The organism is Flavivirga aquatica (genome assembly GCF_001747085.1).
Lineage (GTDB): Bacteria > Bacteroidota > Bacteroidia > Flavobacteriales > Flavobacteriaceae > Algibacter_C > Algibacter_C aquatica.
Genome location: NZ_MDJD01000043.1, coordinates 1 through 57,671, shown reverse-complemented (window position 1 = coordinate 57,671; position 57,671 = coordinate 1). Strand labels below are relative to the sequence as shown.

The 57,671-nt window shown below is 30.3% G+C and carries 46 protein-coding genes, 1 tRNA gene, 1 rRNA gene and 2 pseudogenes (1 of these 50 running past the window's edge); 25 read left to right on the top strand and 25 right to left on the bottom strand.

Annotation, left to right across the window (positions count from 1 at the left end; genetic code table 11):
* Both A8C32_RS09745 and iolE read left to right on the top strand, forming a co-directional pair.
* Positions 1 to 1,100: the end of an MGH1-like glycoside hydrolase domain-containing protein gene (locus A8C32_RS09745; protein ID WP_069830247.1), read on the top strand. The gene continues 1,612 nt to the left of window position 1, outside the view; the window shows 1,100 of its 2,712 coding nt (coding positions 1,613-2,712); its start codon lies beyond the left edge, outside the window; its stop codon occupies positions 1,098 to 1,100.
* Between the two features lie 13 nt (positions 1,101 to 1,113).
* Entirely contained in the window at positions 1,114 to 2,028 is a 915-nt protein-coding gene (gene iolE, locus A8C32_RS09740) for a myo-inosose-2 dehydratase (protein ID WP_069830524.1), read from the top strand.
* A gap of 190 nt (positions 2,029 to 2,218) precedes the next feature.
* Here the strand turns inward: iolE and A8C32_RS09735 are convergent, their stop codons facing one another.
* From A8C32_RS09735 to A8C32_RS09720, 5 genes are all read right to left on the bottom strand, one after another.
* Complete coding sequence (locus tag A8C32_RS09735) at positions 2,219 to 4,231, bottom strand: OmpA family protein (RefSeq protein WP_069830246.1); 2,013 nt, start codon at positions 4,229 to 4,231, stop codon at positions 2,219 to 2,221.
* A gap of 11 nt (positions 4,232 to 4,242) precedes the next feature.
* Positions 4,243 to 5,160, bottom strand: coding sequence for a PorP/SprF family type IX secretion system membrane protein (locus A8C32_RS09730; RefSeq protein ID WP_069830245.1), 918 nt, complete (start codon positions 5,158 to 5,160; stop codon positions 4,243 to 4,245).
* A 67-nt stretch (positions 5,161 to 5,227) separates the two neighbouring features.
* Positions 5,228 to 16,372: a PKD domain-containing protein gene (locus tag A8C32_RS09725; RefSeq protein ID WP_069830244.1), complete on the bottom strand. Its 11,145-nt coding sequence runs from the start codon at positions 16,370 to 16,372 to the stop codon at positions 5,228 to 5,230.
* Between the two features lie 843 nt (positions 16,373 to 17,215).
* Positions 17,216 to 17,392, bottom strand: a complete 177-nt coding sequence (locus A8C32_RS20650; protein WP_165605825.1) for a hypothetical protein — start codon at positions 17,390 to 17,392, stop codon at positions 17,216 to 17,218.
* Positions 17,393 to 17,700: 308 nt separating this feature from the next.
* A tRNA-Leu gene (locus tag A8C32_RS09720) sits at positions 17,701 to 17,782 on the bottom strand.
* Between the two features lie 102 nt (positions 17,783 to 17,884).
* On the opposite strand from A8C32_RS09720, the gene A8C32_RS09715 reads away from it, so the two are divergent.
* The 3 genes and pseudogenes from A8C32_RS09715 (at position 17,885) to A8C32_RS09705 (ending at position 21,511) form a co-directional block, all read left to right on the top strand.
* A complete protein-coding gene (locus tag A8C32_RS09715) occupies positions 17,885 to 19,273 on the top strand; it encodes a dipeptidase (RefSeq protein ID WP_069830243.1) in 1,389 nt (462 codons plus the stop codon).
* 130 nt (positions 19,274 to 19,403) lie between these two features.
* Positions 19,404 to 20,264, top strand: a complete 861-nt coding sequence (locus A8C32_RS09710) for a DMT family transporter (protein ID WP_069830242.1) — start codon at positions 19,404 to 19,406, stop codon at positions 20,262 to 20,264.
* Positions 20,265 to 20,411: 147 nt separating this feature from the next.
* Positions 20,412 to 21,511, top strand: a pseudogene (locus tag A8C32_RS09705) (DUF4407 domain-containing protein).
* Here A8C32_RS09705 and A8C32_RS09700 read toward each other — a convergent pair.
* The gene (locus A8C32_RS09700) at positions 21,512 to 21,790 is read right to left on the bottom strand and encodes an STAS domain-containing protein (RefSeq protein ID WP_069830523.1); all 279 of its coding nucleotides are present in this window, start codon (positions 21,788 to 21,790) and stop codon (positions 21,512 to 21,514) included.
* A 224-nt stretch (positions 21,791 to 22,014) separates the two neighbouring features.
* Here A8C32_RS09700 and A8C32_RS09695 point away from each other — a divergent pair, with 224 nt between their 5' ends.
* Complete coding sequence (locus A8C32_RS09695) at positions 22,015 to 22,446, top strand: YybH family protein (protein WP_069830241.1); 432 nt, start codon at positions 22,015 to 22,017, stop codon at positions 22,444 to 22,446.
* Positions 22,416 to 22,922, top strand: coding sequence for a GNAT family N-acetyltransferase (locus A8C32_RS09690; protein WP_240491724.1), 507 nt, complete (start codon positions 22,416 to 22,418; stop codon positions 22,920 to 22,922). The genes A8C32_RS09695 and A8C32_RS09690 overlap by 31 nt, the downstream gene beginning before the upstream one ends.
* A gap of 437 nt (positions 22,923 to 23,359) precedes the next feature.
* Here the strand turns inward: A8C32_RS09690 and A8C32_RS21355 are convergent, their stop codons facing one another.
* From A8C32_RS21355 to A8C32_RS09640, 10 genes are all read right to left on the bottom strand, one after another.
* Positions 23,360 to 23,479 (bottom strand): hypothetical protein, encoded by a 120-nt coding sequence (locus tag A8C32_RS21355; RefSeq protein ID WP_349267241.1) that lies wholly within the window; start codon positions 23,477 to 23,479, stop codon positions 23,360 to 23,362.
* A 197-nt stretch (positions 23,480 to 23,676) separates the two neighbouring features.
* Positions 23,677 to 24,255: a PhnA domain-containing protein gene (locus A8C32_RS09680; protein ID WP_069830238.1), complete on the bottom strand. Its 579-nt coding sequence runs from the start codon at positions 24,253 to 24,255 to the stop codon at positions 23,677 to 23,679.
* 114 nt (positions 24,256 to 24,369) lie between these two features.
* A complete protein-coding gene (locus A8C32_RS09675) occupies positions 24,370 to 25,206 on the bottom strand; it encodes a hypothetical protein (RefSeq protein WP_069830237.1) in 837 nt (278 codons plus the stop codon).
* A gap of 186 nt (positions 25,207 to 25,392) precedes the next feature.
* A complete protein-coding gene (locus A8C32_RS09670; protein WP_069830236.1) occupies positions 25,393 to 25,755 on the bottom strand; it encodes an MmcQ/YjbR family DNA-binding protein in 363 nt (120 codons plus the stop codon).
* Between the two features lie 30 nt (positions 25,756 to 25,785).
* Positions 25,786 to 26,190 carry a GNAT family N-acetyltransferase gene (locus A8C32_RS09665; RefSeq protein ID WP_349267240.1) on the bottom strand — a complete coding sequence of 135 codons (405 nt, stop codon included), beginning with the start codon at positions 26,188 to 26,190 and terminating at the stop codon, positions 25,786 to 25,788.
* Positions 26,187 to 26,795, bottom strand: coding sequence for a DUF4230 domain-containing protein (locus A8C32_RS09660; RefSeq protein ID WP_069830234.1), 609 nt, complete (start codon positions 26,793 to 26,795; stop codon positions 26,187 to 26,189). Before A8C32_RS09660 ends, A8C32_RS09665 begins: the two co-directional genes overlap by 4 nt.
* Positions 26,796 to 27,545 carry a cyclase family protein gene (locus A8C32_RS09655; protein ID WP_069830233.1) on the bottom strand — a complete coding sequence of 250 codons (750 nt, stop codon included), beginning with the start codon at positions 27,543 to 27,545 and terminating at the stop codon, positions 26,796 to 26,798.
* Between the two features lie 12 nt (positions 27,546 to 27,557).
* Entirely contained in the window at positions 27,558 to 28,793 is a 1,236-nt protein-coding gene (gene hemW, locus A8C32_RS09650; protein WP_069830232.1) for a radical SAM family heme chaperone HemW, read from the bottom strand.
* A gap of 137 nt (positions 28,794 to 28,930) precedes the next feature.
* The gene (gene ruvC, locus A8C32_RS09645; RefSeq protein WP_069830231.1) at positions 28,931 to 29,482 is read right to left on the bottom strand and encodes a crossover junction endodeoxyribonuclease RuvC; all 552 of its coding nucleotides are present in this window, start codon (positions 29,480 to 29,482) and stop codon (positions 28,931 to 28,933) included.
* Entirely contained in the window at positions 29,479 to 30,120 is a 642-nt protein-coding gene (locus tag A8C32_RS09640) for a cell envelope biogenesis protein OmpA (protein ID WP_069830230.1), read from the bottom strand. Before A8C32_RS09640 ends, ruvC begins: the two co-directional genes overlap by 4 nt.
* Positions 30,121 to 30,154: 34 nt before the next feature.
* On the opposite strand from A8C32_RS09640, the gene A8C32_RS09635 reads away from it, so the two are divergent.
* Together A8C32_RS09635 and A8C32_RS09630 are read left to right on the top strand one after the other, a co-directional pair.
* Positions 30,155 to 31,114, top strand: a complete 960-nt coding sequence (locus A8C32_RS09635) for a lysylphosphatidylglycerol synthase domain-containing protein (RefSeq protein WP_069830229.1) — start codon at positions 30,155 to 30,157, stop codon at positions 31,112 to 31,114.
* A gap of 11 nt (positions 31,115 to 31,125) precedes the next feature.
* On the top strand, positions 31,126 to 32,265 hold the full coding sequence (locus A8C32_RS09630) for a glycosyltransferase (RefSeq protein WP_069830228.1): 1,140 nt from the start codon (positions 31,126 to 31,128) through the stop codon (positions 32,263 to 32,265).
* 20 nt (positions 32,266 to 32,285) lie between these two features.
* Here A8C32_RS09630 and A8C32_RS09625 read toward each other — a convergent pair whose 3' ends face one another.
* The gene (locus tag A8C32_RS09625; protein WP_069830227.1) at positions 32,286 to 32,765 is read right to left on the bottom strand and encodes a hypothetical protein; all 480 of its coding nucleotides are present in this window, start codon (positions 32,763 to 32,765) and stop codon (positions 32,286 to 32,288) included.
* Positions 32,766 to 33,067: 302 nt separating this feature from the next.
* Here A8C32_RS09625 and A8C32_RS09620 point away from each other — a divergent pair.
* A pseudogene (locus A8C32_RS09620) lies at positions 33,068 to 33,385 on the top strand (DUF456 domain-containing protein); the annotation flags it as partial.
* A gap of 285 nt (positions 33,386 to 33,670) precedes the next feature.
* On the opposite strand, the gene A8C32_RS09615 reads toward A8C32_RS09620, so the two are convergent.
* The 6 genes from A8C32_RS09615 to A8C32_RS20630 form a co-directional block, all read right to left on the bottom strand.
* Positions 33,671 to 34,345, bottom strand: a complete 675-nt coding sequence (locus A8C32_RS09615; protein WP_069830226.1) for a response regulator — start codon at positions 34,343 to 34,345, stop codon at positions 33,671 to 33,673.
* 3 nt (positions 34,346 to 34,348) lie between these two features.
* Positions 34,349 to 36,292, bottom strand: coding sequence for an ATP-binding protein (locus tag A8C32_RS09610; RefSeq protein ID WP_123803380.1), 1,944 nt, complete (start codon positions 36,290 to 36,292; stop codon positions 34,349 to 34,351).
* Between the two features lie 157 nt (positions 36,293 to 36,449).
* Entirely contained in the window at positions 36,450 to 36,599 is a 150-nt protein-coding gene (locus A8C32_RS20645; protein WP_165605824.1) for a hypothetical protein, read from the bottom strand.
* Between the two features lie 56 nt (positions 36,600 to 36,655).
* Positions 36,656 to 36,808, bottom strand: coding sequence for a hypothetical protein (locus tag A8C32_RS20640; RefSeq protein WP_165605823.1), 153 nt, complete (start codon positions 36,806 to 36,808; stop codon positions 36,656 to 36,658).
* Between the two features lie 60 nt (positions 36,809 to 36,868).
* Entirely contained in the window at positions 36,869 to 37,018 is a 150-nt protein-coding gene (locus A8C32_RS20635) for a hypothetical protein (RefSeq protein WP_165605822.1), read from the bottom strand.
* Positions 37,019 to 37,078: 60 nt separating this feature from the next.
* On the bottom strand, positions 37,079 to 37,231 hold the full coding sequence (locus A8C32_RS20630) for a hypothetical protein (RefSeq protein WP_165605821.1): 153 nt from the start codon (positions 37,229 to 37,231) through the stop codon (positions 37,079 to 37,081).
* Between the two features lie 148 nt (positions 37,232 to 37,379).
* On the opposite strand from A8C32_RS20630, the gene A8C32_RS21475 reads away from it, so the two are divergent.
* Entirely contained in the window at positions 37,380 to 37,496 is a 117-nt protein-coding gene (locus A8C32_RS21475) for a hypothetical protein (protein ID WP_432416494.1), read from the top strand.
* A 312-nt stretch (positions 37,497 to 37,808) separates the two neighbouring features.
* Here A8C32_RS21475 and A8C32_RS09605 read toward each other — a convergent pair whose 3' ends face one another.
* The gene (locus A8C32_RS09605) at positions 37,809 to 38,813 is read right to left on the bottom strand and encodes a LacI family DNA-binding transcriptional regulator (RefSeq protein WP_069830224.1); all 1,005 of its coding nucleotides are present in this window, start codon (positions 38,811 to 38,813) and stop codon (positions 37,809 to 37,811) included.
* 751 nt (positions 38,814 to 39,564) lie between these two features.
* On the opposite strand from A8C32_RS09605, the gene A8C32_RS09600 reads away from it, so the two are divergent.
* The 14 genes from A8C32_RS09600 (at position 39,565) to A8C32_RS09530 (ending at position 57,403) form a co-directional block, all read left to right on the top strand.
* Positions 39,565 to 39,798, top strand: a complete 234-nt coding sequence (locus A8C32_RS09600; protein WP_276205025.1) for a helix-turn-helix domain-containing protein — start codon at positions 39,565 to 39,567, stop codon at positions 39,796 to 39,798.
* 135 nt (positions 39,799 to 39,933) lie between these two features.
* Positions 39,934 to 42,489, top strand: a complete 2,556-nt coding sequence (locus A8C32_RS09595; RefSeq protein ID WP_069830222.1) for a TonB-dependent receptor — start codon at positions 39,934 to 39,936, stop codon at positions 42,487 to 42,489.
* Positions 42,490 to 42,911: 422 nt separating this feature from the next.
* Complete coding sequence (locus A8C32_RS09590; protein WP_165605820.1) at positions 42,912 to 43,562, top strand: hypothetical protein; 651 nt, start codon at positions 42,912 to 42,914, stop codon at positions 43,560 to 43,562.
* Positions 43,563 to 43,575: 13 nt separating this feature from the next.
* Entirely contained in the window at positions 43,576 to 44,856 is a 1,281-nt protein-coding gene (locus A8C32_RS20305; RefSeq protein ID WP_123803378.1) for an MATE family efflux transporter, read from the top strand.
* Positions 44,853 to 46,112, top strand: coding sequence for a hypothetical protein (locus tag A8C32_RS09575; RefSeq protein WP_069830218.1), 1,260 nt, complete (start codon positions 44,853 to 44,855; stop codon positions 46,110 to 46,112). The genes A8C32_RS20305 and A8C32_RS09575 overlap by 4 nt, the downstream gene beginning before the upstream one ends.
* Positions 46,112 to 47,242: a glycosyltransferase family 4 protein gene (locus A8C32_RS09570; RefSeq protein ID WP_069830217.1), complete on the top strand. Its 1,131-nt coding sequence runs from the start codon at positions 46,112 to 46,114 to the stop codon at positions 47,240 to 47,242. Before A8C32_RS09575 ends, A8C32_RS09570 begins: the two co-directional genes overlap by 1 nt.
* A 3-nt stretch (positions 47,243 to 47,245) precedes the next feature.
* Positions 47,246 to 48,499, top strand: coding sequence for a nucleoside/nucleotide kinase family protein (locus A8C32_RS09565; RefSeq protein WP_069830216.1), 1,254 nt, complete (start codon positions 47,246 to 47,248; stop codon positions 48,497 to 48,499).
* A complete protein-coding gene (locus A8C32_RS09560) occupies positions 48,486 to 49,490 on the top strand; it encodes a hypothetical protein (RefSeq protein ID WP_069830215.1) in 1,005 nt (334 codons plus the stop codon). Before A8C32_RS09565 ends, A8C32_RS09560 begins: the two co-directional genes overlap by 14 nt.
* Entirely contained in the window at positions 49,483 to 50,733 is a 1,251-nt protein-coding gene (locus A8C32_RS09555; protein WP_069830214.1) for a glycosyltransferase, read from the top strand. The genes A8C32_RS09560 and A8C32_RS09555 overlap by 8 nt, the downstream gene beginning before the upstream one ends.
* Positions 50,711 to 51,874 (top strand): glycosyltransferase family 4 protein, encoded by a 1,164-nt coding sequence (locus A8C32_RS09550; protein WP_069830213.1) that lies wholly within the window; start codon positions 50,711 to 50,713, stop codon positions 51,872 to 51,874. The genes A8C32_RS09555 and A8C32_RS09550 overlap by 23 nt, the downstream gene beginning before the upstream one ends.
* A gap of 18 nt (positions 51,875 to 51,892) precedes the next feature.
* On the top strand, positions 51,893 to 52,615 hold the full coding sequence (locus tag A8C32_RS09545; RefSeq protein WP_069830212.1) for a WecB/TagA/CpsF family glycosyltransferase: 723 nt from the start codon (positions 51,893 to 51,895) through the stop codon (positions 52,613 to 52,615).
* 330 nt (positions 52,616 to 52,945) lie between these two features.
* Positions 52,946 to 54,181 (top strand): MraY family glycosyltransferase, encoded by a 1,236-nt coding sequence (locus tag A8C32_RS09540; RefSeq protein WP_069830211.1) that lies wholly within the window; start codon positions 52,946 to 52,948, stop codon positions 54,179 to 54,181.
* 53 nt (positions 54,182 to 54,234) lie between these two features.
* Positions 54,235 to 55,017 carry a polysaccharide biosynthesis/export family protein gene (locus A8C32_RS09535; RefSeq protein WP_069830210.1) on the top strand — a complete coding sequence of 261 codons (783 nt, stop codon included), beginning with the start codon at positions 54,235 to 54,237 and terminating at the stop codon, positions 55,015 to 55,017.
* 7 nt (positions 55,018 to 55,024) lie between these two features.
* On the top strand, positions 55,025 to 57,403 hold the full coding sequence (locus A8C32_RS09530; protein ID WP_069830209.1) for a polysaccharide biosynthesis tyrosine autokinase: 2,379 nt from the start codon (positions 55,025 to 55,027) through the stop codon (positions 57,401 to 57,403).
* A 194-nt stretch (positions 57,404 to 57,597) separates the two neighbouring features.
* On the opposite strand, the gene rrf is transcribed toward A8C32_RS09530, so the two are convergent.
* A 5S ribosomal RNA gene (rrf, locus tag A8C32_RS21470) occupies positions 57,598 to 57,671 on the bottom strand; the annotation flags it as partial.

The following is a 57,671-nucleotide window of genomic DNA, read 5'->3' as shown; positions in this document are numbered from 1 at the left end:
TATTTGAAGGTGGTTTTCTTGGTCTGGATAATATATCGGTAATTAACCGAAGTAATTTAAGCGAATTTGAAAATCAAATAGGTCATTCAATAACCCTAAAACAGTCTGACGGGACTAGTTGGATGGGCATGTATTGTCTTAACATGATGCAATTAGCATTGATACTGGCTCAAGATAATCAAAAACAATACTCACATTTTGTGAGCAAATTTTTCCAACATTTTGTGTTTATTGCTGATTCTATGAATAGCATCAATCATGCTTCAAACGGAGAGGTAAAACTCTGGGATGAAACGGATGGATTCTATTATGACTTCTTAAAAATATACTCTAATCCTACTCAAAATGTTTCTATAAAACTAAGATCTTTAGTGGGAATTATTCCTTTATTCCCTGTAGCTCGAATTGATTTAAATCTAATGGAACCTATGGTTGCCGAAGAATTAAAAGAGCGCATGGATTGGTTCTTAAATCGTCACCCAGAGTTATTAGGGCAGGTACAGACTCTTAAATCTTCTGGGGCAGAAGACGAGATTATGCTTTCTTTTGTAAAACCCGAACGACTTACAAGAATACTTGAACGGGTATTGGATGAGGCTGAATTTTTAGGACCTCATGGTATTAGAGGAATCTCTAAACAATATCAAGATACTCCATATGCCTTAAGTATTGATGGTGCCTATCTTGAAGAGAGGTATGAACCTGCAGAGTCTGCCGATGGGTCTTTTGGTGGTAACTCTAACTGGAGAGGTCCTGTATGGTTTCCCATCAATTTTTTACTTATAAGTACTCTTAAAAAATATGATGAATTTCTTGAGGAAGATTTTAAAGTCGAGTATCCTAGTTATTCAGGAAATTACATGTCTTTAAAAGAAGTTTCGGATCAATTATCAAAACGATTAGTTCAAATTTTTGAAAAAGACTCTAATGGTAATAGACCTGTATATGGAGGCAATCAAACAATGCAAAACAATCCTACTTGGCAGGATTTAATTCTCTTTTTCGAGTATTTTCATGGGGATAATGGTGCAGGTTTAGGTGCATCTCATCAAACAGGGTGGACGGGACTTGTTGCCGAACTCTTATTTCAAATTAAATAATAAACAATCTTATATGAGCACTAAACAATTTAACAAAGACAACGTATTTTTTGGTATTACTCCTACTTCATGGTGGAATGATGATTTTCTAGATATTGATATAGGTATTCCTTTTGAACAATGTGTTAGTGAAATGGCTTTAGCTGGATTTGAGGGCTGTAGCGTGGGACATAAATTCCCTACAGACACAGATGTCCTTAGAGAAGCTCTTGAATTAAGAGGGTTAAGGGTTTCTGAGCCTTGGACAAGTACTTATTTTACCATAAAAGACATGTTTGACAAAACAGTTGCCGATTTTAGAAAATCATTGGATTTTATAAAAACTATGGGTGGTACAGACATTGTGGTGGCAGAATTGGGGGGATCTTCTCACCAACAGCCTATTGCCCTTAAAGCCAATCGTCCTATTTTTACGGAGCAACAATGGGAGGATGTTATAAGTGGTCTTAATCATATAGGTCAGATTGCTAAAGATGAGGGGATGCGCCTATGTTACCACCATCATATGGGTACTGGAATCGAAACTCGAGCGGATGTAGATAGGCTTATGGAATCTACAGATCCAGATCTGGTTCATTTATTGTTTGATACTGGACATATAGCATTTGCAGGGGATGATCCTTTACAACTTGCTATAGATTATGCTGACAGAATTAAACATGTACACCTTAAAAATATCAGAAGACCAGTTATGGAGGCTTCTGATGCTGGGCAATTTTCATTCAAACAATCTATAGAAGCTGGGATATTTACTGTACCTGGGGATCCTGAAGGTTTTATTGATTTTGATTCTATTTTACAAACTCTGGCTGATAATGATTTTGAAGGTTGGTTAATTGTAGAGGCTGAACAAAATCCTGCTAATGCTACGCCTTTGGTATATGCTAAAATGGCTAGGGAATATTTAAGAAAAGTTACTGGTTTCTAGACAAAAAAAAGGTAGTTATCAAGGAAGCGATTTACGCGTTAGGGATAGCAGTGTAAATCCCACAGCCTGACGTAAGGAAGTGCGAGGAATTGTAACGAATAACCCGCTCGAACGCCAAAAAAATAATCTAAAAAAAGAAGCGAGTGTAAATACTCGCTTCTTTAATTATAATCCTGTTTTATTTTAAATACTACATTTTAATAATTATAAACTCGGATCTTCTATTTAGCTGATGTTCTGTTTCGGAACATTTAACATTATCCTTACAATTATTAATTAGTTGAGATTCTCCAAAACCTATAGCACTTTCTATTCTGCTTGATTCGATGCCTTGACTAATAATATAATCTCGTGTTGACTTAGCTCTTCTATCTGATAATTTCAAGTTATAATCGTCGCTATTTCTAGAATCTGTATGCGATTCTATTTTAATAACCATATTTGGATACTGTGCCATTAGCATAACAATTTTATTCAATTCTATAGATGCATCATTTCTAACAAATGATTTATCTAAATCAAAATAAATAATGCCTATTTTAATTTTTAATACACCGTCTTCTTCGACAATCAATCCATTAAGTGTTTCTATACCTAGAGGTACAATTGTTTCTCCGTTTTCTTTTAACGTAACAACTGGTTTCTCTCTATTTTCGTATCCTGTTTTAGAGGTAGCGATATTAAACTTAGTATCACAATTTAAAGTGGTTTTAAATTTATATTCACCATTCAAATTTGTTGTTGTAGTCTCTAATTCCTTACCGTCTTCTGAAAACAATGTCATTTTCACATCTGCAATGCGCTCTCCTGTAATTGAATTAGCCACATTACCGCGTATTATTTGTTCACATAAAGCTTCTTCTGCTAAACGAATGAATGAATAAATATCATCATCGCCTTTTCCTGTTAATCTATTAGAGCATACAAATCCTTTGTTTTTTTCTTCATTTATTATAAATCCGAAATCATCCAATTCACTATTTAGAGGTCCTCCTAAATTTATTGGTTTTTGAAAATCTGAATCTACGATACTACTCTCATAAACATCTAGCCCTCCAAGACCTAAATGTCCATCTGAAGCAAAGTAAAGTGCCTTATTTGTAATGAAAGGAAACATTTCTCTACCTGCTGTATTTACTTTATCTCCTAAGTTTCGTGGTTTCGAATAACCTGTGTATTCTATACTTCCTTCGGCTTCATTGTGTGTTTCTGTTTCTAAAATATCTACAACAAAAATATCGGTTCCACCTATTGAACCAGGCATATCTGACACAAAATATAATAACTTACCATCGCTACTAACTGTTGGATGACCAACTGAATAATCTTCGCTATTAAATGGAAGTTCTTTTACATTTTGCCATGTTAACACATCATCTTCATCTCTTAATAATTCTGCACTATATAGTTTTAAATGATTTGTACCTTTCTTATCTCTATGTAAATCTCCATCGTAATTATTTCTTGTAAAATACACTTTAGTTTCATCTGGAGAGAAAGCTAAAGTCGCTTCATGATAACGTGTGTTTAAGTTTTTTGAAAATTCGTTAATAGGTTTTATATCGGATTGAATTTCATTCAACTGCCCTAAATACATATTTAGAAAAGGTTGCTCATTCCAATGGTATATTCTTGTGTGAAAATTTGAAGTGTCAATAGCTGAAGAATATACTAGTTGATCTTTATAATACATGGGGCCAAAATCTGAATACTTTGTATTAATAGAAACATTCTTTAAGATAAACCTTGGCTCAAGATCTAAAACATCTTCTACTGTTATCATTTTTTGATCTAACTTAGGTGATCTGTTATCTTTATTTTCTGTTCTCTTAGAAAACTCTTTCATCCAACGCTTTGCTTCTCTATATTTCCCAATACCTTCTAGAGAATGGGCGTACCTAAATATATATTCTGAGTCTACATTAGAGTAAAAATTAGAAATTAATTTATCATACCATTTATAAGCATTCTCCATATCTGTATTAAAAAAATAGGAGTCTCCTGCTCTTTTTAAAAGTTTAACATATGTAGAATCATTAGACTTTGAGCTTCTTCTTTCTATCTTATTAAGCTCTAACTCATATAAGGCAGCTGCATCTTTATACCACATGATATCAAATAACTTATCTGCTCTTTTTGTTGAATTCTGCGCAAAAGATATACTAATTGTAAATAATAGTAATAGTGTAATTGTGTTTTTCATATAGCTTATATTTAGAAGAAACGTGGCGATTTTAGTTGTTTTTCTTTCGATCTTAATTCGAAACGTAAAAATATTTCATGTGTTCCCGAATTATACTTTCTAAGTTCTGTTGTGGTAAAATCGTACGAATAGCCTACAAGTAGTTTTGGCGTTATTTGTAAACCTGCAAGTCCACTTACAGAATCGTCCCAACGATAGGCTGCCCCCAGCCTAAAATTATCATTAAACATAAAATTTGCAGATAGATCAAATATTAAAGGCGCTCCTACAACATGCTTTACTAAAAAAGCTGGTTTAAATTTTATTCTCTGGTTTAAGTCAAATACAGTACCTCCTATAAGGAAAAAGTGTAAACGCTCTGCCGCAACAGATTCTTGAACATCATCATAATGCTCATCTGTGAAAAAATTTGGAACCGATAAACCTAAATAGCTTTTACCTGTATGATAATAAACACCAACACCTATTGTTGGTAAAAATCTATTATTTATAGACTGTTGAAAAGTAGCATCTTGTCTCCTAAATAATCCTTTTGTCCAATCTACACTAAACAACCTTCCTCCTCCTTTTACACCAAACGAAAGTTTTTTGGTATCTGAAATATTTAATGTATAAGAGAAATTAGCGTCTATATAAAACTCATCTGAAGGTCCTAATCTATCGTTTACAACAGAAAAACCTAAGCCCACATTTTTGCCAACTGGTGAATCTATACTAAACGATTGTGTCGTTGGAGCTCCATCTATACCTACCCATTGTGTTCTATGAAGACCAAAAACAGTTAAATGCCCTCTTGAACCTGTATATGCCGAGTTAACACTCATTGGATTATACATATAGTTTGTAAATTGAGGGTCTTGTTGTGCATAACCTAGATAAGCTGTCATTGTCAAGAATAACCCTATTATACTTTTTGTTTTTAAATTCATTTTGAAATGTGATTTAATTTAAAGGCAAATATTTTTAAGCATTTGCCTTTTTAAATTGTATTTTTATTTATCTGTTTATGTATAACCAACCTGATTTTTTCTTAGAACCATCTCCTAGATCTAACACATAATAGTAAGTTCCTACAGGTAATTTATCTTCTTTATAAAGTACTGCTCTACCATTAGATGTTCCATCGAAAGTATTATCATATCCTTTTTTAGTATATACTACATTACCCCATCTATTATAAATCTCTAATGAATTATCTGGGTAGTTGTTTATACAATCAATGTAAAACACTTCGTTTACACCATCGTTATTTGGAGAAAACTCGTTATAAATGGTAAGACATACTGGAATAACTCCTGTTGTGTCAGAATCGTTACTATCATTAGAATCTATTTGATCAAGGTATTCAAGCGACGCTGTATTTACATAATCACTATTATCTAATACTTTTACAGTAATTTCTAATGTCTCTGTTACACCCACAGCTACTAATGGTATTTCCCATAAACCTGTACTTTCATCATAACTTCCAGATGTAGCTATAAACGATGTAAACTCATATCCACTTGGTAACACATCTAATATCTCTACAGACGTAGCATCTAAATTCCCTAGATTATTAGCTGTAATTGTAAATACTGTAGACTCATCTATTAATGGGTTATCATTATTTACTGTTTTAGTAACTGCTATATCCGTTGTTGGCGTATTAATAAATGTTACATCTTCATCGTCTTCACTTTGATCACCATCATCATTATTAGGACTACTGTTTGGGTCAAATTGATCACTTGCTATTACTTGAGCAATATTTAAATATTCATCTACTTGTAATGTTGGTGGATTTACAGTTGCTTGATAAGTAATTGTTAATCCTCCTAATGGCACATTTAAATTATCCCAATTAATAGTATTCCCAGTTAATATTCCTCCATTAGTAATATTTGTAATACTACTGTAACCTATTGGTAAAATATCTTCTATAGCAACACCTGTTGCTGTATTTTCACCTCCATTATCTATTTGAAGTGTAAATGTTATAATCTCTCCAACATTAGCATCAATATTATTTACAGATTTATTTAAACTCAAGTTTGCTGTTTCTGTCATAACAAATACACCATCTTCATCATCTTCACTTTGATCGCCATCATCGTTATTTGGTGTACTATCTGGATCGACAACATCAGTTGCTGTTATCTGCGCTACATTATAGTATTCTCCAGCAGCTCCTGTTGGTGCATTAACTAAAACATCAACAAACAAGGTTTGAGAGCTTCCACTTTGAATAGTTCCAACAGTCCATAATCCTGATGCTTCATCATAAAGTCCCGATGTAGAACTATAAAGAATAAAATCGAATCCTTGAGGTAGTAAATCGACAACTTCTACAGCTGTTGCTGCATCTGGTCCATCATTACTTACCGTTATTTGGAATGTAATCTCATCACCTACATTTGGAGTAATATCATTATCGACAACTGTTTTAACTACAGATAAATCTGCCATTGCTGCTATTGGAGTTATTAGGACATTCGCTTCATCGTCCTCACTTTGATCTCCATCATCATTATTTGGAACAGAATCGTTATCTAATATATCTGATGCTGTAACTTCTGCAATATTTAAATAATCTCCTGCTCCATTAACTAATACATCTATTAATAATGTTTCTGTTGCACCATTATCAATATTTCCAATTGTCCAAATACCTGTTGTCTCATCATATACTCCAGATGTAGAACTATACAACACAAAATCATACCCAGACGGCAATAAATCTGTTACTTCTACTCCCGTAGCATCTTGCGGGCCATCATTAGTTACTGTTAGTATAAATGTAATTTCAGATCCTATTAAAGGACTTGTATCTCCATCAACAACATCTTTAGTTAACGATAAATCGGCAACTGAAGCCACTGGAGCTACAATAGCATTGTCTTCGTCATCTTCACTTTGATCGCCATCATCATTATTTGGACTAGAATCTATATCAAACACATCTGAAGCTGTAACTTCTGCAATATTTAAATAATCTCCTGCTCCATTAACTAATACATCTATTAATAATGTTTCTGATTCTCCAGATAATATAGTTCCTAATGTCCATAAACCTGTCGTTTCATTATATACTCCCGATGTAGAACTATACAATACAAAATCGTAACCTGATGGTAATAAATCTACTACCTCTACACCTGTTGCGGCATCTGGACCATTATTAGTCACTCGTATTTCGAACGTGATTTCAGAGTCAACTAATGGTGTAGTATCTCCATCGACAACTGTTTTTGTTAATGATAAATCGGCTTGCGCTGGTACAATCGTGATTGTGTCTTCATCATCATCGTCTCCATTTAAATCACCATCTTCATCAACGGTAGCATCTGTTGTTGGATCACTATCTGGATCGTATTGATCGCTTCCTGTTATTTGTGCAACATTGGTATAGCTTATACCTACACCTGGTGCATTTACTGTGGCTGTATATGTTAATACCGCTGTTCCGTTATTGGCTGCTACTGTTAAGCCTGTCCATGTTGAGGTGTTTCCTAATGAAGTCCCTCCGTTGTTTACCGTTACTAAGGTATAACCGTTTGGTAGTATGTCTTCTACAGATACATTGGTGGCTACATCTGGTCCTGCATTGGTAATTGTTAATGTAAAGGTTACTGTGTCTCCTACATTTGGACTTGTGTTATCGATACTTTTAGCTAAGCTTAAATCGGATTGTTGGATTGTTACTCCTACTGTGGCTTCATCATCATCGGTAATACCGTCTCCTTTATCGTCTACACTTGATCCTGTTGTTGGATCACTGTCTGGATCGTATTGATCTGATGCTATAATTTCTACACCATTAATGTATTCGTTTAAGGTCCCTGTTGGGGCATCTACGGTAGCATCAAATGTTAAGCTTACGGTATCTGTTCCTAATGCTACAGATAAGCCTGTCCAATCGATTTGATTTCCTATTGCTATACCACCGCCACTAATATTAGTGATTCCTGAATATCCTACAGGTACTATATCTTGTACATTAACGCCTGTTGCTGCTACACTTCCTGCGTTACTTACTGTTATAGTAAAAGTAACTACGTCTCCTACATTTGGTGTGCTGTTGCTTACGGCTTTGTTGATTGATAGATCGGATGTCTGTGGGGTAACTGTAAAATTATCTTCGTCATCTTCGTCTTGATCGCCATCATCGTTATCTGGTGTACTGTCTGGATCGTATTGATCACTTCCTGTTACTTCGGCTATGTTTTTGTATTCGTCTGCCACTCCTGTTGGGGCATTAACAACTACATCGTAGCTTAATGTGATACTGTTTCCATTGGCTAGGTTTAAACTTGTCCAGTTTATTTCATTGCCTATTAAAGTTCCGCCATTGCTTATTGTTCCGCCTGTTAAGGTATAGCCTGATGGGATTATATCGGATACCGATATCCCTGTAGCTGCATCTGGACCATTGTTGGTTACAATAACTTCGAAGCTTAATGTGTCCCCTACATTTGGTGTTGCACTACTAGCTACAGATATGCCTTTTACTAAACTTAGGTCGGCTTGGGTTGGTACTACTGTTTCATTATCTTCATCATCTTCACTTTGATCTCCATCATCATTATCTGGTGTACTGTCTGGATCGTATTGATCACTGCTTGTGATTTCTGCTATATTTCTGTATTCGTTTAATGCTCCTGTTGGGGCATTTATAGTTACTTGATAAGTAACGCTTGCTCCTGTTAATGGAATATTTAATCCACTCCAAGTAATGGTTGTGTCTCCTGCATTAAAAATACCGCCGTTATCTATACTTCCTGCTACTAAACTGTAACCTACTGGTAAGATATCATCTATACTTACATTGGTTGCTGTTGTTGTTCCTGCATTACTAATAGCTACGGTAAAAGTTAATATATCTCCAACATTAATTGTTCCGCCATTAACATCTACTACTGTTTTGTCTAATGATAAATCTGAGGTTTGTGGTGTGATTACAAAGGTGTCTTCGTCATCATCATCACCATTTAAATCGCCATCTTCATCAACAGTAGCATCTGTTGTTGGGTCACTATCTGGATCGTATTGATCGCTTCCTGTTATTTGTGCTATGTTAAGATATTCATCTATTGCTCCTGTTGGTGCATTGACATTAGCTTGATAGGTTACTGTAATACTTCCACTTGCTGGAACAAATAATCCTGTCCAATTTGCTGTATTTCCTAATGCTACTCCTGCATTGTTTACTGTGCCTAAGGTATAACCGTTTGGTAATACATCTTCTACGCTAACACCTGTGGCATCATTTGGTCCTGCATTGGTAATTGTCAACTCGAACTCTAAGGTGTCTCCTATATTTGGTGTTGCGCTTCCTGATACTAATCCTTTTACAATACTTAAATCGGCTTGTGCTGGTACGATTGTAATGGTGTCTTCATCATCATCGTCTCCATTTAAATCACCATCTTCATCAACAGCAGCATCTGTTGTTGGATCACTATCTGGATCGTATTGATCGCTTCTTGTTATTTGTGCAGCATTGGTATAGCTTATACCTACACCTGGTGCATTTACTGTGGCTGTATATGTTAATACCGCTGTTCCGTTATTGGCTGCTACTGTTAAGCCTGTCCATGTTGAGGTGTTTCCTAATGAAGTCCCTCCGTTATTTACCGTTACTAAGGTATAACCGTTTGGTAGTATGTCTTCTACAGATACATTGGTGGCTACATCTGGTCCTGCATTGGTAATTGTTAATGTAAAGGTTACTGTGTCTCCTACATTTGGACTTGTGTTATCGATACTTTTAGCTAAGCTTAAATCGGATTGTTGGATTGTTACTCCTACTGTGGCTTCATCATCATCGGTAATACCGTCTCCTTTATCGTCTACACTTGATCCTGTTGTTGGATCACTGTCTGGATCGTATTGATCTGATGCTATAATTTCTACACCATTAATGTATTCGTTTAAGGTTCCTGTTGGGGCATCTACGGTAGCATCAAATGTTAAGCTTACGGTATCTGTTCCTAATGCTACAGATAAGCCTGTCCAATCGATTTGATTTCCTATTGCTATACCACCGCCACTAATATTAGTGATTCCTGAATATCCTACAGGTACTATATCTTGTACATTAACGCCTGTTGCTGATACACTTCCTGCGTTACTTACTGTTATAGTAAAAGTAACTACGTCTCCTACATTTGGTGTGCTGTTGCTTACGGCTTTGTTGATTGATAGATCGGATGTCTGTGGGGTAACTGTAAAGTTATCTTCGTCATCTTCGTCTTGATCGCCATCATCGTTATCTGGTGTACTGTCTGGATCGTATTGATCACTTCCTGTTACTTCGGCTATGTTTTTGTATTCGTCTGCCACTCCTGTTGGGGCATTAACAACTACATCGTAGCTTAATGTGATACTGTTTCCATTGGCTAGGTTTAAACTTGTCCAGTTTATTTCATTGCCTATTAAAGTTCCGCCATTGCTTATTGTTCCGCCTGTTAAGGTATAGCCTGATGGGATTATATCGGATACCGATATCCCTGTAGCTGCATCTGGACCATTGTTGGTTACAATAACTTCGAAGCTTAATGTGTCCCCTACATTTGGTGTTGCACTACTAGCTACAGATATGCCTTTTACTAAACTTAGGTCGGCAGACTGAATAACAAATGTAGCAGTATCTTCATCATCATCATCTGGATCTAAATCACCATCTTCATCAACAGTAGCATCGGTACTTGGATCACTATCTGGATCTGGAAGATCACTAGCTGTTATTTGAACACTATTTGTATAATTTCCTGAGTCATTAACAATAGCATCGTATGTAAGCGTTCTTGACAATCCGTTATCTAGGGATAAATCATTCCAAACAATAGATTTGTTTCCAACAATATATATTCCTGAATTTGATATCGTTCCTGAAACAATATCAAAACCTGTAGGTAACAAGTCTTCAACATCTATTCCTGTAGCATCACCTGTTCCAAAATTTTCTAATAAAACAGTAAATGTTACTCTATCTCCTACTGAACCTGAAGTAGGCAAAACAGATTTTGTTATTTGAAGGTCGGCTATTTCTAATGTAATTTCTGCATTATCTTCATCATCTTCACTTTGGTCTCCATCATCATTATTTGGTGTACTATCAGGATCTGCTTGATCACTAGCTATAATTTCTGCTATATTTAAATACTCATTAGCTGTTCCTGTTGGCGTATTCACTAATGCTACTATATTTAATACAATAGGCGCACCGGTTGTAACAGAACCTACTGTCCATATTCCTGTTAATGCATTATATGCTCCTCCAGAATCATCACTTTGATATGTATAGCTACTAGGTAATAAATCTAAAACTTGAACATTTGTTGCCGTGTCTGCTCCTGCATTAGCTACTGTTAATGTAAAAGTAACAGTATCACCAACACTAACTGTTGTTGGGGCTACTATTTTTTGAAGTGATAAATCTGCCGATTGAATAGTTACTACTTCTGTATCTTCATCATCATCGGCAATACCATCACCTTTATCGTCTACACTTGAGTCTGTTGTGGGGTCACTGTCTGGATCTAAATTATCACTACCTGTAATTTGAGCTGAATTAGTATAACTTCCTGAAGCTTTTACTGTAGCATCGAAAGTTAAATTTAATGTTGCTCCACTTGCTATATTTAAATTAGACCAACTTATAGTTTGGGTTCCTAAATTAAAAGCTCCTGCATTAGATACTGTTCCTGGAACTAAAGAATATCCTAATGGTAATACATCTTCAACATTAACTCCTGTTGCATCAGAATTTATTGTGCTTGCGTCATTATTGAAAACAGAAATAGTAAACGTTACTACATCGCCTACATTTACATTAGGTGTAGATACATTTTTTGTTAATTCTAAATCTGAAATAGGAAGTATTACAATAGTTACTAGATCTGAAGCATTACTACATGTTCCATTAGATACAGTCCATCTAAACTCATAAGTACCTACTACTTTTCCTGCAACCTCAGTAATTGGATCATTTTCATCTATAAAAGTAACTGTTGAAGGTCCTGACACCTGAGTCCATGTACCTATGCCACTCGTTACTGGAGTTGCTCCTAAAGTTAATGAAGAAAACTCAGATATAATTTGGTTATCACCTGCTTCTGCACTAATAGGATCTGCAAAAATAGTTACTCCCATTGAGTCTGAATTCGTACAACCTCCATTAGTAGCCGTCCAAGTAAATTGGTATACTCCTGACGACAACCCTAACACTAAACTGTTTGGATTATTAGGATTAGCTATAGTTACTGGAGTTCCTGCTGTCTGTGTCCAAGTTCCTGTACCAATAGCTAAAGGTGTCGCAGATAAAAATGTTTCTGTGTTATCACACAATTCTTGATCTGGTCCTGCATAAGCTGCTGAAGGTGGAACATCTGTAAAAATAACATTAACTATATCCGATTGTGGAGCACATCCTCCTACAGCAAATGGTCCATTAGAGACTGTCCATGTTAATTCATAAGTTCCAACTTCTATATTTAATAAAGTTGTTACTGGGTTATTTGGGTTTTCAATAGTTGTTAAAGAACCTATTGGGGCATTCGTTATTGTCCAAATTCCAATTCCTGATGTAGGTGGTATAGCTGCAGTAAGAAAATCTAATTGACAAGCATTAAGTTGATCTGGCCCAGCTTCGACTGGATCTGGCGCTTCAAATACTTCAATTCTAACTATATCTGCATTATCTGTACAAAAGTTAGCTTCAAAATTAAGTTCTACAATATATAAACCTGGCACTGTTAATCCAGTAACATCTGTTGTTGTACTATTATTAGGTGTAGTAAACCCGACTGTTGCTCCTCCTGGTTGAGAAAGCAATCTCCACTCTGATGTTACATCACCTGGTATTGCTACATTTCCAGCAGTTAGAATTGCTGTATTAGTATCTGCAATACATATATTTTGATCTGTTCCTGCATCTGCATCTTCACTAGGTCCATCACTTACTGTTATAGTTACTTGACTTGAACTATTAGCACAAGACGGATAATCTGTTGTAAAATCAAAAACGTACACATTTCCTGGAATTACATATCCATTAGCAACATTGCTATTACTTGGAAATTGTGTTGGTGTATGAGCAACAATTTCTGCTGGAGTTGGGACTAGAGTATTAATAGAAACCAAGCTCCATGTTCCTGTTGTTCCTTCTGTTGCTTCAAGAAAAACACTACTTACCTCACAAAGGTTTTGATCTGATCCCGCACTAGAAGGTGCAAAAACATCTAAATTAACAGTTGCAGAAGAACTTGGACAAAGAGGAGACTCACTAACAGTTGTCCATCTAAGCGTATAACTTCCTGTTGTTAAACCTGTAATACTTATCGAGTTATTTCCTGGATCACTTATTACAGGTGTATTAGGACCAGAAACTAATGTCCAAGCTCCTGTTTCTGTTGTTGGGTTTAATAAAGGATTTGCTAATATTGTCGTGTTGTCTGCACATACTACTTGGTCTCCAGCAGGTATAGCAGCAGGAGTAGATGGAACACCTACTTCTATTGTTACTTGACTTGGAGTTCCTGAAGCTATACAATTTCCATAAGAAATAACCCATTCAAAAACATAAGTACCATTTAAAAGATTAGAAAATGTTGCTGTTGGACTATTTATATCATCTACTGTAAACCCTGTTAAACCAGAAACCAAATTCCAAGTTCCTACTCCTCCTAAAGGAGCTGGATCTGTAGCATTCATCGTAAATGATAACAATACTGGATCTAAACATAACGATTGATCTGTACCAGCACTAATGCTAGCACCTGTATTTGCTACTATTACCTCAACATTATCTGAAAGTGGAGGACAACCGTTAGACACAATATAATCAATTGTCCAAGTAAATTCATATTGTCCATCAACAAGACCAGTTACTTCTGTAGTTGGACTATTTATATCTGTAAAAGTTACTGGTGACCCTGAAAGCTGAGTCCAAGTACCTATTTCTCCTACACCTGGAGCATTAGCACTTAAATTAGGAATAGTAGTACTGCCTGCACCTAAACAAATATCATTCCCTGCATCTGCAATTGTAGCAGAACCTGTTAACAATGTTTCAACTATAATAGTATCTGTTTCTTCCGCACCACAATCTGGATAACCAGGACCTTCATCTACTGTCCAAGTTAAAATATATGGATTCCCGTTTGCTACAGTAGCGTCAGGAGTTGAAAACCCATAAGCTATAGCATTAGGATCGTTAACATCAGAAAATGTTATTCCTGGATCTGCTGCAGACCATGTACCTACCTGACTAGCCAACAATGGATCTGCTGCTAATTGAACGGGCGCATTAAAACAAACAGTTTGATCTAAACCTGCTCCAATTGGAAGATTACTAACTGGTGTTACTGTTATTGTTGTATCTGATGTAACAGCTGGACAGTTAGGACCTGCTGAAACGGTATATCTAAAAACATATTCCCCAGGAATAAGCCCTGTTAAACCAGTTGTTTGCGCAAATCTGTCATTTATAATAGCATTCGTCATACCTGCAGGTCCACTAATTAAAGACCATACAGATGCTTCACCTAATGTTATTGCACTCCCTGCTAAAGTTCCATTTACTTGCCCACACACAAATTGTTGAGGAGAACCTGCATTAGCACCAGGTGAAATTGTGGATATATGTATGTTAATAGCATCGTTAGCTTCATCACACCCCTGTAGAAGGTTACCTATTCTTCGTCTTCTAAAATTTACAGTATATATTCCTGCAACATCAAAACTGTTAATAGTAACAGTTCCATTATTTCCACCACCTAAATTAATATATGTTGTTGGAAATGTTAAACCAGAATCACTTGGTCCATTAACTATACTATATTCTGTTCTAGTTCCACTAAGTGAAGTATAAGGTACAGGAATTGAAGTGTCTCCACACGCTCCTACAATATCATTACCCCCATTAACACTTATGCTTATAGGATCAATATTATACCTTACCCGCATTGTCGCTGAAGTAGAACAACCAGTTACTGTATTTTCTATTGTATATCTAAACAAATATGAACCTGAAGAAGATAAGCCTGTCACCTGTGTTGTACTACTTGTAGGGTCTACAATTGTAGCTGCTGGTCCAGAAATTTGTTCCCATAGTACTGTTTCGTTAGTATAATCGGGTAAAGAACCAACCAAGGTTGTCTGCGTTATTGAAGTATCACAAAAACGTTGATTATTGTCTGATATTGAGGCTTGTGTTACATCTTGAGTAGCAGGCGGAACTGTAATAGTTGCCGTAGCACTACCAGAAACACATGGTCCTGAAACATCCCACCTAAATACATATACTCCCTCAATTAATCCACTTACATTAGTATTATTACTGTTTACATTAGCAATACTAGGGTTTGAAGGACCTGTAACAAATGACCAAGTTCCATTTTGCCCATTTATATTATTACCTCCAAAACTGGCACTTAAACTTGTACTTTGGCTAACTGTATAACAATTCATTAATGTCTCATCATTGGCAAAAACAGGTGATTGCCCTCCATAATTGGTAACAACAATATCTGCAGATGTCTCACAATTTTGTCCTGGTGCGTAATCAGCTCCTGTAATTGTCCAACGTAAAGTTGTAGATCCAGCACTAGTCTCTGCTAAATCTATTGTAGATATTGCTGAATTAGGTTGATTTATAGTTACCCCTGCTGAATTGCCTCCAATAATAGACCATTGACCTACTTCTCCTGGATTAGCAGGTGCATTAGCATTTATTGTTAATGCCCCTGAATTATCTGGACAAGATCCAAAATCACTTCCTGCATTTGCAATTGTAATTGGCTCTACTGTTATTGAAACAGTTTGTGTTGGTCTATCTCCATTAAAACAAACCGCAGAAAGCTCAAAAACATACGTGTTTCCTCCTACAAATCCCACAATTATTGGATCGTCTATTAAAGGATCACTTATTATTACTGACGGACCGGAAACTTGCCTCCATATTGGTTGTTCGTCATAAGTATCTGGAGTACTACCATCTAACTGAAATACATCATTTGTGCAAATGGTTCGGTTTAAACCAGCATTTATTGTACATGATTGAGCTGTTAATGTGTTAATTCCAAATAATAAGGCAGTAGTTAGATAGGCAAAAAGGCGCACCTTTCTTGCTTTCTTAAGCAGGTAGAATTTAGTCATTTAAAAATTATTATGGTTGATATTATAAATCGAAAGTAGATAAATCAATGTTTCTTCTTAAAAACAAATAAAAAATATCGATTAAAACACGTTAAAATACGACTAAAAGCATTATAAATTTAAAAAGAAAGAAAAAACCTGTTATAATGTGTTAAAAAACAATATTTTAACATATACTTTACGTTCTACAATTTAAGCTTTTATTTTTAAATAACAAGAAAATTCTTACTTTTTATAAATACATTTCTTACTTAAATAAATTATACTTTGAGAACACGAAAAAACTAAATGCTTTTATATTATTAAAGTATATAAACTAGGTAAGTTTAAATTTTATATACTCATTTTTTTAATATTCATTACTATTCTGTTATCTCTAAGCATCAATTTTGACTTTAAATTGAAATTAATAAAAAATGTTTTAAAATATAGGATTCGAAAAAATAATAGGCATCAAATAAATTGAGAATGATTTGACTCCTAGATAAAGTTCTTATCAACATAAAAGTAAGAGATAATCGTTTCTTCTTTATTCAAACACTACTTAAATCATATGCTTAAATGAAAAAGAATTTAATATATTAAGAATCCAACCTCATTAAATGAGCTTTAGAAAATAGAACCAACAGATTAGTAATAAATAATTCGTCTAGGCTAGTCGATAAATTACAGTTCATTATAATATTATTGTAATGTATAAAAACTATGGCTATTTCTTCTAAAATTAAATATAAAACAATCTACACACAATCTAATTGTTGAAAATAATGTTATTTTACTTCACGTTATAACATTAAACTTATTCTAGGTAAAGTTAGGTTTACAGAAAGAGATACATAAGTATTATTTAACTACAGGAGACCAATTAAAGTTTACAGGCTGCCATTCATCAACACTTTCTTCTAATTTAGCATCTATTTCCTTTTTAAGATATACTTGATTACTTTTTACAAATACAAGTTTAACAGAAGGAAATATACCTTCTTTGGTTTCCTCTTTTTTTCTTAAATGATTTTCCATAATACCTTTTATTAATTTCTATTTAAATTAAAAAAACAATCAATTTTAATGCCAAAGCCTTTCTATAACCAGAAATTTCATCTTAAAAAAAGAATAACTAAGACTACAAAAACTTTATTCATATTATAATAGACATGTAAAAAATTAAAAAGTTGCATCGAAATTATAAGTTTTTAATAACTTAAAACTTAATTAACATTAAAAAGGCAAAAATTAGGAATAATTGCTCCATTAAGAATAGTAAATACTTTAATAACTTGTATAAAAAACAAAAACCTTATAAATATCTATAAGGTTTTGTTTTACTGTGCGGGCGGGGAGACTCGAACTCCCACACCTCGCGGCACTAGATCCTAAGTCTAGCGTGTCTACCAATTCCACCACGCCCGCTAAAGGACTGCAAATATAAACAACATTTTTAAATTACAAAGTTATAGAGTAAAAAAACATTCTTTTTTATACATTTGAATACACATTTTACAAACACTTTTCATGAATCATATCCAATCTTACATTAATGAACATAAGAATCGATTTCTTAACGAGCTAATCAAACTACTTAAAATACCGTCAATTAGCGCTGATTCAACTTATAAAAAGGATGTATTAAAAACTGCAGACCTGATAAAAATTAGCTTAGAAAAAGCTGGGTGCGATTTTGTTGAAATATGTGAAACAAATGGTTATCCTATTATTTATGGAGAAAAAATAATTGGCAAAAATCTCCCTACTATACTGGTTTATGGACATTACGATGTACAACCACCAGATCCAATAGACTTATGGCACTCGCCCCCATTCGAACCAGTAATTAAAAAAACAGAGGCGCATCCAGATGGTGCCATTTATGCACGTGGTGCTTGCGACGATAAAGGACAAATGTATATGCATGTTAAAGCCATGGAATTTATGACATCCACCAATCAACTCCCCTGCAATGTTAAATTCATGATTGAAGGTGAAGAAGAAATTGGTAGCTCTAACCTTGCTACTTTTGTGAAAAGTAATCAAGAGAAATTAAAAAATGATGTTATCTTAATTTCAGACACAGGAATGATTGCTAACAATGTTCCCTCAATAACTACTGGATTACGTGGTTTAAGCTATGTCGAGGTAGAAGTTACTGGTCCAAATAGAGATTTACATTCAGGTCTATACGGTGGAGCTGTTGCAAACCCTATAAACATTCTAACCAAAATGATAGCATCACTTCATGATGAAGATAATCATATTACCATTCCAGGTTTTTACGATAAAGTAGAAGAACTATCTAAAGAGGAACGTGAAGAAATGGGAAAAGCCCCTTTTTCACTTGAAAACTATAAAAAAGCTTTAGATATCGATGCAGTCTACGGTGAAACAGGCTACACAACTAACGAGAGAAACTCCATAAGACCTACTTTAGATGTTAATGGTATTTGGGGAGGCTATATAGGAGAAGGAGCAAAAACAGTTATCGCAAGTAAGGCCTATGCTAAAATATCTATGAGACTAGTACCTCATCAAGATTGGGAAGACATAACTACCCTGTTCACAAACCACTTCGAAAGTATTGCTCCTAAAGGCGTTAAAATAAAAGTAACACCGCACCATGGTGGTCAAGGCTATGTAACACCAATAGATAGTATTGGTTATAAAGCAGCAAGCAAAGCTTACCAAGACACCTTTGGAAAAACACCTATACCTCAACGTAGTGGAGGAAGTATTCCTATAGTATCACTTTTCGAACAAGAATTAAAAAGCAAAACTATTTTAATGGGCTTTGGTTTAGATAGTGACGCCATACACTCACCAAACGAACATTTTGGAGTTTGGAACTACTTAAAAGGCATAGAAACTATTCCTTTATTTTATAAATATTTTACCGAATTATATAAATAATATGGGTGTTCCCTTCTTTTACTTTTTAAGAAGTAAAAGAAGGTCGCGCTTTTCGTTACAAGTCCTCGTTCGTACCTCACTGTGGGCTTTCCACTGCAATCGCTAACACATATAGCATTAATACCTAAAAATGAAAAACCAACATACCAACCACCTACTCTTACTTACTCTTGCAACCTTGTTAATTAGCACCTCTGGAGCATTGGGTAGATTTATTGATATGCCAACTCCCGTTATTATTTGGTGGCGATCTGCTTTAGGTGCATTGTTTTTATTCATTTTTTGTAGATCTAAAAAATTTAGTATTAAAATACAATCAAAAAAAGATATCATCACTCTATTTTTAGGAGCCTTGTTTTTAGGTACCCACTGGATAACCTATTTTTATGCGTTAAAATTATCTAATGTTGCTCTAGGTATGTTATCTCTTTTTATCTTCCCTGTTATTACAGCTTTATTAGAACCCTTGTTTACAAAATCAAAGTTTAACCCTATGCATATTGTTTTAGGCTTAATGGTTTTACTAGGTATTTACATTCTTGCTCCAGATTTTAATTTTGAAAGCTCTCATGTAAAAGGTATTTTATTTGGCGTACTATCCGCCATTTTTTACGCACTAAGAAATTTAATGCTAAAAAAACAAGCATCAAAATATAATGGCACAGTACTTATGATGTACCAAACATTTTTCTTGGCCATCGTTTTAATTCCTGTTATGTTTATACAAGACACCAGTAACATAACAACCCAATTTCCTTTTATTATTATACTGTCATTAGTAACAACAGCTATTGGACATTCATTATTTATTAGGAGTTTAAAACATTTCTCTGTAAGTACAGCAAGCATCATTGGAAGTACACAACCCATTTTCGGAATTATAATTGCTTATATATTCTTAAATGAAATACCTACTTTAAATACTTTTTTTGGAGGTTCTCTAATTATAGCTACTGTTATTGTTGAAAGTATAAGATCTAAAAAAAAGTAGTTCTCAATATTTCATTAAAAAAGTGTAACAAATTGATTGTCTTTACGTTCTAATAGCAAATGCGCTTTAATATAATTCAAGATCTTAATTGATTTGTTTTGAGGCGTGTTTTTATATATAAATTCATCAATCAAAATCAATCATGTTATGCTTAAATCATTTTTCATCATCTGCTCTGGAGCCGATACCGATATTTTAAAAACCTGCTCCTCTGGAGAACAAAACAAATACGCAGGCGTAGGCGCTACCGTTTTTTTACTGCCATTATGGCTTTTATTACAGGTAGTTACTCCCTATATACAGTTTTCGATAATCTTTATACTTCAATTTTATTTGGTTTAATATGGGGACTCCTTATTTTTAATCTAGACCGTTATATTGTGTCTACTATAAAAAAAACAAAAAACTTTACAGATGAACTTATACAGGCTTCTCCAAGAATTATTCTAGCCATAATTATTGCCATTGTAATTTCTAAACCTTTAGAACTTAAAATTTTCGAAAAGGAAATTAATCAAGTGCTTTTAGAGCAAAAAAATGAATTAACTCTAGCAAATAAAAATCAAATTGCAGAACAATTTACACCTACCATCTCTGCTCTTCAAAATAAAATTACTAGTTTACAAAATGACATAAATAATAAAGAGATAGAAGTAAATACGCTATACAACATATATATAACTGAAGCCGAGGGAACTTCAGGTACAAAAAAACTGGGAAAGGGGCCAGTTTATAAAGAAAAGCTCAAAAAACATGATGCGCTATTAGCTGAATTACAACAACTAAAAGCAGAAAATAAAGCAAAAATATTAGCTACCGAAACTCAGATTGCTCAACTAAAAGGGAATTATGAAACTCAAATACTAAACACACAACCTATTATTAACAATTTTGATGGCTTAATGGCACGTATTAATGCTTTAGGGAAATTACCTTGGATACCTTCATTCTTTATATTCTTATTATTCCTAGCTATAGAAACGTCTCCTATTTTAGCTAAATTATTAGCTCCAAAAGGTGTTTACGATTTTAAATTAGATGATCAAGAAACCGCTGTAAAAACGAATGTGCTTCAAAACAAAAACCTAAGAGAAGCTATATTAAAAGCCGACTACACAATTAACGACCGAATTTACAGCGATATAGAAAACGAAGAGGAATTATACACTTACAAGCGCAAAAAAGCGAGAGAACTTATGCAATTGCAATCTGATGCTTTTTATGAGCATCAAAAAAACGTGTTATAATTAGGCTGCTGTCCCCGTTTTAAAATGATCATATAGGTCTTTACAACCTAAACCGATAATAGCTAATGTTTTATTTTTAACTAAAGCTTCTTTATGAAGTTTAGCAATGGCATCAACACCATATTTATCCATACTATTTATATCTTGAATACTAATAGTAAGACTATTAACCTTTTCGAAAATATTAGAGAATTCTTTTTTAAAAATATCTAAACTACTTCTATTTAGGGCTCCTTTTATTTTAAAAAAATTATTACAATTTGTGATTTTCAATTCCATAATTTGCTGATTTTTAAATATTAACAATAAACTTGAGGGAGAGTTTTTATTTGATTACAGAGTAAAAGTAGAAAACAAAAAAGTTGTTTCACTATTTTTTCGATCAATCGATTTGATCCTTAGACGAAAAAAAAATCTATGTCAATTTCATCGATGAGTAACCGTTTTAATACCAGATTTAATTACTTTTATCTTTATTATTCCTAATATTATAAATATAACACATGAAAAAACTAGTTTTATTACTTTGCCTTGTATGCTTTTTTAGTAGCTATGCTCAAAAAAATGAAGAAGCAGATATAAAAGCCATAAACAAAGTTTTAAAAAAACAGCGCATTGCTTGGTCTAATCATAATATAGAAAAGTACATGGAAGGCTACTGGAAAAGTGACTCACTTAAATTTTATGGTAATAACGGTATTACTTATGGATGGGATAATACTTTAGAGCGTTATAAAAAAGCTTACCCAACAGAAGACCATACTGGTACGTTAAGTTTTAGAATAAACGACATTACAAAAATAAGCGAAGATGCTTATTATGTTTTAGGAGAATACCACTTAAAGCGTGAAGTTGGTAACGCCGATGGTATTTTTATGCTCGTTTTCAAAAAAATAAATGGTGAATGGAAAATCATTGCCGATACATCTTCTTAAATATGTCTCCAATTGTTAGAAAAGCCACTTTAAAAGATTTATCTACTTTATTAATGTTCGAGCAAGGGGTTATTCAAGCTGAACGCCCTTTTGATTCAACAATAAAAGATGGAAAAATAAACTATTATAATATTTCGGAATTAATTACAAGTTCCTGTTCTGATGTTTTTGTAGCTGAAATTAATAATATTATTGTAGCCTGCGGTTATGCGAAAATTAAAACGGACAGGCATTATTTAAAGCATAATTACCAAGGTTATCTAGGTTTTATGTTTGTAGATAAAGAATATAGAGGCAAACAATTAAATAAACTTATTATTGATACCTTGTTAAAATGGTGTAAAACCCAAAATGTTTTTGAAATTAGATTAGATGTTTACCCAAATAACATTCCTACTATTAAAGCTTATGAAAAAGTGGGCTTTAAAAAACACATGATTAATATGCGTTTAGATATAGAGCATATGGATTTATAACTATATTCTAAGTTACAGTCTTTACAGAAGATCGAGGATTATCTCCTGACTTTAAAATATAACAGGCTTATAAATATATCTTTCCATTTTGTTACACTTTTGTGTAAATCTATTTCAGAACAAGACACTACTAAACTAAGGGCTACTGCTAACATTTTGCTAGTAGCGTTAAAGATTGGAAGGTAAGAGAAAGCTTTTCTTCTTATTTCTTACTCTTACCGCTACTAAGCAAAGCTTAGCCAGTAGCAATACGTGGTTAGCTAGCGAGGGTTTAACGGAACATTAACCACAAACACCACTCCTTTTCTTAAATTAAATAAAAAATCATCCATAACTAAAAATCCGTATTAACACTAAAATCAAATGTTTTCCCCCGATGTCACTGCTAGTCTATGACTAATAACTATACAAATTGCTTATCCTGAATAATTTTAGTTTCAAGATTTAACAGGCTTATAAACCACCTTTGTAGATACTGGATATTTTTCTAGTAAATGTTCTGGACGGATTGGGCGTTTCTCAAAACCAACTCCGCAGTTTGGACAAGTTTGTTCCAAAACGGTTTCTACACAATCTTTACAAAAGGTACATTCGAAGCTTCTTTTGAATTGAATGGCAATGACTTGTTACAATTCTCGCATGTTGGTCTTATTTCTAACATATTTATTTGCGTTAGGGATTGAAGTGACATCCTTTTTTGAGGTACGAGAAAAAGATATAACGAAAAGCCCGACCTTTAGGTAACGCCCAAATATTAAAGTTTTTTAACGTAGTCTGTAATAATTACTATTTGCTGCGCACCTACTTTACCTTCAATATATTTTGCGTTTTCACGGTCTAAACGAATGTTTCTAACAGCTGTTCCTTGTTTAGCTACCATACTAGATCCTTTTACTTTTAAATCTTTAATTAATACTACGGCATCTCCTACTTCTAAAATAACACCATTTACATCTCTATGTATTATTTTGTTTGCTGCATCTTCATGCTCTCCTGTTGCTCGTGCTAAGGCTAAAGCTTCATCGTCTAGATACATCATATCTAACAAGTCTTTTGGCCAACCTTCATTACGGAGTCTTTGTAACATTCTCCAAGCCATGATTTGTACTGCAACGTACTCACTCCACATACTATCATTTAAACAACGCCAATGGTTTGGATCCATATCTGTGTTTTCTTCTATTTGATCTAAACAGGTTTTACAAACTAAAACATCATTACCAACATTTTCGTTTAGTGACGGCGGAATAGTGTATTGCTTTAAACCTTCTGCCGAAGTACATAATTCGCAAGTGTTATTGCTTCTATCTTGTAATGTTTGTAATACGCTCATGAGTCTTATTTTGATTTTGCAATAATACAGTTTAATAGCAGGTTCTACAACTTTAGAGTAAAGGGAAAACAAAAAGGACGCTAAAAAGCGTCCTTATAGATATTTAATAAATTTTTATTTTGATAGCTCATGCATGAACTTATAAAGATAATCTCCATGAACTCCAGTAAAATAACGTCTCCATTCTTTACCTTTTGCTTTTCTTGCTGCTTCGTCTGGCCATGCTTCTTTCATAAGTTCGGAATTCCTATCGTACATTTTATCTAAATCTGCCCAAGAGTCTAAGAAAAACACTTCTAGAAAATCTGTTTTATTAGCACCCCATGCATGTACATGTGAGTAATATGCTTTGATATTCTCATTTTTGTTTATAATGGCTTCTTGTCCCTCCTTTTTTAGTTTCATAAAATCTTCTTTGCTTCCATCTTCTGGGAAAGAAAAATGACTTTTTCTAACATAGGTTATCAAATCTTTAGTAGGTTTTTCTGCCATTAATTTTGGATTGGGTAATGGCGTATAAATTTCGTCGGAATGTTCGTTTGCGTAATATGCATTTCTTTTTTTAAAGTATGCTTTTCTTGCCTCTTCTTCTGGCCATGCCTCTTTTTCTAACTCCCCGCTTCTTTTTGCAAACTTGTCCATGTCTTCCCAGGATGCAAATGTTTGAACAAAAATTAACTCTGTATTATCAGCAGTAAACTCATGTAGATAAACGGAAGCACTAAATATGTATTCATTTTTCTTGGTTACTTTGTTTAGGTATTCTTTTTCTACAGCTTTCCAATCGTCTAAACTAAAATCTTCCATATCCATATTCCAATGCATCGTTGTTACTGCAATGTACTCGGGTCTTTTTGTTTCTTTTTCTTCTTGAGCATAAACATTTGTTGTGATAATACTAAGCAGTAATATTACTGCTAAAGCTTTAAAAAATTGGTTTGTTGTTTTCATAATCTGTTAAAATTAAATGGTTAGTAATTAACTACAATTAAATTCTACTTAAGATTAGAGGGCACACTACAAACAAGGTCTAAGAATACCTTTTTGTACTAGCAATAAAATAAATTGGGGGAATTGAGAGTATCTAAATATACAAAAAAAAGAGGGTTTTATTTAAGGATCGTTCTAGTTTTTCTTTTAGAGCAAGCTTTCTTTTTGTTTTTTTGTCATCCCTTTTATTACCATAGTATAAGAATGATCTATTAATTCTTTTACGAATTGGGGTTGCAATTCGTTTTCATGTAGATAAAGTGTGTTCCAGTGTTTTTTACTCATGTGATACCCTGGTTTGATACTATTATATTCTGCACGAAGTTCTTGAGAATAGTCTGGATCTGCTTTTAAATTTATTGCAGCTTCTCCTTGTTCCCACCGTTTTAATGATACTAATGCAAACATTTTTCCTAAGACTTTAAAGACTAATGTATCTGCATCGAAAGGAAAATCTTCTGTGGTTCCTTTTTTATTTAAACAGTATTCTCGAATTTGTTCTATATTCATGTCTTTCTTAGTCTTTTTAAGAAGCAACTTTTATTTAATTAATCTTTCCATAACTTTTTCTGGACACTCTAACTCTGTATAACCAAACTGCTTATATAAACCATGTGCGTCTGCTGTTTTAAGCATCCAAATTTTACAAGATTGTAATTCTGAGGTTGTATTTATAGTTTTTATGAATTGTTTGGAGTAGCCTTGACTTCTATATTCTGGTAATATAAATACATCCATAAGGTATGCAAAGACTGTATAATCTGTTACTACTCTTGCAAACCCTATCTGCTTTTCTCCTAAATATGCTCCAAAACAGAAACTGTTTTCTATCGTTTTTCTAACCTCATCTATAGTTCTTCCTTTTGCCCAGTATGATGTTGTTAAAAAGTTCTGAATTGTATTTATTTGCAATCTAGTTTTATCTGTCGAAATCTCTATCATCATTGAAGCTTTTCTGTTTTAGAATCTTCAATTTCCAAAGCTGTATAATCTAATTTCCATCCAATAGTTTCGACTATGCTTTCCATAAGTGAGATTGTTTCTAAGGCTTCTTTTTTAGCTACTTCTATTAAACCGCTTTCTGGAATTTTATCTTGAATATGCAACTTTGCTTCGTTATGCAAATCTGTTAAATCTGTCGCTTCAAATTTATTAAACAAGCCATCAGACTTATCGTAATAATTTAAATTGGTTTCTATTGATAGTATCTCTGGCTGCGGGAAATGTTGAAGGGTGATTTCCTTTTTATCGTTTTCTGCTTTCAATATTATTTTTGATAAATCGTAACCAACGTGGGCTTTTGCATTTATTACCACTAGTGCTTTCTTTTTACTTGAAATCAGTTTTAAAAAACGTTCTTTAACATCTTCATAATGGTATATTTCTGCAAAATCGCCTTCTACTGTTATAAATTTACAAACGGTTTTTATTTTATCTAAAAGTATAGTGGATTGAGCATTTACTAATTCCTTCTTTTTTATAGATTTAAAATAGGTAACAACACCTAAACTAGACAAACCACCAATTATAATTCCTAAAAAAGCTTCCATTTATTCAATAATTTTATATAAAATAGGTTTACTTGGAGTTGCATCATTTTCAAAAGGTGCTATTTGGAGGTTTAAAAAATAAACACCGTCATCTACTGTATTTGGTACAAAAATGAACTCTGTGATGGTTGCATCTAATCTTAATTGCCCTTTAGTGTTCCAAAATGCATTATGAGCCAGTAATTGACATTCATCTTTTTCTTTATCGACACTTGGCAAATCTATTAATAAATGCTTTACTCCTTTTTCTCTCAAATAAATAGCAGCTTCTTCTAATAAATAAGTTGGATTGGTATTAGAATACTGCATCGACAACTTCTCCTTGGTGTTAGGAATGGTTCTAATAACAATAGCTTCTCTTTTTTTATTTCCTATAGCAAATTGTAATTGCTTTTTAGATATTACTGAATCGCCATTTAATCGTTCTGGAGCTACTGTTATGACTTCTGTTAAAAAGAAAAATTGTTTTAAATTTTGATTTACGGAATGTACTTCTTCAGTAATATGTCCTACACACTCGGTATGCGTACCATGCGCATGCGGGTTAAAAAATATATTATTAAAATTTATACAAGCGCCTTCTTTTACACTAGTAATTGCTTTTCCGTTTTTTACGGGCTCAATTACTGGTGCTTCTAAATACCATGCATTTACATTTGTTTTTGATGCACTTAATGGAATAGAGAGGTCTATAGGTTTTTTTAAATCTATTTGGAGTTTTCTGGAGTTATATTGAACTGTTGCGATCATATTCAAATATAATCAAATCATAAATAATTCTGAGGCAATTCCGTCAACTAAAAATTTTCCTTTTTGGGTAACTTTTAAGATATTATTATTTGAAGTTTTTAATGAAATCGTCTTATTTGATTGAACGGGTTGTTCTATTTTATTCTCAAAGATTAATAACTCTTTATTTATAAATTTTTCTGCTGAAGATTCTAAATGTTTAAGATATTTATTACCGTAGTCTTGCTCTATTTTGTTTAATGAAATACCCCAAACGGTTCTTAAACCTGTCATAACATACTCGTTGTATTGATCTTTTTCTGAAAGATTTTCAATAGTATTGGGTAGCTCTTTTTTATGAATAGTTTGAATATACTTTGCATTATTCGCAACATTCCAACTACGTTGATTACCATAAAATGAATGTGCAGATGGTCCTATACCTAAATATAATTTCCCTTGCCAATAGCTTGTGTTATGTTTTGAAAAATAGTTTGGTTTACCGAAGTTAGAAATTTCATACTGAACAAAACCTTGCCTTACTGTTCTTTCAATTAAATGATTGAAATGTTGTAATGCTAAGTTTTCGTCTATTGGTGGGTAAGTTCCTTTTTTAACAAAACTATCCAGTGCCGTTTTAGGTTCTACCGTTAAGGCATAACTTGAAATATGATTAATCCCAAAGCTAAAAGCAATCTCTAAATTTTTATTCCATTTTTCGAGACTCATATTGGGGATACCATAAATGAGATCTATTGTTATATTATCAAAATAACGCGTTGCTTCTTCTAAACATATTTTTGCTTCTTTAGCGTTATGCGCACGATTCATATTTTTTAAATCGTCTTCAAAAAAGGATTGAATGCCTATAGATAATCTATTAATTCCAATGTTTTTATAATCTTTAAAAAGGGTTTTTGTTTGCTCTTCTTCTGTACTAAATATAGCATTGGAGTTACTATTTTGAGCTTGAATTAAATCGTCTGGATTTGCTTCTAAAGTAATTTCTGGGTTTTGTGCTACTTTATAATTTTTATAAATCGCGTCTATTAATAATTTTAGTTCCTTAACTGTTAATAACGATGGAGTACCTCCGCCAAAATAAATGGTTTCAATAATACTGTTTTTAAGTTCCTTTTTTCTAATTTCTAACTCTATTACTAAGGCTTGAACTAACTCATCTTTCTTTTTTAATGATGTTGAAAAATGAAAATCGCAATAAAAGCAAGCTTGCTTGCAAAACGGAATATGTATATAGATACCTGCCATTTATTTTACAGTCTCTAATGGCTGTTGATTGCAGATTAAAAATCTTATTGATATTTTAAGGAATAGATTATTCATAAGTAACTACTAATAATTCATTTTTTTGATAAAGTATAACTATATACTAAGGTTGTTAACTATTAACCTATTTTTTTAGGATTCTGTTTTACAAAAGCATCCCACCCTGAATAACTTTTTCCTACACTTACTCTTCCTGAATTATAAAAATGACAAACTGCTGCTGCTAAGCCGTCTGTAGAGTCTAAATTTTTAGGTAATGTTTTTAACCCTAGTAGATTTTGCAGCATTTTTGCTACTTGTTCTTTGCTAGCATTTCCATTTCCTGTAATTGCCATTTTTATTTTTTTAGGTAGGTATTCTGTAATTGGGATTTCCCTACTTAACCCTGCTGCCATAGCTACACCTTGTGCACGACCTAGCTTTAACATACTTTGCACATTTTTACCAAAAAAAGGAGCTTCAATGGCAATCTCATCTGGGTTATGAGTATCTATAAGCTCAATTGTTCGCTCAAAAATGATTTTAAGTTTTAAATAATGGTCATCATATTTTTTTAAATCTAATTCATTAAGCTGTAAAAACTGCATCGTTTTACCTACTACTTTTATAAGTCCAAACCCCATGATAGTGGTTCCTGGATCTATACCTAGAATGATTCTTTCTTTTTTCATTGTTCACAAAAGTAACAACCGCTTAACGATATAGATAACCCAAAATTTATGGTCAATAAATTTCCATTAAATGATCCATAACCTTCAGACACTGGGTTAAATTCTTTTCCAAACCCAACAATATATGAGGTGTCAACAAATAAAGAAAGGGTTTCGGACATTCCATAATGGAATTCTATTCCTGCCATGCCATTTAAAAACGACAAGTTATTTTGAGTATAATCTCCTAAAGGTTTAATCATTGAAAGTCCAGGTCCTATATGGGGATATGCTCCTAATCTCTGTGATGAAAAATTAAATACTTCATTGGCATCAAAAACCAATTGAAGATTTAATCTTGTGTAATTAACTTTAAACTCTGGTGTATTGTTTAAATTTGAAAATCTATTATATCCAAAATCTAATTTTGCTCCTAACTTAGGTTTGAACATATATTGTACTCCTAGGTTTATAGATGGGGAATTTACAGGTTTAGATTCAAAATCACGAACAAAGCCACCAGAAGATGGGTTGTTAATACCTAGTGCAAGCTGCGCTTTTATTGTACTTGTATTCCCTTGAGAAAACCCAAAAAACGAATAGGCAACAAAGCATATAGCTAAATAAATATTCTTATAAATCTTAAATATTGAAAACATACCGTATTATTGGTTTAATTTGCATGTATTAAAAATGAAATACAAACTTCCGCACAAAATTAAACAATTCTTTTTTGTACTCATTAAATTGGGCATAGTAGTTGCTGCTTTTTACTTTATATATATAAAGTTAACTAATAATAACCAGTTAAATTTTTCTGTTTTCACTAATTTTCTATCAAGGAATAACGCTTTTTCAATAGAAAACGTATTTTTTTTAAGTATCTTAAGTATATTTAATTGGTTTTTTGAAATTTTAAAATGGAAAACATTAATTAGTCCTATTCAACAAATTAGTTTTAATCATGCTGTTGAACAAAGTTTAGGCGCTTTAACAGCATCTTTATTTACACCTAATAGAATTGGCGAATATGGTGTTAAAGCTATCTATTTCTTACCCCACAACAGAAAGCATATTGTTCTTGTTAATATACTTAGTAATTCTTTACAAATGACTATCACTAGTGTTTTAGGGGTTATAGGTTTTAGTTTTTTAATATCTCAATATGATGTAAATATTAATTATTACAAAATCATTAAAATATTAATAATTAGTCTTGCATCTATTTTATTAATAAGCTTTGTTTTCTATAAAACTAAATTCACGATTAAAGGATTCTCTTTAGAAAAAATTAAGCATTTCATTATAGATTATCCTAAAAATAAGCTTGCTTCAGGGGCTTTATTTTCTTTTTTTCGCTATGCTATATTTTCATTTCAATTCTATTTTTTATTATATATTTTCAAAATTGACATTACATATTTAAACGCCATGATACTAATTACTTCCATGTATTTAATAACATCATTGATCCCTTCTATCTTTATTTTTGATGTTATTGTAAAAGGAGGTGTTGCAGTGTATTTATTTTCTTTAGTTGGCATAAATGAGCTTACTGTTTTATGCGTTATTATGCTTATGTGGATTCTTAATTTTGTGATACCAAGTATTCTTGGAAGTTATTATGTTCTTAACTTCAAATTACCAAAATAAAATTTTTAAACATGATTTTAATTAGTATTATTATATCCATTATCTATTTGTTTTTAATAGGAAGTTTTACTTTTGGGTTTGATAAAATAAAGATTTTTACTTTAGAAGACATGCCTTCTAAAACTAAATTTTCAATACTTATTCCTTTTAGAAATGAAGCTAAAAATTTACCAGATTTATTAAAATCTATGGCTTCATTAAAATATTCTAAACAGTTATTTGAAGTCATTTTTATTGATGATGATTCTGAAGATGATTCTGTCGATATTATAAAAGAATTTATAAGCAAAAAAAGCATCAATTCTTCTCGAGGGAACTTTAGTATTATAAAAAATGAAAGAAAAACAAATTCGCCAAAAAAAGATGCCATTACCTCAGCTATAAATCATGCAAAACACGAATGGATTATAGCCACAGATGCCGATTGTATCTTACCTGAATATTGGCTAGATAGTTTTGATGAATACATTCAAAAAACAAATGTATCATGTATAGCTGGACCTGTTACCTACCATTTAAACAATGATTTTTTTAATCGGTTTCAACTACTAGATATCCTTAGTTTACAAGGAGCAACTATTGGCGGTTTTGGCATTAAAAAACCATTTTTGTGCAATGGTGCTAATTTCGCATATAAAAAAACTTTATTTTCTAAAATAAATGGATTTGAAGGGAACACACATATTGCTAGTGGAGATGACATTTTTTTACTTGAAAAAATAGCAAAAACTAATCCTAAATCACTTCACTATTTAAAATGTGAAAAGGCTATAGTTACTACAACAGCTCAACCAACTTATAAAAACTTAATAGCCCAACGCATTAGATGGGTTGCAAAAACAAGTACTTACAATAATTGGTTTGGAAAATTTACAGGACTTGTCGTTTTACTAATGAATGCTTTAATAATTTCTTATTTAGTCCTTTCTATTATTAATGTTTTCAACTTTAAAATCTGGTTATATATTTTAATAATTAAATTCAACATAGACTTCTTTTTAATTTATAAATCGGCTTTATTTTTTAATCAAAAAGGTATTTTAAGAAGTTTTATTTTTGGATTTCTAATTTATCCTTTTTTTAGTGTTTATGTTGCTTTTATATCGATGTTTATTACTTATAAATGGAAAGGAAGAGTCTTTAAAAAATAAGGAATCACTTAATATTTAAACTAATCAACAACTTGAATAACTATAGGTAACTCAAATACTGTGGTAACTTGCTGTCCCCTTTTAATAGCTGGAAATATTTTAGGTAAAGTTTTTAAGCTTTCGCTAAATAGAGTTTCAATATTTGGAATTTCATTAATTGTAAGGGAGTCTATTTTAGATTTTAGCAAAGACAACTCACCTTCCTTAGAAGCCTCAAAATATAACGAGATAGTATCATTAATATCCTGAGTAACAACTATAACTTCTTGTTCTAAAAATCCTGTAATATGCATTGTTAAAGTTTCTTGAAAACATACTTTTCGTTCTTCTTTAGTTGTGGAAGAATCACAGAATGGAAAACTAGGGTATTCATCTACATCATTCCAGTTAAAAGACTCTAACTCTTCTTTTAAAATGATTTCTGAAGATGTTTTTTTCACATTAAAATACTCACAAGATGTTAGTATTAAAAGAAACAAAAAAAAACAAATTTTCTTCATAGATTAGAACTGAATCCGAAAAGTACAATTTTTTTAGATTTTTTATCCTTAAAAAACGAAAAACCAAAGCTAAAAACTTCGTTTTCAATACAATATTAAAAAAACCTTTACTATACTAAAAATACAAGTAACAAACAAGACTCAATAACTTTTCTATCTTATTCACTAAAATAATTTTAGTTATACTTAACAGCTTCTTAAGTTTCTTCATTTTAAACCAAGCCTCCTAATTATAAAGCGTAACATTTCAACCCTTTACGCGTCTAAACTATAGATAACTTAAATACAATATGGATATTATTTTAACAATAATTGCAACAATGCTTATTTGGTTACTAGATTATATTATTCCTGCAATTGGAACAAAACGATTTGGTGGTACAAAATATGGTATGGTTGGAACAACTGTTGGTCTTATTGTTGGATTGATTACACCTATTCCAGCTGGCATTATTATTGGGCCATTTCTTGGGGCTTTAATTGGTGAACTTTTAAATAAAAATGATATTAAAACAGCAACTAAAGCTACCTTTGGATCTTTTATAGGTTTTCTAACATCTACATTTATAAAATTTATTGTCTCTATTATCTATTTAGCTTTTTTTATAGAGTTGTTGTAAGATTATGACTATAGTTCAATTTAAAAAAAGAAGAAACCCTGTGGGTCTCTCACCTCCACAGGGCTTTGTAAATTGCTATTATCAACAAAAAAATTGAGGGATTAATTAATTTTATGAAGTGTTGATGCACAAATATAACTATTACTTTCCTTTTCAAGCTGCGGGAAACCCACAACACCTTTACGGGCAAAAGGTACTAGCGTTATATATCAAGGTTTTAAGGGTATTTAAAAAAGTAGGATTTTTTTTCAAAACCTGCTTTTTAACATTATAGCAATATTAGTACTACACAAATCCTTTCTTTCTTGCCTCATTCAATAGTGTTTCATCTTGGCCATCGTAGACCTCAAAAATATCTCTTAGATGTTTTTTTCTTTTTTCTATTGCACTTAAGGAAATATCTAAGTGAGAAGCTAAATTTTTAGTTTTCACGCCTTGCGATAATAAATGAAGTATTTTCCTGTTTTTATCATCAACAAATATGTCACTTGTAATCACTTTTCTTATATGATTATTAACAGTACCACTATAAAACGGAGGATTATAAAGTACTGCTTGAAATGCACTGGCTAGTTCACTAGATGTTAAATCACTTTTAATTAAAAAACCTTCAGGGTCTATAGTTTTTATGATATTATGAATTCTAAAAGATTCATTAAACATCGTTAAAATAATAATTTTTGCTTCTGGTAAAACTTTACGAGCATATTCTGCTAAATCTTCTCCAGAACTCATTACTCCATCTGCTGATGGAGGTAGACTAATGTCTACAAACAATACATCGTAAGGGATTTTATTTTGAACTGATTTATTCATGTACGTAATAGCTTCATCACAATTGTTAGCGATGTCTATCTTTAATTCTTGTTCATCTTTTTTGGTAAAAAGTAGTGTGTTTTGATACCCTTCAATAATCATAGGGTGATCATCAATCATTAGTATTTTAATATTTTCTGTCATAGTTTAAGTAATGGGAGCTTCTACGGTTACTGTTGTTCCTACATCCTTTTTAGAAGTTATAGTTATTTTTCCATTTATATCATTAATCCTAGAGTTCATGTTTTTTAAGCCAATACCAGATTTAACTCTATTAACATCAAATCCAGAACCATCATCACGCATTGCTAATAAAATTACATTATTTTTTAGTTTAAAACTAATATTTACTTTAGTCGCCTTAGCATGCTTGTATATATTATGAAGTACTTCTTGAATAATTCTATAAATATGAATTTTATTCTTATTTGAAACTTCATCCCAATCTATGGCATCATCAGGTCTTAATTCATAATCAATATGATAAGCTAATGTTTGAGTTTCAACTAATGTTTTAATAATATCTATAAATCCAAAGCCAGAAACAAAATCGGTATTTAACTCATGAGACACTTTTCTAATATCTTGTTCTATAACCTTTAGTTCATTAATATATTGTCCTCTGGTTTTTATAGCTTCTACACTAGAATTCATATTCAAGCTATCTAAACTTAAACGCGTGCCAAACAAACGCCCTAAAACACCATCATGTAATTCTTCAGAAATTCGTTTCTTCTCCAATGTTCTTGCTTCTTCAATACTTTCGTTTTGAGATAACATGAGGTTATAAATTTCTTCGTTTGTTTCTTGTTGTTTTTGGATAAATTGTAATTCTTTATTTTTATTTCTTTGATTAATTACAATGTAAAGTAAAAAAGAGGCTATAATTAATACTATGGATATAATTATAAGCCACATACGCTCTTTTGCTATTTGAATATTTTCTTTTTCTATTTGGTTGGTTTCATACTTGATTCGCGCAAATTTATTTCTAATTGTACGTTCAGATTTTTGCAAACTATCACTCAATTTTACATAAGCGTTTAAGTGCTCTACGGCTTTTTCTCCTTCCTCAATTTCTGAAAGTAATAAAAGAGATTTCAATAAATCATAATTATAATACTCTTCTGCAATATCCTTCGCTTTATATGCATAATGCAATGCAGAATCTTTATTCTTATTATTATAATGATATTCTGCAAGATGTTTGTTTATTGCTATTGATTTATATTTCTCATTAATATTATTACAAACCCTTAATGCTTTAAAATATAGTTTAGGTATTTGCTCATAGTTTTTTGATAAATACAACGTATGCGCATAACTATCAAGAACTAATGCATAAAAAGCAGGACGCTCATTAACTAAGTTTTTATTTTCTAAAATCTGACTATAATATTCTAGTGCTATTGAATACTCTCCAAAACCCTTATATGAATTAGCTAAATTATTTTTTTGGTTTTCAATAGTTTGCCTATTATTTCCGTCTAACTTCTTTTGTAAATCTAACGCTTTAATATTATACTTGATTGATTCTTCAAATTGTTCAAGGTTCTTAAAAACCAAAGCTAAATTATTGTAAAAAAATGATTTGTATTTCCTTACATTATTAGACTCATTAAGCTCACTTAATAAAGACAGGGCTTCTACAGAGATTAGTTCACTTCCTGTATAATCTTTATCGTTTCTTTGAAGTAGGGCAATATCCAGAAGTACTACAGCTGTATTAAAATTATCTTTTAATCCTCTATATAACTTTTCAGCTTTATTATCGTAATAATAAGCACTGTCTACTTCTTTATCAAAATAATAATAACCAAGTTCTTTATTAATTAAAGCTAATGCACTAGAATCGTTCATTTTTTTTGCCAACCGCAAAGCTCTGTGGCTGTACTTCAAAAAATCTTTGTAATTATTTTTACTTCTTGAATTTATTTTTGATAAATTAATTATACTTTTTAATATCAAAGAATCTACTCCTTGTTTTTCAGATAGTTTTTTTGCCTTTAATGCATAATCAAGTCTAATTTCATAATTATCAATAGCATTGTATTTCGATTTTTTTAAATAAAATCCAATACTATCCGTCACCTTATTTTCTTTCTGAGAATAAGATAAGAATGAAAAAAAAACGCCTAAGACAAAAAATTTTAGATTCAATAGTGTAAATACTTTCTCAAATGTATTTATAATTTTCCAATTAACTTAAAATACTAAACCTTTATCTTTTGATAAAACTTAGATAATATTATCGTTGTTCAATATCGTTACCGTTATATACGGTATTTTCAGTTTCTAGTATAATTATTATATCATCTTCCTTTAATTCCTCTTTAGAATAAGCTGTTAATGATAAAAAAATAAGAGTAGCTATTAAAATGTTTTTTAGAGTTTTCATAATGATTTTATAGTATTTATAATTAAATTACTGGTCTTTGATTTTTTAGGAGTATATTATCGTTGCTCCATATCTCCATCTGTATATGGAATGCTTTCTTCTATTTCTGGAGTCGTTAATACTTCATCTTCATTTAAATCTTGTTTGGTACATGAGGTTAATGATGAAAATATTAGAGCTGCGATTAAAGTGATTTTTAAGGTTTTCATATTCAGTTTATTTTATAGTATTTATAATTGAATTAATAAGATTTTGATTTTTTAGAAATATTATCGTTGCTCCATATCTCCATCTGTATATAAAATGTGTTCAGTCTCTGGGGTAGTTAACACATCATCTTCATTTAAATCTTGTTTGGTACATGAGGTTAATGATGAAAATATTAGAGCTGTAATTAAAGTGATTTTTAAGGTTTTCATATTCAGTTTATTTTATAGTATTTATAATTGAATTAATAAGGTTTTGATTTTTTAGGAGTATTATCGTTGCTCCATATCTCCATCTGTATATGGAATGCTTTCTTCTATTTCTGGAGTCGTTAATACTTCATCTTCATTTAAATCTTGTTTGGTACATGAGGTTAATGATGAAAATATTAGAGCTGTAATTAAAGTGATTTTTAAGGTTTTCATATTCAGTTTATTTTATAGTATTTATAATTGAATTAAAATATTAAGACTTCATCTTTCGACAAAACCCTGATTGCATAATACTTAAAAGTATTATCGTTGTTCCATATCTCCGTCTGTACCAAGAAAATGTTCCGTTTCTGGAGTTAATATATCTTCTTCATCTAAATCTTGTTTTGTACAAGCCACTAATGATGAAAAAATAAGGACTACGATTAGAGTAATTTTTAAAGTTTTCATAATGTTTTATATTAAAAGTTTATATTAATTTTCTATGCTTATTTTAAAAAAACCCATACCTTTAACGCTTGCGTAATAAACACACAAGCTTTGAATTAAGGGAAAAATGGACAACTAGTTTATAGATAGATACGCATACAACATATCGATATAACTAACTGTTTATGAGGGATATTACGACTAGAAAAAGTCGAAAATGGATTAATTTTATTAATAGAACTAAGGGAAATCTAAACAGGCCTATTAAGACAAGCTAAATTACCCTAAAGCCTTTCACGCTCAGAAATTTACTCGACAAAACCTTTATTTTTTTCGCCGATTAGGGAAAAATCGACAAAATTCAGCTAAGCGTAGATTTATTTTTGACGATACTTGTTTTTACTATTTTAGTTTTCACATCTTCTTCAGATAATGAATTTTGTATTCTTTTAATTAATAATTGTGCTGCATTAGCTCCAATAATTTTTGCATGTTGACGTATAGTTGTCAATCTTGGAAGTGTATGATTTGAATCTGATTTACTAGCAAATGCAATAAGAGAAATATCTTTTGGTACTTTTAATCCCAAATTAACAGCAGTATTAAGAGCTATTACTCCAGAAGAGCTATCTGCAGCAATTACAGCATCAATATTTTTATTTTTCTTAAAAAAAGATTTTATTTTTTTTTGATGGTCGTCTTTCTTTTTAATCTTTAAAACTAAAGGCTCCATACCACTTTCCAATATAGCTTTATTATAACCGTGTTTTCTTAATTTCCCAACACTTAAATCATTGATATTACTAATAAAAACAATCTGCTTTCTTTTTTCCTGCATTAAGCTTTTAGTAGCGTTATATGTTGCATCAAAATCATCTACAATAACTTTATCACACATAACATCGTGTGCAACTCTATCAAACATAACAATTGGAAGACCCTGACTTATTGTTTTTTTAAAATGATCAATCTCATTATTAACTTGAGTTTCTTCTGCTACCGATAAAATAAAACCATCAACACTCCCATTTGCTAATAACTGTAAACTATCCTTTTCTTTCTCTAAAGATTCATTAGATATGCATGTAATAATATTATATCCTTGCTTAGTAGCTTCTCTTTCTATTCCAAATAATACTTTAGCTAAAAATCTATTAAGAATATTAGGTATAATAACTCCTATAGTTTTTGTCTTGTTTTGTTTTAAACTTAAAGCTACTTTATTAGGCTTATAATTGTATAACTCTGCTAGTTCCTTAACACGTCTAACCGTTTCTTCCCCAATCTCTTCACTATTATTTAAAGCTTTAGAAACCGTAGAAATAGAAACATTTAACTCTTTTGCTAGTTGTTTTAAAGTAACCATATAGATAATTTATAAGTAATGCAATTTACAAAATTAGTTTTTGTAAAATGTTTACTTAAAAATAAGTTATAACAAAAAAGTATTCTTTTGCCTTCTTTAAACACTATACTATTAAAGCAAACTTCATGAAAATTGTTTTATTCTTTGAGGTTAAACCTTTTGTATTTTATTTAGTCCTTTAAGTATTAATTTTTGTAAAAATTATTTTTATTATTTAATTTGTGGTAAGAGCAAAAGGAAGTTATTAAATTTAAAATAAAAGACAAAACGGATTATATTGACACCATTAAAATAGAACGTTTTAAAAAGAACATTAGAAAGACTTTATCACATAAACACAATAAATATCTTGAATTTATATATTTTACTGAAGCTAGCGGTTACCACGTAAAAGATAATCTAAAAATAGAGGCTCCTATTTTTTTCGTTGTAAGAAAAGATCAAATCCATTTTTGGAATATTGTAGCTAAACCAAAAGGTTATGTTATTATCATCAAAAAATATTTTATAGATAACTGCTTGGATACAAAAATAAAGCAGCAAATAATTAAAATAAGTGCTTTTACTCATTTGACACCTATAAATGATAATATTATTGAATATCAACAAAAAATACTGTTATTAAAGGTTTACTTGGTAAATTATTACAATTCAAAAAAAGAATCAACTAACTTATATTATCTATCAAAAATTTATTGAATTACTTTCAAATCAAGACAAGCTTTCGAATAGTGTTAATCATTATGCTAAATTGTTAAATATGAGTCCTCAAAATTTAAACATAAATTCCCAAAATGAATGTAATAAATCTGCATCAGAAATGCTATCCGATTTTATTTTAAGTGAAGCAAAGCGCTTATTATTATATTCAGATAAAAATATCTTTGAAATAGCATACTCTTTATTCTTTAAAGATAATTCTCATTTTACTAAATACTTCAAAAGACTAACAGGTTATACACCTAGCAATTATAAAAAACAATAACCTGAATTAAAAACCATAAACTTTTCAAAAAGACCATTTAATTAGACAATAATAACATAGGTTTGTATCCTAATAAACTAAAATAATTTGGCATGAATTTATTTCAATGCCTATATGATTAAACTAAACATATAAATGAATACTAAATTCTCTTTATTAACACTTCTCTTTTTATTTACAACAGTAGTTTTTGCTCAAAACGGTAGTATTAGTGGTACTATATTTGACAACGACTCAAACGAAGCTGTTCCCTTCGCAACAATAGCTGTTATTGATTCTTCATCGCAAACCGTAAAAGGAGCAATTTCCACAGATGAAGGTAAGTTTAATATCAATAATATTAATTATGGTACTTATAGTCTTCAAATTTCCTTTATAGGTTATCAAACTATTACGTTAAATAATATTACACTTTCAAAAACTTCTCCAGAAGTAAATATGAAAACGGTTATGTTAAAACCTCAATCGGAATCTTTAAACGAGGTAACCATTAAAGCTATAAAAAAAACAGCCTCTACTAAAATTGATAGAAAAACCTATAGTACAACAGATTTTGAAACTGCTAAAGGAGGAAATGCTGCAGATGTTTTAAATAAGCTCCCATCGGTTACTGTAGATCCAAATGGAAATGTTTCTGTAAGAGGCACATCTGATTTTATGGTTTACTTAAACGGAAAACCAACACAAGTTGATGCCAGCACTCTACTTTCTCAAATTTCGGCTAATGCAATCAATAAAATTGATGTTATTACAGTACCAACTGCACGCTATGATGCGCAAGGTAAAGGAGGTATTATAAATATTTCAACAAAAACTAAAGGGATTGAAGGTTTATCTATCTCTGCTAATGGTTTAATTGGTGGTGCTCCATGGGCTAATATTACAGATAAATATAGTAATTACAAACTAAATGATGATCGCTATGGAGGTGGACTTAATCTCGTTTACAATAAAAATAACATGTCTCTATATGGAGGTTTTAACTATAATAAAAAGAATGTGAATGGAAAACGTTCTGGAGATGCTCGAGTTTTAGTAAAAGATCCTTTAGGAGAATACTTTCATATGGTAGCAGCTGGTGAGCGTCCAGAATGGTATGAGTACTATTCTGCTAATGCTGGCGTCGATTTTAAATTAAGCAATAAAGACCAATTATCTTTATCTTATTTTTATGGTAATAGAACTGCTGGTAGAGCCGCTTATTATATTTACAATAACTTTTTTGCAGAAGCAGACAAGTCAAATAAAAATTTAACTTCAGAAACATGGGTTTACAACCCTAATATAGATAATAGATTTGGAGAATACCATACCATAAATGCAGATTATTCTATTGATTTTAATGAATCTTCTAATTTAAAAATAGCAACATCTTATGAAAACTCAGATTTAAGTAGAGAGCTTACCAATCAAAATTACGATTATAATCCAACTACAGATACTGCAAGTTCTACAATAGATCAAGGCTATTCACTATCAGATAGTACGCCGTTAAAAGGATTCAGGTTCTCAATTGATTATTCAAAAAATATCAATGAAACAGATGTTTTAGGATTTGGATTTCAAACAAATTATGCAAATATAGCTGGTGATTTTAATTTTGAAAATAACTTAGTGACCAAAGACTTAGATAATTCTATAGATTTATCTCGTACAGTATATGCTGCATATGCAGATTATTCTGGTAATGTTGGGAAACTAGATTATATCGTTGGTTTAAGAACTGAGTATGGAGATCAAAATATGGATGTAACCAATACAGATTATTTAACCCTATTTAATAATACTGGAAGATCTAATTATGAAGATAAAGAATTTGATCTTTTTCCTTCTGCTCATTTAAGTTATTCAATATCTGAAAAAGATAAATTAATATTAGCATCTAGTAGACGTATTAATCGTCCTTCTGTAACTAATTTAGCCCCATTTTTATATCGTCGTCATTTTGAAGTCTATGTGGTTGGAGATCCAGAACTTGAGGCTGAATATTTAAATAATGTAGAACTAACATATGATACTAAAATTGGAAAAAACACCTTTAGCCTAACTGGGTTTTACAGAGGTACAGATAACGCTGTTTTTAGAGTGAATACCACAACTACCAATGTTGAAAATCCAGATGTATTTGATATTTTACAAGAAAATGTTTTAATACGAAGTTATACTAATGCTGGTAATTCAACTGCTCTAGGAGCAGAATTAAATGCAAATATTGTAGTAACTTCTTTTGCTAAACTATTTTTAGGAGGTTCGTTATATAATTTTAATATAAAGGGTGATGTTTTTGGTTACAACGTTGATAACTCTAGTACTAACTGGACACTTAAAGGAAACTTAAATTTAAACTTATCTCAAACCTTTAAATTTAATTTTGATTATAACATCAAATCTAGAACAGTAACATCTCAAGGATCTAACGATAGTTTTTCAATGGCTAACATTGCTTTAAATTATAAACCTAAAAATTTAAAAGGCTGGGATTTTTCACTTAGAGGATTGGATATCTTTAGTACAAACTTACAAGGCTTAGATACTAATGCTTTTAATGGCTCGCAAGAACAAATATTCTATCAAGAAACAGAATATACGCGCAATGGTCCAATTGTAGAACTAGGCATTAATTATACCTTAAATATGAAAGGAAAAAAGAAAAAGGAAAAAACCTTTGAAGGGAATAAGCACTTTAAATAATTTTTGAATACTATCTATAAAAATTAAATGACCAAGTGCTTATTTATTGTGCTTGGTATTTTAATTATTAATAAATATAATCCCTAAAGCCTATGTAACAAACTAGTTTTGTTACATAGGCTTTATAATACAACTATATTATTCTGAAATAACTTTCTAGAATAAGGTTAAAGCATTCTAGATATACAGCTCTTTACAAATTGTACTCTATCATTTATAATCATAGAGTTTTTAAACTTCCCCATGAACTAAATCTATCTATAAGTTTTTATATGATAAAATGTATTTTTTTTACATCAAAAAAAAGAAGAAATATATTACAAATTAAAATACATTAAGTAAATTGTAAAAAAAATATTACTATTTAATTCATGTTGAGTAAATCATTTTATATTATTCTAATATTATTCATTGGAAAAAATGTGTTTTCTCAAAGAAGGTATAATCATTTTTCAGTAGAAATATCATATGGATTTAATATTCCTGCTATACCACGAAATAATATTTTAATACCTGATTATATTTTACCTAATCATCTCGATATTGGAATAAGATATATGTTTGACGAATATTTTGGTTTAAAAGCTCATTATGCTAACGATAGATTTAGAAATAAAAGTGATAAAAAAATTGGGAATGGCTACCATAGATTAGGTTTTGAAGCTGTATATAATTTAAGTAATAGACTTAATCTATTTAATAACAATTTTAATCTCTTATTTCATGCTGGAATAGGTATTACGCATGCATATCCAGAAACCATAAAACGATTCGAAAATGGAGGTAAATTTACTTTTGATTTAACACCATACGGAACTAAAAGATATGAAAGAATTGGGAATATTATATTGGGTTTAAAACCTATGTTTAGGTATTCAAATGACTTAGCAATAACACTAGACGCAGTTTATGTACTTAATTCGCAGCAACAGTATGCTTATAATGGCGAACTATTATATAAAAATAGAAAAAAGATACAAGGAGGCTTTATAAATTTTACTGTTGGAATCCATTTTTATTTGGGAAGAGAAAGAAGACATGCCGATTGGTATAATAACGGCAGAAAATATTAAATACACAAACTAATTGAATAATATAACTAAATATTTAAAGAAAAACTTTTTAGTTTCTTCTAGTAAAACAGTAGTGACATCTTTAGTTACATTGCTTCTATTACCTCTAATAATTGAACGATTAGGTTTAAAACTATACGGCATTATTAGTCTTACTTTACTTTTTAGTGGAACATCTTCCTTGATCGATTTAGGCTTATCGAAAGCTGTCATTTTGTTAAGCAATAAAACATCAGAAAACAAAATAATATCCTCCGCATTGTACATTAATTTAATAATAATAAGCATATTAACTATTCCTTTTATCTTATTACAATTATTATCTGTAGACTTACTTGGGAGTCATCTAAATATCGACAAAACAAATAAGTTTCTAATATTAAATACCGGTTTCTTACTCTTAACATTAATGCTCTTAAATAATTTATGCAAAGCTATATTAGAGTCCAAATATAAAGTACACATAGTCAACTTAACTTTAGCCATATATACTCCAACACTTTATACTATTATTTTCGTGCTTAGCTTTTTTACAGAACAATGCATCACCTACATTTTAACACCATTTGTTTTAACACTATTAATGCTACTTTTTAATATTATTTATATAAAACAACACACAACTATTAAAATAATAAAAGTAACTAAAAAGGATCTTAAACATGTTATAAAAAAATCATTAGCTTTTTTAAACATAGGTCTTATTAATAGCATGATAATGCCTATAATGCGATATGCATTTGTAATTCTTGTTGCCGATGTTGGACTTTATGCAATATTTGATTTATCATTTAAAATAGCTATGCTCGCCAACAGCTTTATCCTCTCATTGGCAACACCAATGTTTGCTGTTTTTTCAAAAGAAATTCAAGAAAATTCAAGAAAAATGATCCAAGTATCTTATAGAATATTTTACATATCTACAGCTCTTTATTTAACAACTACTCTAGCATATTATCTTTTTGGCAGTTACTTTTTAACATTTTTGAATATAAGCTCTAAAAACCTTGACCTTTTATATAACATTACATTTTTACTAATAATTTCTTTAGGTAGCGTAGCCTTAGTTGAGATATTCTATAGGTACTTTCTAGCTAATAATCAATTAATAAAAGCTTTTTTATTAAAATTAATTGTACCTATTATAGGTCTTATGCTCTTTTTTGTTTTTAAAGGTATTGACCTTATATATAGATTTATTTATGCTTATGGAACAGGTTTAATCATTAGTGCTATTGCAATTGCTTTAAGTTTTATGATTTATAACAAGAATAAAATTTCTATTAAAATATGATTTTTGTCTTAATCCTTTTTTTTAGTCTAGCTTTAATATTAGCTCTTGGTTATCCTAGCTATTTTCTGGTATTTTATATATTAGCTACAACCAAGTTTTTAGGTTTTATAGATCCAGCTTCTTTTATTATCGGAAGCATAGAAATAGGATATTTTGGGCTCAATACTATTGCTATTATTAGTGTGTTTTTTCAAAAAAAATGGTTTCTAATACCTAAAAAAACACAGTGGTTTATTTATTTAATATTACTCATGTTAGCTTATGGAATTATTAAACCTTTTTTAGATAATAACTCTTCAATTTTTCATGCATTCGTAGCAAGTAAAGAAACATGGTTTTACTTCCTTTTTTTATATCTCGTAGTCTATCGTTATAGCATAAATAATAAACTACTTTTAAATACTCTTAAGCTTATAGGTATATACTTAAGTCTTGTATATATAATTGGAAAAATTTCTCTACAACTTGTCCCTCCAGTATACAATAATGAAACTTTTGTTAGAACATTTTTCCCCACATACATAAGTTTAGCTGTATTTATATATGCAATTAGAATAAAGTATAGTATTATTAAAAATATAAAAGATAGAATCCTAATTTTAATACTCTTTCTAGGTCTTTTTTTAGCAGCCCACCTAAGCTTAACCATCATGACTTTAGCTGGCTTTTTATTATACAAATACATTTATGACAAAAAACTTCGCCTTAACATATTCTTCATTAGTCGTTTCATTTTCATTACATTTTTTGGAGTCTCTCTAACACTTTTAGCTATAACAGACTTATATGAAAAAGTAACACATGATGTTAATGCTATTATTAGTGGAGAAGATAATGCTTTAAACTCTAGAGATATTTATAACGAATTTAGATGGAAAGCTATTGAAAAACAAAAGGAGTCTGGCTACGGCTTTATACACCAATCTTCAAACTTCATGAAAAATATTAAAATATCTGGAAATAATAGATTTATGGAACGCTTTACTGTTATAGACTCGGGGTATGTTGATCTCCTTATTAAATTTGGAACTATAGGAACTACAATTATTATTATAATACTTGTTCTATACTATTCTCAAGGATTTTTTAACACATATAAAAACCCTTTATCATTAGCTATGTCAATTTATTTGATGCAATATCTCTTTATTAATTATACTTGGTCTGTTTTCACATTTGCTCATGGTATTATTCCTGGCGTACTAGCATTTCATCTTTCATTAACGAGTAATATAAACGAATTAGATAATAACTAATGTCAACAAAAATTCTTTACATATTATCTTCCTTTAATAAGTTTGGAGGCACTCCAAAAAAAACTATGGATCTAATTAAGCACTCATCAAACACATGTTATCTATATGTTTGGGGAAATGCTTATTCTAAAGAATTTAAGGAAGAATTTATTAGCTCTGGAGCCAATATTTTTGAAGGGAATTATAAAAGAAATATTTTTAAACATATTAATAGTTTACTAAAAATTATTGATAAGCACGATATAAAAATTATTCAATCTCAATTCTTTTTTGGAGAGTTATTGGCAGGAATATTAAAAACATTAAGACCAAAAATAAAACTAGTTATTGCTTTTGTTGGTTCTTTATCTCCTACAGGATATAAAAAGCAAATTCTAAACTTAATATACAATAAAGTAGATGCCTTTGTTTACATTTCTAAATATGTTCAAGAAGAAAAAATAAAAGCCCATTCAAAGTTAAAGAACACTAAAGGCGTTATAATTTATAATGGCACCATTAAGCCAATATCTACAAATAAAGTTATAGAAAAAAATAAAAATACTATCTCTATTTTATGTGTTTCATCTCTATTAAAAATAAAAAACATACAAATCTTAATAGATTGTTTAATCATACTTTTAAAGAAAAAATACACCAATATAGAGTTCTTAATTGCAGGTGACGGACCAGAAAGAAAAGAATTAGAAAAACAAATTCACGAAAAAGGCTTAACTAACAATTTTACCCTTTTAGGTCACAAAAAAAACATTGGCGATTTACACAAAACAACAAATATTTTTGTGCATCCCTGTTATATTGAAGGTTTTGGTATTGCTGTTGCAGAAGCTATGCTTGAAGGAAAACCAATTATTGTTTCTAATACTGGAGCATTACCCGAACTTATTAAAGATAAAAACACAGGACTCTTAGTTAATCCATTCGATGCCGAGCAATGGGCAAACGCAATTATAAAACTTATTGAACAACCAGATTATGCTAAAAAACTAGCCTCTAATGCTAAACAATATGCTGAAAAAGAATTTTCAGTAAAACGATTTGTTGATGATTATAATAAACTTTATGAAAATTTAACAGCAGCCACACCATCAAATGTAACAGCTAAAAACTATTATAAGATGAAAACCTAAATTATGATTCACAAACTAATAAAATATTTGCATAAAGAATCTATAGATTACTGTATCATTAATGGTTACAAATCATTGTTTGATATATCTTTAAATAACAGTGATGTAGATATATTATTTAAAAATAAGGATTTTTTAAAAATAGAAGATATTCTAAAAACATTTTGTCTCTTAGAAAATTTTAAAATCGTTCAAATTTACCATCAAGACGTTTATTCAAAAAACATTTTCCTTTTTAATCCTAAAACAAATAAATTGTTAAACCTAGATAGTTATGGTAAACTTCAAAGAAAAAACACAACGTTCTTTAGTGAAACCGAAATTTTTAATAATCTGTTTTCATATAAAGGAATAAAAACACTAACAACTCACCATGAATTCTTTCATTATTTACTAAAAAAAATAGATAAAAATGATATTACAGATGTATCATTCAACTATCTACGATCTCTATTTCTAAAAGAAGAAGAACTGTGCCAAAAAGTACTTCAACAAAACTTTAAAAGTCTTTCAAGTACTATTATTAAAGCATTTCAAACTAAAAACAAAAAAATACTCTTGGATTTTATTGAAGCATTAAAAACAGACATAAAAACCAAATCATCTATCACTCATAATGCTAAAAACAAATTAAGAATTCTTAAACGTATTATAAAACCAACGGGAATTGCCATTTCTTTTTTAGGACCTGACGGTTCTGGCAAGTCCACTATAATTGATGGTTTAATCAATAAGACTCTGCCTTATAGAAAAACAGCTTACTTTCATTTAAAACCAATTATAAATAATACTACAAATTCATCAAAAGTAACTAAAGCCCCTCATAAATATAAACCATATTCAAAATCGAAATCCTATTTTAAATTACTCTTTTTTATATATCAATATAACCTAGGCTGGATTAAAAATATAAGTTCATTAAGAATAAAATCGACCTTAATTATTTTTGATAGATATTATGATGACTTAATAGTAGATTATAAACGCTATAGATATGGAGGCTCAAAAAATATCGCAAAACTAACGCGTCACTTTATTCCTAAACCTGAGCTCTATTTTATTCTTACCGCAGATGCAAATATTATTTATAGTAGAAAACAAGAAGTAGATTACTATGAATTACAAACTCAAATTGAAGATTATAAAACATTAGTTAATGGAAAACAATATCATTATATCGATGCAAACAAGTCTCCCGAATCCATTGTTAATGAAGTATATTCAATCCTAATGAAAAAAATGCATGAAAGATATTAGTTTTTTTTCTGAAGATAATTACTTGTATTTACCAAGTATGAAACACCCCAAAGTAATATTAGCGGTTGGCAATAGAACAGTTGCGAAAAATGCTTTTAAATTATATAATCCTTTTTCTTATAAAGCAAAAAGTTTAAAAATAATTAGTCAATTTCTATTCATAAACTTTAATGCCCTAATACGTTTTTTGATTGTAACCAAATCGCATAAAAAATCAGAATTCATTGAATATCTAGAAAATAGATTTAACACTCAATTTACTGTTTCAGTATATTATTCTACAGAAAAAGACAAAGTAGTTTTACAATTACAATCCAACAATTCTATTTTTGGTTATCTAAAATTTCCAATAAACAAATTAGGCGTTATAAATTTAAACATTGAGAAAGATGCTATTAAATTATTATCAAAAAAAGAAATTGTAGAACCATTCATATTGTCCGCAACTTATGGAAATATCCCCTTTTTAATAACACCACAGCTAAAAGGTAAAATAGGAATTCCAGCAGAAAATGATATTGAAAATTTGGTTTCTCAATTAAAAAAAGAATCAAAACACAAATTAATAGACCATCCAAGAATTAAAGGCTTGTATTATGACCTAGAGAAGTTACAATTAGAATCGTACAGATTACAAATGGATCTAATTTTAGCAAATTCAGCTGAATATTATTATGAAGCCTTTGAACATGGCGATTTTGCCCCTTGGAATATAATCAAAACTCATAAAGGTCTTGTTCCTTTTGATTTTGAGTTTTTTATTAAAAACGGTATAGAATATTTCGATTTAATAAAATATCATTTTCAAGTTGGCAGGCTTCTTAAAAAAAAATCCCCCGTTCCCCTTTCCAACTATATCTTTAATAAAATAAAAACTAAAAATATAGAATCTTTGGTAGCACTGTTTCTAATAAAAGAAATCATTACCCTAGAAAGAACAAATGAATCTCATCAATTTCATGATAATATGCTAAACTTTATTTGTGAATAAACAACTTAAAATACTCGTATCTTGTTACGCTTGTAGCCCTTATAGAGGTTCCGAGCCAGGAATGGGCTGGAATTTTATTAAAACATTAAGTAAGCATCATGAAGTGCATGTTATTACAGAAAAAGAAAAGTGGGAAAAAGACATTAAAAAATCTATTAAAGAAGAAAACATAACAAACATTCACTTCTATTTTATTAAGAAAAAAAGAAATAAAAAACTTCGAAAAATATGGCCGCCATCCTATTATTGGTTTTATAAAGCATGGCAAAAAAAGGCTTATTACTTAGCCAAACAACTGGATATAAAAGAAAATTTTGATCTCATCCATCAACTTAATATGGTTGGTTATAGAGAACCAGGATATCTATGGAAAATAGATAAACCATTCGTTTGGGGTCCCATAGGAGGCACTCAAAATATACCATGGCGTTTATTTCCAGCATTTAATACCTACGGTAAATTATTTTATGGAGGGAGGAATATTGTCAATACTCTTCAAAAACATTTTTTAAAGCGCCCACGCTTAGCTGCTAAAAGACCTTTATCAACATTAATTGCTGCTACTCCAGATATTCAAAAAGATATTTTTAAATTATGGAATCAACCATCAGAAATTATAACAGAAGTCGGTACTAATACCTTTTTAGAAATTACGCCTTTTAAGAGGCAAACCAATGGGACTTTAAAAATTGTATGGTCTGGCCAACATACTTCAGGTAAAGCATTAAATATTTTATTAAAAAGTTTAGCTCAACTAGATTCAAAAACAAATTGGGAATTAGATATTTTAGGAATTGGTGCAGAAACTAAACGTTGGAAATCTTTAGCAAATAAATTACACCTTTCTAATCGTTGTAAATGGCATGGCTGGATTCCTAAAGACGACGCTTTACATATTATGAAAAATGGACACATATTATGTATAACTAGCCTCAAAGATTTAACAGCAACAGTTACACTTGAAGCTATTTCCCTTGGCTTGCCTATTATTTGTTTAGATCATTGTGGTTTTACTCATGTAGTTAATAACAAATGTGGTATCAAGGTTAAAGTTACTAATATAAATACCATTCATAATAATTTCAAAGAAGCCATAGAGCTACTATATACAGATGAAAAATTAAGAAAACAATTATCTGTAGGTGCATTAAAAAGAGTTAAGGATTTTACATGGAATAAAAAAATTGAAAAATTAAATACTATTTATTCAAAGCTATTAGATGAAACTACTAATTATTCATAATAAATATGGTAAACATAGCGGAGAAGAAGCCGTTGTTAATACTCAAGTAAACCTTTTAAAATCTAAAGGTCATCAAGTTATTACCTATTTTAGAAGTAGTAAAGAGTTAGAAAATATAACAAATGGTAAAATAAGAGCTTTTTTTACAGCATTCCATAATTCTAAAGTCATAGATGATATCAAAACATTAATCTGTAAAGAAAAACCAGATATTGTTCATATTCATAATTTATACCCCATTATATCTCCAGCTATCCTACCTGAAATTAAAAAAGCTGGAATTCCTATAGCAATGACAATACATAACTATAGATTACTTTGCCCAAACGGATTATTTTTTACCAATGGAAATGTTTGTGAAAAATGTACTGGCTTTGGTAAGGAGCTTAATTGTATAAGTAATAACTGTGAAAGTTCAATTTTTAAAAGTACGGGTTATGCATTAAGAAATTTATGGGCGAGAACCAATAAACATTACATTAATAATGTTGATGCATATCTATGCCTAACTAATTTCCAAAAGGAAAAACTTATTACAAACGGTTTTGAAAAAAATAAATGTTTCGTAATCCCCAATATATACAATAAAGGCATTAGGGATATAGAATACAATATTAACAACCGCCATTATGTTGCTTTTGCAGGCAGGATAAGTCCAGAAAAAGGGATTCCTCTTTTATTAGAAGCTGCTAAAAGATTACCACAAATCAATTTTCAAGTTGCTGGTGAGATGCGAGAAGGATATGAAAAAGAATTAAAGATACCCAGAAACGTTATTTTAAAAGGTATGCTTAATACAAATGAAATGAAAACATTTTATTCCAAAGCAAGGCTATATCTACATACAAGCATCTGTTATGAAGGGTTTCCAATGGTATTCCCTGAAGCAATGGCATTTAAACTTCCTATAATAGCACCTAAAATGGCTGGCTACCCAGAAATAGCCGAAAATGATGTCAATGGTCTTTTATTTGAACCTCAAAATAGCTTAGATCTTACAAAAGTGATTTCCAATATTTGGCATGATGAAATCAAACTAAAACGTTTAGGAACAAACGGGTTTAAAAAAATGAAAGAAAAATACAATACTGATTCTTATTACAGTTTATTAGAATCTGCATATAATTTCATTCAAAATTAACTTTTAATAATACGTATCATGGATTTAAAAAACATTGTAGATAAACATGTATTCTCTTCAAATTTAAATGAAATAAATCTAAATAAAAGGTGCATTATAAATACAATAAACCCACACTCTTACTGTGTTGCAAAAAATGATATAACTTTTCAAAAAACCTTACTAAATAGTGATATCCTTTTACCAGACGGCATAGGAATAGTATTAGCTACAAAAATGTTATGTGGTAAGACCATAAAGAAAATAGCTGGTGCAGATATTCACAAACACTTATTAGAATATGCTAATTCAAACCACAAAAAAGTATTTTATTTAGGATCAGCTCAAAATACCTTAAGTTTAATTACTAATAGATTAAAAGTAGAATATCCAAATATTATAGTCTCAAGCTATTCACCTCCATATAAAAAGGAATTTACTAAAGAAGACTCTACAATAATGGTTAATGCTGTTAATACTTTTAATCCAGACATTTTATTTGTTGGAATGACAGCTCCAAAACAAGAAAAATGGGTAGAAACATATAAATCGGATATAGATGCTACAGTTATTACTTCTATAGGTGCCGTTTTTGACTTTTATGCAAGAACCGTAAAGCGATCTAGTCCTTTTTGGATAAATTTTGGTTTAGAATGGTTACCTAGATTTATTAAAGAACCTAGACGGCTATGGCGTAGAAACCTTATTTCAACACCACTATTCATATGGTATTTAAGTAAATCTAAACTTAATTTGAATTAAGCTTATCGTTTTTAGTAGTTAGCTTACATAAAAAACAAAAATTCTTTTCAATAAATGCTGTTTCACATTAAATAATTAATAATATATACATATTATCTAATCAAATATAGCTTCCCTTTTATAAATTTTACCCAAATTATTCTTGAATCTGGTTATAACTCTTATAAGTTAAGTTTATACTACCTATAAAGTTAATTTACAACATGTTTAATACAAACATCCAGTAAAAACAATTGCTATCATCTTAATAAGATTTATTTTCTTACAAAAAATTATTTTTTGTAGTATTTTTTTGTAGATTAGCAATTCCCAACTATTAAAATAAACACCATGAATATTATAACAAATACACCTATACATCTATATAACAATAGCATAGAATGGATTATAGCTTCATTATGTCTATCTGCGATAGTATCTTATTATTCTTATCCAATTATAATTAAAATTTCGAAAATAAAAGAATTAATGCAAGAACCTGGAAATAGAAGTTCACACATTCGTAAAACTCCAAACTTAGGTGGAATTGGGATTTTTTTAGGAATTGTAACTGTACTTACTTTTTTAGGTAGTATAATGTCTTACAATAACTTGTTATGCCTTATAGGAGCTTTAATATTATTGTTTTTTACAGGATTAAAAGATGATTTAGTTGAATTGTCACCAATTAATAAATTATTTGGACAAATAATAGCTTCTCTATGTATAATAATTATAACAGATATTAGAATTCATAGCTTCTTTGGAATCTTTGGGATAGATTTATTACCTTATACTTTTTCAATTATTTTTACATTATTTGTATTTATTTTAGTAATAAATGCCTTTAATTTAATTGATGGAGTTGATGGACTTGCTGGGTGTCTAGGTATAATATCAAGTATACTATTTGGTGTGTTTTTCTTTTTTAACGGTAATGATTCAATCCTCTTCATATCTCTAAGTCTAATTGGAGCCTTAGCAACATTTTTAATCTTTAACTTTTCAAAAACAAAAAAAGTATTCATGGGAGACACAGGTTCAATGATTGTAGGTTTTTTAATAACATATCAAAGTGTTAGTTTTTTAAGAGTATATCACAATGTAGAGCTGTTCTCATCACTTACCAATCCTCCAGTATTGGTAATTGCCATTCTTAGTTTTCCTTTAATGGATACATTAAGAGTATTTATAATTAGATTGATTAACAAAAGAAATCCTTTTTCAGCTGATAAAAATCATATCCATCACAATCTTCTTTCTTTAGGCTTTAAACACTGGGAAATCTCATTAATTGCATCAGTTTTTATTGTAATAATGGCTGCTCTAGCTTATAAATTTAATGACATAAACCCACATCTATTACTTTTTGTTCTTATGGTTCTTAGCTTTATTTTTTCTATTACTCCATTTTTAATTTTAAAAATGTTACAAATCAATGAATCTAAGTTTAATTCTATAAACTCTGAGACTATTAGTTCATTAGCTAACATTAATAAAAAACCATACTATTCTCTCAAATTAGAAAAAGTATATAATTCTATATTAAATATTTTTTTAACAGTAATTATTTACCTTTCATTGTAGTAAAATACTTGTTATTTTTAATATCTTTATAGACATTAATTAACACAACTAAAATGTTAAAACTAGAAACCGCAAATATATATGCAGTTTTATTAATAATTACTTTCCTCATATTTTCATCTTGTGCTTCAAAAAAGGATATACTCTATTTACAAGATATCGATAATAAAGAAGGTAGAAAAATTAATTATGTATCTAACAAAATTCAAATTAATGATGTGTTAGCTATTAAAATAAGTTCTCTTTATCCTGAAGCAGCAATTCCATATAATTTTGATAATAGTCTATCTACAAATTCAAGTTTTATTGAAACCCTTAAATTACAAGGAAATCTAGTATCACCTGAAGGTAACATTATACTACCAGTTATAGGATCTGTTAAAGTTTTAAAAAAATCTACTACAGAATTAGAACTTCATATTAAATCTATTCTTGAATCTGGTGGTTATTTAAAAAATGCCATAGTAAGCGTTCGAATTCTTAACTCAAAAATCACCATTTTGGGAGAAGTTGTTGCGCCAGGGACGTACACTATTACAGAACAAAATGTTACTTTATTACAAGCCATTGGTTATGCTGGAGATTTAAAAATAAATGGGAATAGAAAAGATGTTCTAGTCATTAGAGATATTAATGGTATTCAACATATCAAGCATATTGACTTAACTCAAACCGATTGGTTTGAAAGTCCTTTTTATTTTCTAAAACAAAATGATGTTATTATAATAAGTCCCAATAATACAAAAATTAAAAGTTCAGGGTATATTGGCAATGCAGGTACAGTATTAACAATAGCATCAATTTTGTTAAGCACTGTTATTATATTGACTAGATAATTTAAAAATGGCAAAAACTCCTTACTATTTATCTAATGACAAAGATACTTTCAATATAAAAGAAGAAGCTGTTAAGTATATTCGTAATTGGCCTTGGTTTATAATAACAATGTTTTTATTTATTTCTATTGCTTTTTTCTATTTAAAATACACCTCTGTAAATTATAAAACTGTTGGGAAAATTAAAATTCTAGATGATTCATCAAAGTCTTTAGAATTGCCTAATGGCATATATTCTTTATTTGAAAGTTCTAAAGTAAATTTAGAAAATGAAATAGAAGTAATAAAATCGCATCGCTTATTAGAAAATGTAGTAAAAAAACTAAATCTAAATGTTACATATTTTGAAGAAGGCACAATTAAAAGTAAAGAGGTTTGGATTACTCCATTCAAAATATCCCAAATAGATTCCATTCAAAAACTTCCTGAAAATCAATATTTCATAATAGAAATAAACTCTAATGGATATAATATTTCTAAATCTGAAACTAAAGAATGGAAAATTGATACACATAGATTAGATAGTGTTTATTCCGATTTACCTTTTTTAATTAAAAACACCTCCGATTCTACAATAAAAAAGCATCTAGGGAAAAAGTATAAAGTTGTATTTAGTAGTATTAGACAAGCCACCATGAAATTATCTTCTAAATTAAAAGTGAACCATGTCGGCAAGTCTAGCGATATTTTATCATTATCTACTATTGGCGAATCAAATTTAAAATCGGAGACTATTATAAATGAAATAATTAATCAATTTGATATAGACGGTATTTTAGATAGGCAACTACTATCACAAAGAACTATAGATTTTGTTGATGGCCGTTTTGTTTTTCTTACCAAGGAACTAGACTCCATAGAAAATAATAAAAAAGGATTTAAACAGAATAATAACCTAAGCGACATTAGCTTAGATACAGAATATACTATTGTTAGAAAAGCAAATACTTTTGATGAAGTTTTACAATTAGAAACACAACTAGAAATCGCAAAACTTTTAGGAGAAACACTAGATAATCAAGATATATTCAACTTATTACCCGCTAATATAGGTCTAGAAAATGTTGGAATTAATGGATTAATAAACGATTTTAATCTTGAGATAAATCATCGAAATAAGATAATTAAAAGTGCAGGTATAAACAATCCTATTATCTTAAGTCTAGAGAATAAATTAATTAAGTTAAAATCAAACATTTTAAAATCTGTAATTGCTTATGAAAAACAAACAAAAACAGCACTAAAAAAAGCTAATAAGGTAAATCATAAAACAAATGGATTATTTTCTGGGATTCCGAAAAAAGAAAAGATATTAAGATCTATAGAACGGCAACAGCATATAAAAGAAACTTTGTACATACTATTGCTAGAAAAAAGGGAAGAAGCTGCAATAAATTTAGCCATAACATCTCCTTCTATAAAAGTAGTAGATTATGCGATAACTAGCTCAATTCCTATATATCCCAAAAAAGTAAACATTTATTTTATTGCCTTAAGTCTTGGCTTTATCTTACCCTTTATTTTTTTCTATATTTTATTCTTTATTGATTCAAAAATCCATAACAAGGAAGATATCGTGTTAAAAAATAAAAAAACGCCTGTTAGTGGAGAAATTCCTTTCTTTAAAGATCGTAAAATTTTAAAAGGAACTTCAGATAATTCAGTATTATCTGAATCCTTTAGACTTTTAAGAACAAACATTGATCATCAATTAAGTAACCAATCTGATTTTATTGAAAATACAGGAAAAGTTATATATGTTACATCTACAATAAAAGGAGAAGGAAAAACCTTTACATCAATTAATTTAGCGGTATCTTATTTGGCTTTAAACAAAAAAATAATCCTAATAGGTGCAGATTTTAGAAACCCACAAGTCCATTCTTATTTTAATGTAACAAAAATGGCTAAAGGTCTATCTAATTTTTTAAATGATACTCAAATTGAGTATGAGAATTTAATTGTTAACCATAACTTTTCAGATAATTCTAATTTAAAAATATTATTATCAGGTAATATCCCCCCAAGTCCAGCTGAATTATTATCTAATGGACGCTTTGAACAACTTTTACAAAAATTAAAAAAAGAATATGATTATATTATTGTTGATACTGCACCAACAATTTTAGTCACAGATACTCTACTAATTGCTCCATTTGCAGATACAATTATTTACGTAGTTAGATCACGCTACACTGATAAAAAATTATTAACATATACTAATGAACTTATAGAGTCTAATAAATTAGGAAATGTTAGTTATCTATTAAATGGAGTAATACCAAGTAGGTTATATGGATATAACTATAATTATGGATACAACTACGGATATGATCAAACAAGTCTCAAAAAACCTTGGTACTCAAGATTGTTTAATAGACAATAAAAAGGGATCAAGCCCAATTGTTGTGTTTATGCAAATATTCTGGTAAGTCTAAAAAGGAAGAATTCTACATTTTTGACTCCTAAAAATATTCCTTTATCCAAAATTTGTATAATTATTTTAAAACAATGACAAAAAAAATCCTCAACAAAGAAATGTTGAGGATTAATTAAACACTGAGTTAATATCAGTATCAAAAAAGGCAACGACCTACTCTCCCACAAATGCAGTACCATCGGCGCTAATGGGCTTAACTTCTCTGTTCGGAATG

Coding starts and splice junctions, on each gene's coding strand:
- A8C32_RS09565 (WP_069830216.1), top strand. CDS start 47,246: ATGATTCACAAACTAATAAAATATTTGCATAAAGAATCTATAGATTAC.
- A8C32_RS09530 (WP_069830209.1), top strand. CDS start 55,025: ATGGCAAAAACTCCTTACTATTTATCTAATGACAAAGATACTTTCAAT.
- A8C32_RS20630 (WP_165605821.1), bottom strand. CDS start 37,231: ATGAAAACCTTAAAAATCACTTTAATTACAGCTCTAATATTTTCATCA.
- A8C32_RS20650 (WP_165605825.1), bottom strand. CDS start 17,392: ATGGAAAATCATTTAAGAAAAAAAGAGGAAACCAAAGAAGGTATATTT.
- A8C32_RS09680 (WP_069830238.1), bottom strand. CDS start 24,255: ATGAGCGTATTACAAACATTACAAGATAGAAGCAATAACACTTGCGAA.
- A8C32_RS09670 (WP_069830236.1), bottom strand. CDS start 25,755: ATGAATATAGAACAAATTCGAGAATACTGTTTAAATAAAAAAGGAACC.
- A8C32_RS09550 (WP_069830213.1), top strand. CDS start 50,711: ATGAAACTACTAATTATTCATAATAAATATGGTAAACATAGCGGAGAA.
- A8C32_RS20635 (WP_165605822.1), bottom strand. CDS start 37,018: ATGAAAACCTTAAAAATCACTTTAATTACAGCTCTAATATTTTCATCA.
- A8C32_RS09635 (WP_069830229.1), top strand. CDS start 30,155: ATGAAATACAAACTTCCGCACAAAATTAAACAATTCTTTTTTGTACTC.
- hemW (WP_069830232.1), bottom strand. CDS start 28,793: ATGGCAGGTATCTATATACATATTCCGTTTTGCAAGCAAGCTTGCTTT.
- A8C32_RS09630 (WP_069830228.1), top strand. CDS start 31,126: ATGATTTTAATTAGTATTATTATATCCATTATCTATTTGTTTTTAATA.
- A8C32_RS09715 (WP_069830243.1), top strand. CDS start 17,885: ATGAATCATATCCAATCTTACATTAATGAACATAAGAATCGATTTCTT.
- A8C32_RS09535 (WP_069830210.1), top strand. CDS start 54,235: ATGTTAAAACTAGAAACCGCAAATATATATGCAGTTTTATTAATAATT.
- A8C32_RS20645 (WP_165605824.1), bottom strand. CDS start 36,599: ATGAAAACTCTAAAAAACATTTTAATAGCTACTCTTATTTTTTTATCA.
- A8C32_RS09660 (WP_069830234.1), bottom strand. CDS start 26,795: ATGGAAGCTTTTTTAGGAATTATAATTGGTGGTTTGTCTAGTTTAGGT.
- A8C32_RS09690 (WP_240491724.1), top strand. CDS start 22,416: ATGGAAAATCATTGCCGATACATCTTCTTAAATATGTCTCCAATTGTT.
- A8C32_RS09640 (WP_069830230.1), bottom strand. CDS start 30,120: ATGTTTTCAATATTTAAGATTTATAAGAATATTTATTTAGCTATATGC.
- A8C32_RS09570 (WP_069830217.1), top strand. CDS start 46,112: ATGTCAACAAAAATTCTTTACATATTATCTTCCTTTAATAAGTTTGGA.
- A8C32_RS09540 (WP_069830211.1), top strand. CDS start 52,946: ATGAATATTATAACAAATACACCTATACATCTATATAACAATAGCATA.
- A8C32_RS09695 (WP_069830241.1), top strand. CDS start 22,015: ATGAAAAAACTAGTTTTATTACTTTGCCTTGTATGCTTTTTTAGTAGC.
- A8C32_RS09575 (WP_069830218.1), top strand. CDS start 44,853: ATGATTTTTGTCTTAATCCTTTTTTTTAGTCTAGCTTTAATATTAGCT.
- A8C32_RS09560 (WP_069830215.1), top strand. CDS start 48,486: ATGAAAGATATTAGTTTTTTTTCTGAAGATAATTACTTGTATTTACCA.
- A8C32_RS09655 (WP_069830233.1), bottom strand. CDS start 27,545: ATGATCGCAACAGTTCAATATAACTCCAGAAAACTCCAAATAGATTTA.
- A8C32_RS09615 (WP_069830226.1), bottom strand. CDS start 34,345: ATGACAGAAAATATTAAAATACTAATGATTGATGATCACCCTATGATT.
- A8C32_RS09725 (WP_069830244.1), bottom strand. CDS start 16,372: ATGACTAAATTCTACCTGCTTAAGAAAGCAAGAAAGGTGCGCCTTTTT.
- A8C32_RS09675 (WP_069830237.1), bottom strand. CDS start 25,206: ATGAAAACAACAAACCAATTTTTTAAAGCTTTAGCAGTAATATTACTG.
- A8C32_RS09665 (WP_349267240.1), bottom strand. CDS start 26,190: ATGATGATAGAGATTTCGACAGATAAAACTAGATTGCAAATAAATACA.
- iolE (WP_069830524.1), top strand. CDS start 1,114: ATGAGCACTAAACAATTTAACAAAGACAACGTATTTTTTGGTATTACT.
- A8C32_RS09625 (WP_069830227.1), bottom strand. CDS start 32,765: ATGAAGAAAATTTGTTTTTTTTTGTTTCTTTTAATACTAACATCTTGT.
- A8C32_RS09735 (WP_069830246.1), bottom strand. CDS start 4,231: ATGAAAAACACAATTACACTATTACTATTATTTACAATTAGTATATCT.
- A8C32_RS09730 (WP_069830245.1), bottom strand. CDS start 5,160: ATGAATTTAAAAACAAAAAGTATAATAGGGTTATTCTTGACAATGACA.
- A8C32_RS20640 (WP_165605823.1), bottom strand. CDS start 36,808: ATGAAAACCTTAAAAATCACTTTAATCGCAGCTCTAATATTTTCATCA.
- ruvC (WP_069830231.1), bottom strand. CDS start 29,482: ATGAAAAAAGAAAGAATCATTCTAGGTATAGATCCAGGAACCACTATC.
- A8C32_RS09710 (WP_069830242.1), top strand. CDS start 19,404: ATGAAAAACCAACATACCAACCACCTACTCTTACTTACTCTTGCAACC.
- A8C32_RS09700 (WP_069830523.1), bottom strand. CDS start 21,790: ATGGAATTGAAAATCACAAATTGTAATAATTTTTTTAAAATAAAAGGA.
- A8C32_RS09595 (WP_069830222.1), top strand. CDS start 39,934: ATGAATACTAAATTCTCTTTATTAACACTTCTCTTTTTATTTACAACA.
- A8C32_RS09545 (WP_069830212.1), top strand. CDS start 51,893: ATGGATTTAAAAAACATTGTAGATAAACATGTATTCTCTTCAAATTTA.
- A8C32_RS09605 (WP_069830224.1), bottom strand. CDS start 38,813: ATGGTTACTTTAAAACAACTAGCAAAAGAGTTAAATGTTTCTATTTCT.